This window comes from Bowdeniella nasicola, from assembly GCF_900107735.1.
Lineage (GTDB): Bacteria > Actinomycetota > Actinomycetes > Actinomycetales > Actinomycetaceae > Bowdeniella > Bowdeniella massiliensis.
This window is the reverse complement of the sequence record NZ_FNQV01000003.1, coordinates 1-57,167: the sequence shown is the minus strand read 5'-3', so window position 1 is coordinate 57,167 and position 57,167 is coordinate 1. Positions and strand designations below refer to the sequence as shown.

52 protein-coding genes, 2 tRNA genes, 1 other RNA gene and 1 riboswitch (1 of these 56 running past the window's edge) are annotated in these 57,167 nt (G+C 65.6%); of the genes, 18 read left to right on the top strand and 37 right to left on the bottom strand.

Translation table 11 applies throughout. The features are described from left to right. The 6 genes from BLU67_RS02600 to BLU67_RS02575 form a co-directional block, all read right to left on the bottom strand. Positions 1-1,118 carry the 5' portion of an ammonia-forming cytochrome c nitrite reductase subunit c552 gene (locus tag BLU67_RS02600; RefSeq protein WP_261977005.1) on the bottom strand. The gene continues 367 nt to the left of window position 1, outside the view, so only the first 1,118 of its 1,485 coding nucleotides appear in the window; the start codon lies at positions 1,116-1,118; its stop codon lies off the left edge, out of view. Between the two features lie 11 nt (positions 1,119-1,129). Next, on the bottom strand, positions 1,130-1,618 hold the full coding sequence (nrfH, locus tag BLU67_RS02595) for a cytochrome c nitrite reductase small subunit (protein ID WP_250506705.1): 489 nt from the start codon (positions 1,616-1,618) through the stop codon (positions 1,130-1,132). A 112-nt stretch (positions 1,619-1,730) separates the two neighbouring features. Next, positions 1,731-2,546 carry an N-acetylmuramoyl-L-alanine amidase gene (locus tag BLU67_RS02590; RefSeq protein ID WP_092561710.1) on the bottom strand — a complete coding sequence of 272 codons (816 nt, stop codon included), beginning with the start codon at positions 2,544-2,546 and terminating at the stop codon, positions 1,731-1,733. 9 nt (positions 2,547-2,555) lie between these two features. Further along, positions 2,556-3,809: a variant leucine-rich repeat-containing protein gene (locus BLU67_RS02585; RefSeq protein WP_092561708.1), complete on the bottom strand. Its 1,254-nt coding sequence runs from the start codon at positions 3,807-3,809 to the stop codon at positions 2,556-2,558. Positions 3,810-3,912: 103 nt separating this feature from the next. Continuing rightward, positions 3,913-4,662: an anaerobic ribonucleoside-triphosphate reductase activating protein gene (locus BLU67_RS02580; RefSeq protein WP_092561706.1), complete on the bottom strand. Its 750-nt coding sequence runs from the start codon at positions 4,660-4,662 to the stop codon at positions 3,913-3,915. 2 nt (positions 4,663-4,664) lie between these two features. Continuing rightward, the gene (locus BLU67_RS02575; protein WP_092561704.1) at positions 4,665-6,524 is read right to left on the bottom strand and encodes a ribonucleoside triphosphate reductase; all 1,860 of its coding nucleotides are present in this window, start codon (positions 6,522-6,524) and stop codon (positions 4,665-4,667) included. A 193-nt stretch (positions 6,525-6,717) separates the two neighbouring features. On the opposite strand from BLU67_RS02575, the gene BLU67_RS02570 reads away from it, so the two are divergent. Further along, positions 6,718-7,368 carry a class I SAM-dependent methyltransferase gene (locus BLU67_RS02570; protein ID WP_092562117.1) on the top strand — a complete coding sequence of 217 codons (651 nt, stop codon included), beginning with the start codon at positions 6,718-6,720 and terminating at the stop codon, positions 7,366-7,368. 4 nt (positions 7,369-7,372) lie between these two features. Here BLU67_RS02570 and BLU67_RS02565 read toward each other — a convergent pair whose 3' ends face one another. After that, a complete protein-coding gene (locus BLU67_RS02565; RefSeq protein WP_176780670.1) occupies positions 7,373-8,350 on the bottom strand; it encodes a phosphatase PAP2 family protein in 978 nt (325 codons plus the stop codon). A 33-nt stretch (positions 8,351-8,383) separates the two neighbouring features. Here BLU67_RS02565 and BLU67_RS02560 point away from each other — a divergent pair, with 33 nt between their 5' ends. Continuing rightward, entirely contained in the window at positions 8,384-10,726 is a 2,343-nt protein-coding gene (locus tag BLU67_RS02560; RefSeq protein WP_092561702.1) for a DEAD/DEAH box helicase, read from the top strand. Here BLU67_RS02560 and BLU67_RS02555 read toward each other — a convergent pair. The 6 genes from BLU67_RS02555 to BLU67_RS02530 form a co-directional block, all read right to left on the bottom strand. After that, positions 10,683-11,021, bottom strand: a complete 339-nt coding sequence (locus BLU67_RS02555) for an Rv3654c family TadE-like protein (RefSeq protein WP_092561700.1) — start codon at positions 11,019-11,021, stop codon at positions 10,683-10,685. The two genes, BLU67_RS02560 and BLU67_RS02555, sit on opposite strands and share 44 nt — an antisense overlap. After that, positions 11,018-11,386: a TadE family type IV pilus minor pilin gene (locus BLU67_RS02550; RefSeq protein WP_092561699.1), complete on the bottom strand. Its 369-nt coding sequence runs from the start codon at positions 11,384-11,386 to the stop codon at positions 11,018-11,020. The genes BLU67_RS02555 and BLU67_RS02550 overlap by 4 nt, the downstream gene beginning before the upstream one ends. Beyond that, a complete protein-coding gene (locus BLU67_RS02545; protein WP_092561697.1) occupies positions 11,383-11,616 on the bottom strand; it encodes a DUF4244 domain-containing protein in 234 nt (77 codons plus the stop codon). Before BLU67_RS02545 ends, BLU67_RS02550 begins: the two co-directional genes overlap by 4 nt. Before the next feature lie 121 nt (positions 11,617-11,737). Continuing rightward, positions 11,738-12,748 carry a type II secretion system F family protein gene (locus tag BLU67_RS02540; RefSeq protein WP_092561695.1) on the bottom strand — a complete coding sequence of 337 codons (1,011 nt, stop codon included), beginning with the start codon at positions 12,746-12,748 and terminating at the stop codon, positions 11,738-11,740. Then, positions 12,745-13,854, bottom strand: a complete 1,110-nt coding sequence (locus BLU67_RS02535; protein ID WP_261977004.1) for a TadA family conjugal transfer-associated ATPase — start codon at positions 13,852-13,854, stop codon at positions 12,745-12,747. The genes BLU67_RS02540 and BLU67_RS02535 overlap by 4 nt, the downstream gene beginning before the upstream one ends. Continuing rightward, positions 13,851-14,858 carry a hypothetical protein gene (locus tag BLU67_RS02530; RefSeq protein WP_143027312.1) on the bottom strand — a complete coding sequence of 336 codons (1,008 nt, stop codon included), beginning with the start codon at positions 14,856-14,858 and terminating at the stop codon, positions 13,851-13,853. The genes BLU67_RS02535 and BLU67_RS02530 overlap by 4 nt, the downstream gene beginning before the upstream one ends. 117 nt (positions 14,859-14,975) lie before the next feature. Between BLU67_RS02530 and BLU67_RS02525 the strand changes: the two genes are divergently transcribed. After that, the gene (locus tag BLU67_RS02525) at positions 14,976-15,785 is read left to right on the top strand and encodes an HAD family hydrolase (protein ID WP_092561689.1); all 810 of its coding nucleotides are present in this window, start codon (positions 14,976-14,978) and stop codon (positions 15,783-15,785) included. On the opposite strand, the gene BLU67_RS02520 is transcribed toward BLU67_RS02525, so the two are convergent. Beyond that, entirely contained in the window at positions 15,715-16,476 is a 762-nt protein-coding gene (locus BLU67_RS02520) for a hypothetical protein (RefSeq protein ID WP_092561687.1), read from the bottom strand. The two genes, BLU67_RS02525 and BLU67_RS02520, sit on opposite strands and share 71 nt — an antisense overlap. 122 nt (positions 16,477-16,598) lie before the next feature. Here BLU67_RS02520 and BLU67_RS02515 point away from each other — a divergent pair, with 122 nt between their 5' ends. The 3 genes from BLU67_RS02515 (at position 16,599) to BLU67_RS02505 (ending at position 20,968) form a co-directional block, all read left to right on the top strand. Next, entirely contained in the window at positions 16,599-17,942 is a 1,344-nt protein-coding gene (locus BLU67_RS02515; RefSeq protein WP_092561685.1) for a DUF1761 domain-containing protein, read from the top strand. Positions 17,943-18,114: 172 nt separating this feature from the next. Beyond that, a complete protein-coding gene (gene acs, locus BLU67_RS02510) occupies positions 18,115-20,070 on the top strand; it encodes an acetate--CoA ligase (RefSeq protein ID WP_092561683.1) in 1,956 nt (651 codons plus the stop codon). A gap of 19 nt (positions 20,071-20,089) precedes the next feature. Further along, on the top strand, positions 20,090-20,968 hold the full coding sequence (locus BLU67_RS02505; protein WP_176780669.1) for an alpha/beta fold hydrolase: 879 nt from the start codon (positions 20,090-20,092) through the stop codon (positions 20,966-20,968). A gap of 71 nt (positions 20,969-21,039) precedes the next feature. Here BLU67_RS02505 and nth read toward each other — a convergent pair whose 3' ends face one another. After that, the gene (nth, locus tag BLU67_RS02500) at positions 21,040-21,663 is read right to left on the bottom strand and encodes an endonuclease III (RefSeq protein ID WP_092561679.1); all 624 of its coding nucleotides are present in this window, start codon (positions 21,661-21,663) and stop codon (positions 21,040-21,042) included. A 150-nt stretch (positions 21,664-21,813) separates the two neighbouring features. On the opposite strand from nth, the gene BLU67_RS02495 reads away from it, so the two are divergent. Then, positions 21,814-22,482 carry a Crp/Fnr family transcriptional regulator gene (locus tag BLU67_RS02495; RefSeq protein ID WP_092562111.1) on the top strand — a complete coding sequence of 223 codons (669 nt, stop codon included), beginning with the start codon at positions 21,814-21,816 and terminating at the stop codon, positions 22,480-22,482. A 68-nt stretch (positions 22,483-22,550) separates the two neighbouring features. Here the strand turns inward: BLU67_RS02495 and BLU67_RS02490 are convergent, their stop codons facing one another. The 3 genes from BLU67_RS02490 to BLU67_RS02480 are packed head-to-tail and all read right to left on the bottom strand — an operon-like array spanning position 22,551 to position 23,591. After that, complete coding sequence (locus BLU67_RS02490; protein ID WP_092561677.1) at positions 22,551-23,021, bottom strand: RidA family protein; 471 nt, start codon at positions 23,019-23,021, stop codon at positions 22,551-22,553. Further along, positions 23,018-23,182: a Sp36 family protein gene (locus BLU67_RS02485; protein ID WP_092561675.1), complete on the bottom strand. Its 165-nt coding sequence runs from the start codon at positions 23,180-23,182 to the stop codon at positions 23,018-23,020. The genes BLU67_RS02490 and BLU67_RS02485 overlap by 4 nt, the downstream gene beginning before the upstream one ends. A 46-nt stretch (positions 23,183-23,228) precedes the next feature. Beyond that, complete coding sequence (locus BLU67_RS02480; RefSeq protein WP_092561673.1) at positions 23,229-23,591, bottom strand: WhiB family transcriptional regulator; 363 nt, start codon at positions 23,589-23,591, stop codon at positions 23,229-23,231. A 144-nt stretch (positions 23,592-23,735) separates the two neighbouring features. Between BLU67_RS02480 and BLU67_RS02475 the strand changes: the two genes are divergently transcribed. From BLU67_RS02475 to BLU67_RS02465, 3 genes are all read left to right on the top strand, one after another. After that, complete coding sequence (locus BLU67_RS02475) at positions 23,736-26,138, top strand: penicillin-binding protein (RefSeq protein ID WP_092561671.1); 2,403 nt, start codon at positions 23,736-23,738, stop codon at positions 26,136-26,138. A 6-nt stretch (positions 26,139-26,144) separates the two neighbouring features. Further along, positions 26,145-27,143 carry a metallophosphoesterase gene (locus BLU67_RS02470; RefSeq protein WP_092561669.1) on the top strand — a complete coding sequence of 333 codons (999 nt, stop codon included), beginning with the start codon at positions 26,145-26,147 and terminating at the stop codon, positions 27,141-27,143. Positions 27,144-27,226: 83 nt separating this feature from the next. Further along, positions 27,227-27,300: transfer RNA gene (locus BLU67_RS02465), tRNA-Pro, on the top strand. 847 nt (positions 27,301-28,147) lie between these two features. On the opposite strand, the gene BLU67_RS02460 is transcribed toward BLU67_RS02465, so the two are convergent. From BLU67_RS02460 to BLU67_RS02425, 8 genes are all read right to left on the bottom strand, one after another. Next, entirely contained in the window at positions 28,148-29,791 is a 1,644-nt protein-coding gene (locus BLU67_RS02460; RefSeq protein ID WP_092561667.1) for a SulP family inorganic anion transporter, read from the bottom strand. Between the two features lie 82 nt (positions 29,792-29,873). After that, positions 29,874-30,134: a hypothetical protein gene (locus tag BLU67_RS02455; RefSeq protein ID WP_176780668.1), complete on the bottom strand. Its 261-nt coding sequence runs from the start codon at positions 30,132-30,134 to the stop codon at positions 29,874-29,876. Beyond that, positions 30,047-30,577 carry a choice-of-anchor M domain-containing protein gene (locus tag BLU67_RS12015; RefSeq protein WP_143027311.1) on the bottom strand — a complete coding sequence of 177 codons (531 nt, stop codon included), beginning with the start codon at positions 30,575-30,577 and terminating at the stop codon, positions 30,047-30,049. Before BLU67_RS12015 ends, BLU67_RS02455 begins: the two co-directional genes overlap by 88 nt. Further along, on the bottom strand, positions 30,547-31,884 hold the full coding sequence (locus BLU67_RS02445; protein ID WP_092561661.1) for a choice-of-anchor M domain-containing protein: 1,338 nt from the start codon (positions 31,882-31,884) through the stop codon (positions 30,547-30,549). Before BLU67_RS02445 ends, BLU67_RS12015 begins: the two co-directional genes overlap by 31 nt. Before the next feature lie 81 nt (positions 31,885-31,965). Beyond that, positions 31,966-33,660: a dipeptide ABC transporter ATP-binding protein gene (locus BLU67_RS02440; protein ID WP_092561659.1), complete on the bottom strand. Its 1,695-nt coding sequence runs from the start codon at positions 33,658-33,660 to the stop codon at positions 31,966-31,968. Next, entirely contained in the window at positions 33,657-34,745 is a 1,089-nt protein-coding gene (locus BLU67_RS02435) for an ABC transporter permease (protein WP_261977003.1), read from the bottom strand. Before BLU67_RS02435 ends, BLU67_RS02440 begins: the two co-directional genes overlap by 4 nt. Then, on the bottom strand, positions 34,738-35,664 hold the full coding sequence (locus BLU67_RS02430; RefSeq protein WP_092561657.1) for an ABC transporter permease: 927 nt from the start codon (positions 35,662-35,664) through the stop codon (positions 34,738-34,740). Before BLU67_RS02430 ends, BLU67_RS02435 begins: the two co-directional genes overlap by 8 nt. A gap of 68 nt (positions 35,665-35,732) precedes the next feature. Next, complete coding sequence (locus tag BLU67_RS02425) at positions 35,733-37,376, bottom strand: peptide ABC transporter substrate-binding protein (protein WP_092561655.1); 1,644 nt, start codon at positions 37,374-37,376, stop codon at positions 35,733-35,735. A gap of 234 nt (positions 37,377-37,610) precedes the next feature. Between BLU67_RS02425 and BLU67_RS02420 the strand changes: the two genes are divergently transcribed. Further along, complete coding sequence (locus BLU67_RS02420) at positions 37,611-38,231, top strand: biotin transporter BioY (RefSeq protein WP_092561653.1); 621 nt, start codon at positions 37,611-37,613, stop codon at positions 38,229-38,231. Between the two features lie 132 nt (positions 38,232-38,363). Here the strand turns inward: BLU67_RS02420 and BLU67_RS02415 are convergent, their stop codons facing one another. The 5 genes from BLU67_RS02415 to ffs form a co-directional block, all read right to left on the bottom strand. After that, entirely contained in the window at positions 38,364-39,404 is a 1,041-nt protein-coding gene (locus BLU67_RS02415) for an aspartate-semialdehyde dehydrogenase (RefSeq protein WP_092561651.1), read from the bottom strand. Then, the gene (locus BLU67_RS02410) at positions 39,401-40,663 is read right to left on the bottom strand and encodes an aspartate kinase (RefSeq protein WP_092561648.1); all 1,263 of its coding nucleotides are present in this window, start codon (positions 40,661-40,663) and stop codon (positions 39,401-39,403) included. The genes BLU67_RS02415 and BLU67_RS02410 overlap by 4 nt, the downstream gene beginning before the upstream one ends. A gap of 82 nt (positions 40,664-40,745) precedes the next feature. Continuing rightward, the gene (recR, locus tag BLU67_RS02405) at positions 40,746-41,345 is read right to left on the bottom strand and encodes a recombination mediator RecR (protein ID WP_176780667.1); all 600 of its coding nucleotides are present in this window, start codon (positions 41,343-41,345) and stop codon (positions 40,746-40,748) included. Further along, positions 41,345-43,630 carry a DNA polymerase III subunit gamma and tau gene (locus tag BLU67_RS02400; protein WP_092561646.1) on the bottom strand — a complete coding sequence of 762 codons (2,286 nt, stop codon included), beginning with the start codon at positions 43,628-43,630 and terminating at the stop codon, positions 41,345-41,347. Before BLU67_RS02400 ends, recR begins: the two co-directional genes overlap by 1 nt. 57 nt (positions 43,631-43,687) lie before the next feature. Beyond that, an RNA gene (ffs, locus tag BLU67_RS02395) (signal recognition particle sRNA small type) lies at positions 43,688-43,782 on the bottom strand. 116 nt (positions 43,783-43,898) lie between these two features. On the opposite strand from ffs, the gene BLU67_RS02390 reads away from it, so the two are divergent. Then, positions 43,899-43,986: transfer RNA gene (locus tag BLU67_RS02390), tRNA-Ser, on the top strand. A 99-nt stretch (positions 43,987-44,085) separates the two neighbouring features. Here the strand turns inward: BLU67_RS02390 and BLU67_RS02385 are convergent. After that, positions 44,086-44,733 carry an NUDIX hydrolase gene (locus BLU67_RS02385; protein WP_092561644.1) on the bottom strand — a complete coding sequence of 216 codons (648 nt, stop codon included), beginning with the start codon at positions 44,731-44,733 and terminating at the stop codon, positions 44,086-44,088. A 71-nt stretch (positions 44,734-44,804) separates the two neighbouring features. Then, positions 44,805-44,898, top strand: a riboswitch (SAM riboswitch). A 149-nt stretch (positions 44,899-45,047) separates the two neighbouring features. Between BLU67_RS02385 and BLU67_RS02380 the strand changes: the two genes are divergently transcribed. The 5 genes from BLU67_RS02380 to BLU67_RS02360 all read left to right on the top strand — a co-directional run bounded on the left by BLU67_RS02380 (position 45,048) and on the right by BLU67_RS02360 (position 48,976). After that, a complete protein-coding gene (locus BLU67_RS02380) occupies positions 45,048-45,551 on the top strand; it encodes an OsmC family protein (RefSeq protein WP_092561642.1) in 504 nt (167 codons plus the stop codon). Then, positions 45,548-47,182, top strand: coding sequence for a sodium:solute symporter family protein (locus BLU67_RS02375; protein WP_092561640.1), 1,635 nt, complete (start codon positions 45,548-45,550; stop codon positions 47,180-47,182). Before BLU67_RS02380 ends, BLU67_RS02375 begins: the two co-directional genes overlap by 4 nt. 107 nt (positions 47,183-47,289) lie before the next feature. Further along, positions 47,290-48,246: a glutathione S-transferase family protein gene (locus BLU67_RS02370; RefSeq protein WP_092561638.1), complete on the top strand. Its 957-nt coding sequence runs from the start codon at positions 47,290-47,292 to the stop codon at positions 48,244-48,246. Then, on the top strand, positions 48,243-48,563 hold the full coding sequence (locus tag BLU67_RS02365) for a YqfO family protein (RefSeq protein ID WP_222842341.1): 321 nt from the start codon (positions 48,243-48,245) through the stop codon (positions 48,561-48,563). The genes BLU67_RS02370 and BLU67_RS02365 overlap by 4 nt, the downstream gene beginning before the upstream one ends. A gap of 23 nt (positions 48,564-48,586) precedes the next feature. Continuing rightward, positions 48,587-48,976 (top strand): RNA-binding S4 domain-containing protein, encoded by a 390-nt coding sequence (locus tag BLU67_RS02360; protein ID WP_250506744.1) that lies wholly within the window; start codon positions 48,587-48,589, stop codon positions 48,974-48,976. Positions 48,977-49,052: 76 nt separating this feature from the next. Here the strand turns inward: BLU67_RS02360 and BLU67_RS02355 are convergent, their stop codons facing one another. From BLU67_RS02355 to BLU67_RS02340, 4 genes are all read right to left on the bottom strand, one after another. Beyond that, complete coding sequence (locus BLU67_RS02355) at positions 49,053-49,598, bottom strand: YceI family protein (RefSeq protein WP_092561634.1); 546 nt, start codon at positions 49,596-49,598, stop codon at positions 49,053-49,055. A gap of 124 nt (positions 49,599-49,722) precedes the next feature. Then, on the bottom strand, positions 49,723-50,814 hold the full coding sequence (locus tag BLU67_RS02350; RefSeq protein ID WP_092561632.1) for an ABC transporter permease: 1,092 nt from the start codon (positions 50,812-50,814) through the stop codon (positions 49,723-49,725). Next, a complete protein-coding gene (locus BLU67_RS02345) occupies positions 50,811-51,431 on the bottom strand; it encodes an ABC transporter ATP-binding protein (RefSeq protein WP_261977002.1) in 621 nt (206 codons plus the stop codon). The genes BLU67_RS02350 and BLU67_RS02345 overlap by 4 nt, the downstream gene beginning before the upstream one ends. Before the next feature lie 23 nt (positions 51,432-51,454). Further along, a complete protein-coding gene (locus BLU67_RS02340; protein WP_176780666.1) occupies positions 51,455-52,429 on the bottom strand; it encodes a peptidoglycan-binding domain-containing protein in 975 nt (324 codons plus the stop codon). A 3,440-nt stretch (positions 52,430-55,869) separates the two neighbouring features. On the opposite strand from BLU67_RS02340, the gene BLU67_RS12010 reads away from it, so the two are divergent. Further along, complete coding sequence (locus BLU67_RS12010; RefSeq protein WP_143027310.1) at positions 55,870-56,247, top strand: hypothetical protein; 378 nt, start codon at positions 55,870-55,872, stop codon at positions 56,245-56,247. A gap of 613 nt (positions 56,248-56,860) precedes the next feature. Here BLU67_RS12010 and BLU67_RS02330 read toward each other — a convergent pair. Next, a partial coding sequence (locus tag BLU67_RS02330) for a transposase (protein ID WP_176780665.1) occupies positions 56,861-57,167 on the bottom strand: 307 nt, incomplete at its 5' end.

Sequence of the window (57,167 nt, the reverse complement as noted above, 5' to 3'; positions counted from 1 at the left end):
ATCTCATCGGAGTCGGCCTTGTGGCAGGTGCCGCACGAGGCGTTCGCATCCACCATGGGGTTGGTGATCTGGTGGTTAGATACCTTGTGGGCGCCTTCGCGCTGGTAGGCCATGTGGCAGTCGGCGCAGCTGACGCCGTTGGCGGCGTGGATGCCGCTGGACCAGATATCGAACTCGGGGTGCTGAGCCTTGAGCATCTTGGCGCCCGTGGTCTTGTGGGTCCAGTCGACGTGGCCGTCTTCCTGGTAGTAGTCCCAAATGTCATCGATGTCGATGCCCTTGGCCCACGGGAAGGTCAGCGTCTTATCCTCGCCCTTGAAGTAGTACTCGACGTGGCACTGGGCGCAGACGTAGGTGCGCATCTCCAGCGCCGTCGCGTCCTTGTTCACGTCATAGTTCTCGATGCCCTCGGAGGCCTTCAGGGCCTTGATGCCGTCCATGAAGGCGGGGCGGGTGATCGTGAGCTTCATGGTTTCTGGATCGTGGCAGTCGATGCACGTCACCGGATGGTCCGCGAGCTTGGTCGCTTCCTCGTAGGTCATCTTGTTCATGGCGTCAAAGCCCTTGCGGATGTCGCCATCGCCGAGCTCCTGCATGACGGGAACCGTTGAGGCGTGACAGTTCAGGCAGGTGCCGGGCTGATCGAACTGAGTGACGCGCAGCGTGTAGCGCTGGTCATCGAGCATGTGCATGTGGCCGCGCGCGTGGCGATAGTCAGTGGCAAAGGCATAGCCCGCCCACATGTCCTTCAGGCGCGGGTCCTGCTCGATCTTGGACTCCGGCACCTCGGTGCGCGGATCATCGGCCGTCGGGGTGTGCGGCTCGAGGGAGGCGCCGCCGTACTTGGAGGGCGTGAATTCCTCGGTCTTTAAATACTGCTCGTATTGGATCGGGAAGTTCCGGCCCCAGATCGCGGGATCAACCGTCGTCTCATCGAGCTGGACGACGGGCGTGTAGGGGGCGTGGGCCTCGGTCTTGCGCTCCAAAATGTTGAGCAGCAGCATGGTCAGGCCGAAGGTGACGAGCGCCGTGACAGCGATGGCGCCCATCCAGATCCACTGGCGGCGGCCGCGCTTTTTGGCGGTTTCGGGGGGCTGTTCTTCGGTCACGTCGCTCATGAGTCTCTTCCCTACTGGTGTCCGACGTCGTCGTGACAGCGCACGCAGCTCAGCGTGGCGCCGTCGTCGATGGTCAGGTGCATGTCACTGGTGACTTCCGCGTGGCAGTACAGGCAGGCGTCGTTGGTGACCTGCCGGTTCGTCTCGCGGATACGAATGTTTTCCGGGTACCACCCGGTGGTGAATTTCAGGCCGTGCCAAAAGCCGTTTTCGCCCTTGACGATGTACTTGTGGACGATGTTGTCGTGCGGGGCGTGGCAGTCATTGCACGTGGCAACGTTCGCGTGCGGGCCGGCCTTCCAGCCGTCATATTGATCCTGCATGACGTGGCAGTTGATGCAGGTCGTCGGGTCATTGCCGAGGTAGGAATAGCCGCGCGCGTAGACGAAGGTGAACAGGCCAACGCCGAACAAGGATCCGATGACGAAGACGGCAAGGGCCCGCATGATGAACCCGGGCGTCAGCATCTGCTGAGTGATGAAGCTTCGTAGCTTACCCACCGCTACTGCGCTCCTCCCTGGGGTGTCAGCTCCGTTTGAGTGCCGTCGCCACCATTGGCATACGCCCCTCTGCTCCATATTTTATGGACACAGGTGTAAATACCCGTGGGCCCTAAGGCCTAGATGCGTAGGAAATGATTGCTGCGGCCAGGGCGTCGGCGTAGCGCTGGCGGCCCGCCGGCGACTCCATGACCGCGGCGTCGTCGGGATTGCGCATCTCGCCGAGCTCGATAAGGACCGCAGGCAGCTGCGGGGCTGCGGCCGCGGCGTGGTTGAGGCCGGCGATGTCGGTGCGCTGTTGCAGCGGGCCGGCCACGCCCGAGTTTTCCTGGAAGCCCGCCTGCCGCAGCTGGGCGATGACCTCGGCGGCGAGCTGCGACGTGGGCGAGGAGGCGGCGGCGCCCTCGGGCGTGACGATGAGGAAGAAACCATGCGGCGTCGTCGTTGCCGAGCCGTTAGCGTGCAGCGAGACGAGCGCGTCGGCGCCGGCGGCAAAGGTGCCGCGTTCATCGACGCACGGGCCGACGCCGTCGTCGCTGTCGCGGGAGGTGATGACCGTGATGCCGGCGTGCTCAAGGGTAGGGATCATGCGCGTGGCGACGTCGAAGTTGAAGGCGTGCTCGGGGTAGCCGGAGGCCGTCGCGGTGCCGACGGTGTTGCACGCTTTGCTGCCGCCGCGCCCATCGGGCACGGGGGCGTTGATCTCGCGGACGTGAGTGGCGTTGCCGCCGTTATGGCCGGGATCCAGGGCGAGCGTGAAGGAGAGCGCGGGGGTGCTTGCCGGGCTGGGCGATGCGCTCATGGCCGGGGTCGGCGCGGCGGCGGTGACGGGCGGCGGCGGGGGCGCGACCGAGGAGGTGCAGGCGGCGGTGCAGCACAGCAGCGCCACACTAAGGGCGACGCCCGCGCGAGCCCGCGCAGCCCCCACCACGCGCGCCTATCCGGCCTTATTGACGGAGCTGATGCCGCGGCGCGCGAGCTGCACGCCGAGGCCCGATTCGCCATCCCAGCACGAAATACCGGCCTGTTCGGAGGTGCACGCGATACCCTGGCCGAGCAGGGCCGAGGCGCCGTATTGCAGCGTCGTGCCACCCTTGGCGACGGTGGCTTCGCACGAGTAATGCGGCTCGGAGGCGTACGGCCAGTGGATCGTCAGGGGCCCCTCGCAGTTCAGGCCCTGCCCGTCGGCATCGGTGATGTTGTGCTCGTAGATCGTGCAGGTGAAGGCCTGGTCGCCATCGGAGCGACAGGCGATATTGCCTGAGGGCGCCGTGAAGTGCGTGACCGAGGCCGCGCCCTCCGGCAGGTAGGGCATCGCGGGGGTTTCGGTTTCGGTGGGGCTCTCGCTCGGCGTCGGGGATTCCGTGGGCGACGCGGTTTCCGTCGGCGATGCGGATTCGGTTGCGCTCGGCGTCGGGGCCGATGTCGTCGGAGCGACGACCGGATCGTTTGACTCCCAGGGCCGCCAAAGCATGAGGACGACGGCGAGGAGGATGACGACGAGGCCGATGAGCGCGCCGAGAACGACCGAGGAGGCGACCGAGCCGGAGCGCTGCGGCTCGCTTGGGGTGTAGTGGGCTGCGGGCGCGGCGGTGACGGGTGCGTCGTAGCGCGGGGCCTGCTGCTGGGCGGGTTCGAAGCGTTGCGGCGCGATGCGCTGCGTGGGTGGCTCGGCGGTGGCCGCGGCGTCGGTGGCCGGCAGGATGGCTGCGCCCGAGCCGAGGACCGCGGTGCGGTCATCGTCCTTTGGGCTCTCGTCCGGCGCTGCGACATCCTCGCGGGCCGCGAGCGCCTCGTTGATCTCCGGGTCATTCCATGTGCCGAGCCAGGTCAGCAGGTCCGGATAGGCATTGGGGTGGGCGGCGATCGCGGCGCGCAGATCGGGGCGCTCGCCCGCGATGCGGTGCAGATCGGAGGCGCTTGCCTCGGGATCGCGGACGAGTTCGGCGTCGCGGTCGCTTGGTTGCGGCTGCTGGGCCGGTTCGCTTTCCTCGGCGGGCTCGGGTTCGCTCACGCTTGCGAGCCAGTCGCGCAGTTCGGGATAAACGTTCGGGTGGTTCGCGATGAGGGGGCGCAGGTCCGGGCGCTCGGCGGCGAGCCGGTGCAGGTCAGCGGGGGTGGCATCCGGGTTGCGCACGAGGGCGTCGTCACCGGAATGCTCGGCGTTCGGGTCGAACGTGTGGGGCGCCATGGAGGATCCTTCCGCGTGTAACGTCCGTGAAGTCTATGAAGGATTCTGCCCGTCGGCGTCGCGATATACCAACGAATGGCACCCGAATTGCCGAAATGAAGAATCAATCCTTGGCGCTTCGGATGATTGCGCGCTCTCCCGCGACCTCCCGAACGAGCTCGGCGAGCTCGGCAAACTCGAGAATTTCCGCATCCCTGGCAACCGGTAGGCGCAGCGGCCGCGCCCCGTCGGCGGTGCGGGCCTCTTGCAGCGCAAAGGTCCCGGCCCCGAGCGCGAGGGCGCGGCGCGCGCACTCGCGGACGCTTTCCGGTGAGTGGGATCCGGGGTAGACGGTCAGTCGCGCCTCAACCTCGGGCGGCGCGGCGCCAGCAAGCAGCTCGCTCAGCGCCTGCCAGGCCCGTTCGCCGAGGCTCTCACCGACACCGACGACGCTCGGGTAGTCCTCGGGCAGGCCCTTCACATCGAATCCGACCCAGGTCAGCTGCTCCCGAATCTCGGCGAGGCGACGCGGATAGGCGCCGCCCGTGTGCAACCCGACCTCGAATCCGGCCTCGCGTACCGCCGTCATGGCGGCGGGCAGGGCGGGGTGACGGGTGGCCTCTCCCCCGGTGAAGACAACTCCGTCGAGCAGGCCGCGCCGCTTTGCCAGCAGGGCGGTGACGTCGGAGAAACCGATGACACCGGACTTCGCGCAGTCGAGCAGGTCGGTGTTGTGGCAGTAGGTGCAGCGCCACGGGCAGCCCTGGACGAAGACGGTGGCGACGAGCCGGCCCGGCCAGTCGACCGTCGATAGCGGGACAAGTCCCGCGATCGGCAGGTCGTGGGCGGGTGGCCGGGCGGTCGTCGTGGGCATTGCTAGACCAGCGCCGGCTCGTCGAACATCACGCGCTCTGCGTACTCGCCCTTTTTGCCGATGTTGAAGGAGGAGACGGGACGGAAGTAGCCCATGACGCGGGTCCAGACCTCGCAGGCCTGGGTCTCGTCGAACTCCTCTTCGCAGCGGGTGCAGGTGAAGTGCTCGCCCGCGAGGTAGCCGTGGGTCGGGCAGATCGAGAACGTCGGGGTGATGGTGATGTAGGGCAGGCGGAAGTTGGCAAGCGCGCGGTGCACGAGCGTCTTGCAGGCTTCGGCCGAGGACACCTTTTCCGGCAGGTACAGGTGCAGCACGGTGCCGCCCGTGTACTTGCCCTGCAGTTCCTCCTGCTCGGCGAGGGCCTGGAAAGCGTCATCGGTGTAGCCGACGGGCAGCTGGGAGGAGTTGGTGTAGTAGGGGTTGGCATCGGTGCCGGCCTGGATGATGCCGGGGTAGCGCTTGCGGTCTTCCTTGGCGAAGCGGTACGTCGTGCCCTCGGCGGGCGTGGCCTCCAGGTTGTACAGGTGGCCGGTTTCTTCCTGGAAACGCACCATCGCGTCGCGGACGTGATCGAGAAGTTCGACCGCGAGCGCGTGCCCGGTCTCGTCGGTGATGTCGTGCTCGTCGAGGGTGAAGTTGCGGATCATTTCGTTGATGCCGTTGACACCGATCGTCGAGAAGTGGTTCTCGAGGGTTCCGAGGTAGCGCTTGGTGAAGGGGAAGAGCCCGGAGTCGATGTGATGCTGGATGACGACGCGCTTTTTCTCTAGCGTGTCGCGGGCGATCTCGAGCAACTCATCGAGGCGCGCGAACAAGCCGTCCTTGTCCTTGGCGTGCAGGTAGCCCAGCCGCGCGCAGTTGATCGTGACGACCCCCAGGGAGCCGGTCTGCTCGGCCGAACCGAATAGGCCATTGCCGCGCTTGAGCAGTTCGCGCAGGTCGAGCTGCAGGCGGCAGCACATGGAGCGGATCATGCCCGGATCGAGCTCGGAGTTGAGGAAGTTTTGGAAGTAGGGCAGGCCGTACTTCGCGGTCATTTCGAACAGCAGGGTGGCATTTTCGCTGTCCCAATCGAAGTCCTCGGTGATGTTGTAGGTGGGGATCGGGAAGGTGAAGACCCGGCCTTCGGCGTCGCCGTCGGTCATGACCGCCATGTAGGCGCGGTTGATCATGTCCATTTCTTCTTGGAGCTCACCGTAGGTGAAGTCGCATACTTCCTCGCCGATGAGGGGAGCTTCGTCGGCGATGTCCTTGGGGCAGGTCCAGTCGAAGGTGAGGTTGGTGAAGGGCGTTTGGGTGCCCCAGCGGGAGGGAACGTTGAGGTTGTAGATGAGTTCCTGCATGCACTGCTCGACCTGGTCGTAGGTCATGTTGTCCAGCCGGACGAAGGGCGCCATGTAGGTATCGAAGGAAGAAAAGGCCTGCGCGCCGGCCCACTCGTTTTGTAGCGTGCCCAGGAAGTTGACGATCTGGCCGATGGCGGAGGAAAAGTGCTTGGGGGGACGGGCCGCGATCGCGCCTGGCACACCGTTGAACCCCTGCTCCAGCAGCGTGCGCAGTGACCACCCTGCGCAGTAGCCGGCGAACATGTCGAGATCGTGGATGTGCAGATCGCCTTCGCGGTGCGCGGCGCCGGCCTCGGGACGGTAGACCCGCGAGAGCCAGTAGTTGGCGATCATCTTGCCCGAGGTATTGAGCATCATGCCGCCGAGCGAGTAGCCCTGATTGGCGTTGGCGTTCACTCGCCAATCCGAGCGATCGAGGTACTCCTCGATCGTTGCCACCGCGTCAACCTTGACGGGCGCCGTCCTCGTTGAGGGCTGTGCGGAAATGGTCTCGTGGCGGGTGGCGGAGGTGGTCATGTTGGACTCCCCAATCTCGGTTTTTACTCGTGCTTCGTGGTGCCGCTCATCGTCAAGCGCGCCTTACCGACGTTAGGACCCACCACTACATATTGTGTCAGCGACACGCACAAACCACCGCATGTTGTGGTTTTTCTTCCTCAACTCTGAAGTGAGTCGGGACGTTGGTCCCACGTGAGGCACAATGGGAGACATGACAGACCAGGCCCGCTGGCAGCGGATTACGAGTGCCAATCCCGAGCATTCCGCGCGCTATATCGATCGATTCAAACAACTCGCGGCCCGCGGGTTCGATCTGCACGGCGAGGCCCGCGCGGCCGATGCCCTCGTCGCGCGTGGGGCGCTCATTATCGATGCGGGATGCGGGCCGGGCCGGGTAGCCATCGAACTCGCCAAGCGCGGCCACCGCGTCATTGGTCTCGACATCGATCCCGAGTTCGTTGCCGAAGGCACGACCGTCGCCGCCGATGCCGGCGTGGGGCTCGACCCGGCGGTGGAGACCGAGGATATTTCCCCCGGTCAGGTGCGCTTCATCGAAGCCAATATCTGTGAGCCCGTCCCGATGGATGTCCCGAAAGCCGATCTCATCGTGTGCGCGGGCAATGTCATCACCTTCCTCGATGGTGAATCACCGGCCGATTTCCTCACCCACATTGGTAACTCCCTAGCTCCCGGTGGGCGCATGGTGATCGGGTTTGGGCTGCGTCGCGGCTATTCGCTCGCGCGCTACGAGGGAGACCTTGCGTCATCGGGATGGGTGAGCCAGTCGAGGTTCTCCACCTGGCAGTTCGAGCCCTTCGGCGCCGACTCGGATTTCCTCGTCGATATCCTCTCCCGCACCTAACGCGCTATCTCGCGCCGCCGGCCTCGGTACGGATGAGGTCGATTTGGCGGAATGCGAGGGCACACACGCCAGTTAAGATCAGCGCCGCGCTCGCGGCCGCGATCGCCCCGGTTAGGCCGTGCCCGGCAGCAGTTGTCAGGACCCGACCCGATAGGCGCTCGGCGTCAAGGAATCCTGCGCTCGCGACCCGGATCGCGACGGCCGTGATCCCCATTCCTCCGATCACGGCGGCAGCCATCGCCATCCGCAAGATCACGAGGCGCAGTCGCGCCGCCGCAATTGGGCCTACTTCGTTGGGTGCGAGCGCGAAACCCCACGCCGCGGCCACGAGGATCGCGGCCAGGACATCGGAGGGCCGGTGCCAGCCGTTGACGAGCGTCGTAAAACCAATGAAGAGAGTCCAGCCGGTGCCGATGAGGACCGAGACTGTGCGCCACGCGACCGGCACCACCATGATGAGGGCGACCGCCGTCGCGGCCGCGACCGTCGTGTGACCGGACGGTAGGGAGGGTGGCGTCGCCCAGTTGATGCCAAGGTCCGGGCGCGGCAACAGGTAGGTCTTGAGCAGCTGCGTGGTGAGGTTCGCGCCCGCCAGCACAATGACCGCTCGGATCGCGAGCTGCCATCGCTTGCGCACGATCGCGATCAGGGCGACGGCAATCACGATCGCGGCGAGACCACCATAGGAGATGACGGTGTGAGTAAAGGAAATATCGATCGGATCGATGCTCGAAAGCTCCCGCAGGCGCAGCATGGCGAGGGTATCGACAGCTTGCCCGAGCCTCGTCATCACCGCGCCGAGCCACAATCCGAGGACGGCCACCACGCAGACGACCATGCCGGCCATCCGCCGGGTGTGGGCGCGGCGCGGCCGCAGGGTCCCGTTGATCTCCCGGGAGGTGGCTTGCACGTGTGAGCAGGCCGGTCGCGCAGCGCGCGGGTGCGCGGGGCGGCGGTGAATCGGCGGAATCGGCTCGGGCACGCGAACATTGTAAGGGACCGGCACAATAGCCCTATGGGTGCCGGGCCGAATCATGACATCGTCGCGTCGGTGCGGCGTATCGTCGGGGAGGACCGGATCGCCCACGTGCACCGCACCCCGGCGCGATCGGCCCAATACGCGCCGTGGCCACAGGCGGTTCATCCCGATGTCGTGGCGGCATACGAACGCATCGGCGTGACCCGGCCGTGGCGACACCAGGCCGAAGCCCTGCACGCTCTCGACCACGGCGAGTCGACAGTCATTGCTACCGGGACCGGGTCCGGAAAGTCTCTTCCAGTGTGGGCAGAAATGTTCTCCTTGCTCGCCCGTCACGAGGAGGCGATTGCCACCGGAGCCGCGGGTTCCATCGCGCGACGGATGGTCCGCCCAACCATGGTCTATCTCGCTCCAACAAAGGCACTCGGCGCTGATCAGGTGGCGGCCGCGCGCGGCATCATCGCGGCCGGAAACCTCCCCGCAGTCGTGACCACGTGCGATGGCGATTCCAGTAGCGAAGAGAAAAAGGCTGCGCGCGCACGCGCAGATGTCATTGCCACCAACCCAGATTTTGTGCACTATTCCCTCCTCGCCTCGCATGCGCGCTGGGCCAGGCTGCTGCGCGGCCTCCACCTCATCGTGCTGGACGAAGCCCACGCCTATCGCGGTCTCTTTGGCGCCAACGTCGCCCTCGTGTTGCGCCGACTCATCCGCGCGGCCCGCGCCTACGGCGCCGATCCGGTCGTCGTGTTTTTGTCCGCGACCGCGGCCGATCCGCACGGTCTGGCTGCGGCGATGCTTGGCGAGTCTGGTGGACGCGCACAGACCATCACCGAGGACGGCTCCCCCACCGGTGCCCGCGACCATATCCTGGTGCGGCCCGATGACGACGGCAGCTCCGATGCCGCCCCGCTGCTCGCGGACCTCGTTACCCGCCACCACCGCACCCTGATGTTTGTGCGGTCGCGCTATGGCGCTGAAGCGATGGCCGCCCACGTTCGGGATCTCGTCGCGGCAGCAGATGCGAAGCGAGTCGCCTCCTACCGCGGCGGTTATCTTCCCGAAGAACGCCGCCAGCTCGAGGCTGAACTGCGCTGCGGCGGGCTCGTTGGACTCACGGCAACGAGTGCGCTGGAACTCGGGATCGATATCTCCGGGTTGGACGCCGTCATCACCTCGGGCTGGCCCGGCTCGCGCGCATCTCTGCTGCAGCAGGCGGGCCGCGCGGGTCGAGCAGGAAGCGATGGGGTCGCGATCTTCGCGGCGCGCGATGACGCCCTGGACTCCTATCTCGTGGAACACCCCGAGGAGATTTTCGCCGCCGGTGTGGAGCCCACGGTGATCAACGTCGCCAATCCCCACGTCCTCGTTCCCCACCTGCTGGCTGCTGCGAGCGAGTTCCCGCTCACCCCAGCCGACTTCCCGCTCTTTGGGCTCGGGCCCGCCACCGAGTCCGTGACGCCGCCACTCATCGAGGAACTCCTCGCCCGGGACTTGCTGAAGTCGCGGCCCGCCGGATGGATGTACAACACGCTGCTCGAGCGGCGCGCCCATGACCTGACGGACCTGCGAGGCTCCGGCGCCAGGGACGTGGCAGTCGTGGAAAGCGAAACCGGCCGCCTCCTTGGGACCGTGAGCGCCGGTTCGGCGGATTCAAGCGTGCACGAGGGAGCGATCTACCTGCACCAGGGTCAGCAGTTCCTCGTTCGGGACTATGACGGACAGGCCGCAGTCGCCGAGCCGATTCAGCCCCAGGAACTGCGGACCGTGGCACGCAGCGAAACCAGCGTAGAGGTCCTCGATGTCATCGATTCTGCTGGCACGGTAGCGCTCGCCCGTGTCGATGTGGCGACGCAGGTCACGGGTTTTGATCGCCGTCGCGCTAAGACCGGCGAGATCATCTCTTCCCAGCGCCTCAAGCTCCCGCAACGTCACCTGCAGACCGTTGCCTGGCAGTGGCATGTGCCCGCCGGTTCGCTGGAGGCCGCAGGACTTGCTCCCGGGGACATCCCGGGCGCACTCCACGCCGCCGAGCATGCGCTGATTTCGCTGCTGCCCCTGATCGCGCACTGCGATCGCTGGGATATTGGCGGCGTCTCGTTCGCGCTGCACGGCGAGAGTTTGGAGCCAACGATCTTTGTCTATGACGGGGCTCGCGGCGGCGCGGGTTTCGCGGCCGCCGGATTCGAGCACCGAGCGGCGTGGGTGGCGCGCACTCGCGACGCGGTCGCCGACTGCCCCTGCGAGGCCGGCTGCCCGCGGTGCATCGTCTCCCCGAAGTGCGGCAGCGGAAACGAGCCGCTATCCAAGCCGGGGGCGATCGCCGTTCTTGACATCATGGCGGCGCAAATATCGGTGCCGCCCGAGCCCGCGCACTGACCTCGCCTATGCCAAGGACGGGAACAGTGACGCGGACCCGCAGATCTAACCCGAGGCGCTCACACTCGGCAAGCTGCACCCCGTTGCGCGCGGCGATCTCACCGGCGCGCAGGCAGCCGCGCGAAAGGTCCGGGCCGGCACTGAGCGCGGCGAGATCGGCGACCGCCTGCGCGTAACTGCGGTGGGCTCGGGTGCTCGCGCTCGCCGCGATCGCAAGAATGAGAAGTGCGGCCAGCCCCATGAGTGCGGCGGCGATCACCGAAATACCGCCGGATTCATCGTGCCGGCGTTTCATGGGCTGCCACCCGGCTCTGCCGGCAGGGTCACGCTCGCGCTCACCTTCAGGCCCGGCAGCCAGCTCACGGACCGGGACGTCGATCGGACGCGGACCTGTACCCAGGCGCCCTCGCTGACAGTGATGTCGGCGGCGCATTGGCAGACGCGTTGGGCGATGGTTCGTGCCTGTTCGGGGCTGTGGCCGATCGCGAGGGCTCGGGCCGCAGCGCGCGCACCTTCCGTGACGCTGAGCTGCTGGACGCCCGCGAGCGCGGTCACGAGCAGGGCTGCCAGCATCATGACGATGACGGGGAGGACGAGGGCCGTTTCGACCGTCGCCGAGCCGCGTTCGCCGGTGGTGCGCGCGCTGCGGCGAGGGCTCATTTCGTGTTCAGCGCCTTGGAGATGATGCCGGTGAGGAGTTTGCGGATTTCCGGGGAGCTGACCACGGCGATGAGGAGCGCGGCGAAGGCAGCAGCCGCGAGCGCCGCGATGGCGTACTCGGCAGTGGCCGAGCCTCGTTCGCTGCGGATGAGTTGATGGGCGTGGGCTCGAGCCGCTAGGCGCGTCACGCCGGTGGCAAGCGCGGTGTAGGTGCGGTGGATCGGGAACATGTCAGTCCTTTCAATTGGAGGTAGGCCCAGTGTGTGCTGGGCCGGACGGGCCTTATGCCAGCCGTGTGGATGCCCAGGTGTGCCGCACGGGCCGGGTGGGGCTGTGGATGGCGGCGGCCGGCTAGAAGGTGATCGTGGAGAAGATCGACATGATGGCGGGGATCAGGGCGAGGAACGCGAAGGCCGGCAGGAAACAGATGCCGAGTGGCAGCACGAGGCGCGCGGCGAGGCGGGAGGCGGCCGAACGTGCTTCGGCGTCGAGCGCTGCCCGCAGCCGTTCAGCGCGGCGGCGCAGGAGCGCGACGGGGCTTGCTCCGGAGGTCCAGGCTACTGCGAGGCTCTGGGCGAGCGGTCCGTCGGCGTGCTCGCCCCAAGCTTCCTCCCAACTGACGCCAAGGAGCAGGGCGCGCGAGGCGTGCGCGAGGTGGGGCGCGTCTTCCACCTCCGATAAGACCTCGAGCACGGTGGGAATGGGGGCCCCGGCACTGAGCGCGGCCGCGGCGAGCTCGCACGTGACGTGGTCCGAGCGGGCAGGCGCGCGGGCAGCGGCGGCGATGAGCCGGGTCGTCCAGACGCGGCCAGCTAGCCAGGCCGCACAGCCCACGAGCGCGGACAGGGTGCCGATGCCGCCGTCGGTCAACCGGGCGATGACATCGACGCCGAGGAGCGCGGCCCCGGCGAGCCCGATAATGGGCAGGGCGGACAGGATGCGGGCCGAGGAACGCGGCCCGGCGAGCGCGATGGTGCGGGCGGCGGCGGCATCGTCGGCGCCGGCGACGACGCTCGCGCACGCCTGCAGCACATCGGTCAGGGGAGCTCCGGTGCGCAGCGCGAGGCGGATGGCGGCCGCGAGGGTGACGCCGCCCGGCCCGAGCTCGGCGAGCCGGGGCGGGCCCGACTCCGGATCGAAGCGCTCGGCGAGCTGGTGGGTGCGGGCGACGTGCTGCCAGGCCGTTTCAAGTGGGGCGCCGGCACGCAGCCGCTCGGAAAAGTCGAGGGCGAGGGTGCCGACATCGATGCGGGCTCGGGCGGGCGCCCGCGAGCGCAGCCGGCGCGTCCCGCTCGCACCGATCGGGACGTGGGCTAGCCCCCACGTCATGGCGGCGAGGATCGCCACGAGCGCGCCGGTCACGGCTGTGTCCTTGCCGCCTCGCCGCGCATCGCCGCAAGCCCCGGCCCCTCGGTGAGCTCACCAGCGGCGCTCACGTGGAGTGCGGGCACGACGATGAGGTCGCTGCCGCGGCGCTGCAGGACGCTCAGCTCGGCGACGTAGCGGCGCGGCCCGTCGCGCCGGAGGTGGACGATCGCGTCGAGCGCTGCCGCCGCCTGCGCCGCGAGCGCCGCCTCGGACAGTCCGGCTAGCGCGCCGAGGGCGAGCAGGCGTGCCGGCACGTCGGCGGCGGAGTTCGCGTGCAGCGTGAACCAGCACCCGGCGTGCCCGGTGTTCAGCGCCGCGAGGACGTCGCGGATCTCGGCACCGCGGGCCTCCCCGAGGACGAGCCGGTCCGGGCGCATCCGCAGGGCGGCACGCACGAGCTCCGAGAGAGTGACGGCGCCGCGGCCCTCGGTATTCGCGGTGCGCGACTGCAGCGCAACGACGTGCGGGTGTGGCGGGCGAAGCTCATGCGACTCTTCGATGATGAGCAGGCGCTCGCGCGCGGGCAGGGAGGCGAGAAGTGCCGAGAGCAGCGTCGTCTTGCCGGTGCCCGTCGCCCCGGAGATCACGACGTTAGCGCCGCGGCTCAGAAGCGCGCGCACCCCCTGTTCGATCCGCGGGTGCAGGGCGCCGCGCGCGGCAAGCTCGTTCAGGCTGAAGGCGTGGTGGCGGGCGGTTCGCAGACTGATCGCGGCCCCGCCGCTCACGAGCGGGGAGAGGATCGCGTGCAGCCGGACGTTGCCGATGATGGTGCCGTCGACGATCGGTGCCGCGTCATCCAGGCGACGGCCCGCGCTCGCGGCGAGGCGGACGGCCAGCGCCCGCGTGTCCTCGATCCGCATCGTGAGCGGCTGCAGCTCGCCGGCGCGCTCGATGACGACGCTGCCGTCGGGGTTGACGAGGACGTCGGTGACGGCCGCGTCAGTGAGGAGATCGAGCAGCTCGCCAGTGAGCCCGGCCTCGCGGGCGGTCGCATCGCGGTGGCTGCGCGCGAGTTCCCCGGCACGCACGGGCGCATCGGCCAGTGCATCGGCCCGGCTCGAGCCGCGGGCCAGCGCGCTCGCCCGGCTCTGCCAGCTCATGTGCCGCTCGCCTGCCGCCATAGTCGGCGCGCGACCTGCATGGCGGCTCCCCGCGGCGAATCGCCCGGCCCGATGCCGTGCTCGATCGCCTCCGCCACGTGGCGCTCGGTGCGAAAGCTCTCCGCACGCAGCGGCGCGCACGCCGCGATCACCTCGTCGGCGGAGCGAACGCCCGGGGTGCGAAGGACGAGGATTCGGGCCGGATCGGGCGCGAGCAGTTGGAAGGTGCGCACGCTTTCCGCTCCCGGCACCCCGATGACGACGTCGAGGTCCGCGACGGTGCCCGCCAGCGCGCCCAGCGGCAGGCAGCCGTCGATCACCACGAGGTCGCACGCGTGCCGCAGCACTTGGGCAACGGCCCAGCACGTTGCGACCTCCGGCGCGATCCCGGTCAGGACCCCGATGCCCTGATAGCTCGGGAGCGCCCGCGCCAGGCGCAGCGGCAGCAGAGCGTGCCCATCGCCGACGTCGGCCCAGGAGGCGGCATCGGCGGCGATCGCGGCATAGGTCTCGCCGGTTTCGAGCTCGAGCAGCGCGCCTGCCCCAGCGCGTGGATCGGTATCGACGTAGATGACGCGCAACCCGTCCTGGGCGGCGAGCCGCGCAAAGCACGTGGCCAGGCGCGTCGCTCCGGCCGCGCCATGGAGCCCCGCTACCCGCACGACGGGGGCCGCGGCGGCGAGTTTACCGAAGCGCTGCAGCAGCGCGGCGGCATCATCGGGCAGGACGTAGCGGCGCCCGACCGGTGGCGGCTGCGCGGCCGGCTCGGCGGCGACGATGACCGTGCGTTCGGCGCTCGCGGCATCGAGCTCCTCCAAAGTCGCCCGGTTGAGGGGCTCGCTGAGGACGAGGACGCAGTTCGGATCGGCTAGGTCCGTATCCCACGGCCGGGGCGGGATCAGTGCGCCAGCGAGTTCCGCGAGATCACGTACCGCGGTGCGGAGCGCATCGTCGGCCACTTGAATCACGACGGTGCGGGCGGTCGGTGCGGCAGAAGTGTTCATGGCCTCAACGGTGCGCCACGGCACGATCGCGCGACGCCCATCCACAGCCGGGCGGGCGTGCTGGCTTCACCTATCCCCAGCATCGACGCTGTCCGCGCCGGCCAGTACGCTAGAAACATGCGCACATTACGGGCGGCCGCGTTCTTCGATCTCGACAAAACCGTGCTGGCAAAATCCGCCACGCTCGCGCTCTTCCGCCCCCTGCTCGCCGCCGGCCTGCTCTCCCACGCCGATGTGGCGCGCTCGGCCCACGCGCAGCTGACCTACCATTTCCTCGACGCCGATCATGATCGCTCCGAGCGGGTACGCGAGCGCCTGTCCGCGCTGGTGACGGGCTGGGATGTCGCGGCCTTCCAGCAGGTCGTGCGAGATTCGCTCGCCACCCGCATCGAGCCGGAGGTCTTCGGCGAGGCGCTCGACGCGATCGCCGCCCATCACGCCGCGGGCCACGACGTCGTCATCGTCTCCGCCTCCGTCGAGGCGATCGTCGCACCCATCGCGCAGATGCTCGGCGCCGATCACGTCGTTGCCTCAACACTCGAGGTTATCGACGGTCGCTATACGGGCGTCATCTCCGACTACGTCTACGGCCCCGCCAAGGCCGAGGCGATGGCGCGCCTGGCCGAGCGCTACGGCTGGGATCTCTCCCAGTCGTGGGCGTATTCCGATTCCATCACCGACGCCCCCATGCTTCAGGCGGTGGGCCATCCCGTCGCGGTCAACCCCGATCGCGCGCTAGCCGTCCTCGCGATGGAAGGCGGCTGGGATATCGCCCACTTCGTGAACCCGGTGCCGCTCAAACCACAGGACGCGATTCCGCTGCTCGGCGTGCTCGCGGCCCTCGGCGCGGCGGGCGCTATCTGGTGGTGGTGGCGCCGCCGCGAGCCCCAGCCAGCACGTCGTCGCACACGGCGCGCCCGGCGATAAGGCCCGCGCGCCACATCAGCCCACACGCCTCACACCAGGTGGCCGCGGCCTGCCAGTCGCCCGCGAGGTAGTCCGCGAGCGCCTCGGGCTCGCCCACATCGTCGAGCACCGCGACGCCCGCCGGCTCGAGGCCGGAGCGCACCGCGTGGATTTTTGCCAGGCTCGCTCCGAACGCGCTCGCCGGCGGCCCGGCCGTCCCGGCCCACCCCGCGCCCTGGCCGTGCGCCCAGATGAGCGCCGTCGTCACAAAGGCCGGGCCACCTGCCGACAGCAGGGCGGCGATGATGCGCTGGTGGCGCGCCGCAGCCGGATCGGGCGCGGGCAGGCCGCCGTCGCGCCGCAGCGCTGTCATGAGCTGGCCCGCTGGGGTGCGGTCGGGCGTGCCGCCGAGCGCACCGTAGTACTCCAGCGAGCGGCGCAGTATACGCCAGGTGCGCCACCGCGCATCCGTTCCATCAGCCTGCCCGGCGACGATCATCGCCGCGAGGTCACCGCGCGGCGGCAGGCCCGCAGCGTTCGCCAGGTGCGTGGTCGTCGCGACGGCGGCGGCGGTGCGTGCCTCTCGGGAGCGGCGGCGCAGCGCCTCGTGAAAGCGCAGATCGGCCGCCTGCTCGGAGATCTCGCGAGCGAGCTGGGCGATCGTGTCATCGCCCGCGAGCGAATTCAGGGCGGCAGCAAGGGAGGTCGTCATCGAGATCCAGTGTAGTAATCGCGGCGAAAACGGCCCCAAAGACGCCCGAATCGGCGTGCCCGCCGCGCCATAATGCCCCTGTCTCGATAGCGTTGGGCTAACTCATCAGCATCGGAGGACTCATGACCGACAACCGCGAAAGCAACCGCGATCCCCGCGAATTTTCCCGGGACGAGGACTTCGAGACGTCCTCCCCGTACGACACGGCTCCCACCGAGGAGCACATGCCGAGCTTCAAGGCGCCCGAGTCGGACTTCGATCGCGAGGGCGTTTTCGGCGAGTTTTCCGACGGCGGCCGCACTCCCGAAGCTGCCCCGGGTGAGCCGGATGCGCCGCTGGAGACGGCCCCGGCTGAGAGCCCCGCGCAGGGTATCGACGACGGCGCCGCCGAGCCGGTCGCGGCCGAGCCGCCCGTCGCGCAACCTCGCGAATCCGAGGACACCACCCCCGCCGCCCCGCCGCTTGAGGATCGCTTTGAGGAGCAGGTCAGCGAGGAGCAGGTCAGCGAGGAAGCATCCTATGGCGGCAGCGCTCGCGTCGCGGATATTGCCGACGACGGTGAGCTGCACAGCCGCGAGGCCGCAGCGGAAGAGGCGGACTCCCCGCTGACGGCGCCCCCGCGGTTCTCCCCGGACGCCCGGCCGCCGGCAAGCGATGAGGGCCTCTCCTTCGGCGGCACCGCGCGCGTGGCCGAGGACGACGGCGAGGTCCACTCCCGCGAGGACGACATCGATAACACGATGGTGCGCCGCACCTCGCTGTGGAAGAACGAGCCCACCGAGGCCGAGGTAGCCGATTCCGACGCGACCGCCACCTTCCCGACGGGCGCCGCCGCTGCGGGTGGCGCTGCCGCCGCGGGCGCCGCCGCAACGACCCGCGAGCGTCCGCTGGACCGCTCCGGCTACGATCCGGCCCGCGCCTACGAGGACGACATCCTCGCGGGCGAAGAGCTCGAGGCCCCCCGCTCGCGCGCGGGCGCACACATCGCCTCGGCGCTGCTCGTCCTGCTGCTCACCCCGCTTGCCTGGTACCTCATCACCGATGCCGGCGCGCGCTTCACGCTCGCCGAAAACGCCCCCTGGACGAGCGGCCGGGTCAACCTCGCGGCAATCGCGGAGTTCCTCGGCGGGATCGTCATCGCCGTCGTCATCGCCTTCCTCATTAAGGCCTCCTCGCTCGGCGCGTGGATCACCGGAACGCTCCTGACGATCGCGGGCTTCGCGTTCATCGTTGCCCCGCGTCTCGTGCAGGACTACTCCGAGGGCACCTTGAACCAGCTCTCCGAGCTGCACCAGATCGGCGCTAACGCCTCGCATCACCTCATCGCCGACGGCTCGACGGGACGCCTCGCGGCCTACGGCATCGCGCTCCTGCTCGCCGGCTTCATCTCGCACGCCGCACGCGCCGCGGGCCGCCGCAACGAGCGTCTGCGCGCCGCCTTCGAACGCCGCGGCGGCGCCTACTAGCGCTGACCGCCACCCCACCACCGCCGCCCGCGCCGCATGAGGTGCGGGCGGCGGTGTGTATTCGCGGATGCCTCCCCCGGCCCGCGGTTGCGAGACAGCGCTAGACACCACCGCCACTACGACGCACAATAGTGAGCTGAACCACGTGTCCCCGCTCACATACGGAGAGAAAATGCCGCACGACGCCCCCACGGCCCCCGAAACGTTCCCGCCCTCGGAGACCACCGTCGCCAATGCCGTCGCCAGGGAAGAACTTTTCGAGCGCGCGGCCGCCGACCGGCAAGGCTTTTGGGCGGATATCTCGCGCGAGTACCTGACCTGGGACACCGATTTCACCTCCGTGCTCGATTGGTCCAACGCGCCGACGGCGGCCTGGTTCGGCGACGGGCGCCTGAACGCCTGCTACAACGCCGTCGACCGCCACGTTGAAGCCGGCCTCGGCGATCGGATCGCCCTCCACTTCGAAGCCGAGGACGGCACCCGCACCGATTACACCTACGCCGAACTCAAGGACGAGGTCAGCAAGGCCGCCAACGCCCTCGCGAGCCTCGGCGTTGCCACCGGTGACCGCGTCGCGATCTACCTGCCGATGGGCCCCATCGCCGTTATCTCGATGCTCGCCTGCGCGCGCCTCGGCGCCCCGCACTCCGTCGTCTTCGGCGGTTTTTCCGCCGACGCCCTGCACTCGCGCATCCAGGATGCCGGCGCCCGCGTCGTCATCACCTCCGACGGCCAGTTCCGCGGCGGCAAGGCCCTGCCCCTCAAGCTCGCCGTCGACGAAGCCATCAGCGCGGGCGACACCCCCGTCGAGCACGTCCTGACCTACCGCCGCACCGGCCAGGGCGTCGAATGGACCGATGGCCGCGACGTGTGGTGGCACGACGTCGTCGATGCCGCCTCCAGCGAACACGAGCCGGTCATCGTCGAGGCGGAGCACCCGCTGTTCATCCTGTACACCTCGGGCACCACCGGTAAGCCCAAGGGCGTCGTCCACACCACGGGCGGCTACCTCACCCAGGCCGCCTTCACCCACAAGAACGTCTTCGATGTCCACCCCGACACCGACGTCTACTGGTGTACCGCCGACGTCGGCTGGATCACCGGCCACACCTACGTCACCTACGGCCCGCTGCTGAACGCCACCACCCAGGTCATCTACGAGGGCACCCCCGCCACCCCGAACAAGGACCGCTGGTGGGAGATCATCGAGAAGTACGGCGTGACGATCTTCTACACCGCGCCCACCGCGATTCGCACGTGCATGAAGTGGGGCGAGGAATTCCCCGCTGCGCACGACCTCACCTCGCTGCGCATCCTCGGCACCGTCGGCGAACCCATCAACCCCGAGGCGTGGCTGTGGTACCACCGTGTCATCGGTGGCGAACGCTGCCCCATCGTCGATACCTGGTGGCAGACGGAAACCGGCGGCATCATGATCAGCCCGCTGCCCGGCATCACCGCCACCAAGCCCGGCTCCGCCCAGCGCCCGCTGCCCGGCATCACCGCCAAGATCCTCGACAACCTCGGCGAAGAGATCACCGACGAAACCCCCGGCCTGCTCGTCATCGCCGAGCCGTGGCCTGCCATGCTGCGCGGCATCTGGGGCGATCCGGAGCGTTTCAAGGAAACGTACTGGGCCCGCTTTGAGGGCATCTACTTCGCGGGCGACGGGGCACGCTACGACGAGGACGGCGATATCTGGCTGCTGGGCCGCGTCGATGACGTCATGAACGTCTCCGGCCACCGCCTGTCCACCGCCGAGATCGAATCCGCGCTCGTCGCGCACGATGCGGTCGCCGAAGCCGCCGTCGTGGGTGCCAAGGATGACACGACGGGCCAGGCAGTCGTCGCCTTCGTCATCCTGCGCGAGGAGTACATCGCCCACGCCGATGAACAGGGCGAAGGCACGGACCTCGTCGCCACGCTGCGAGAGCACGTCCGGCGCGAGATCGGCCCCATCGCCAAGCCCCGCGACATTCTTATCGTGCCGGAACTACCCAAGACTCGTTCCGGCAAGATCATGCGACGCCTGCTGCGCGACGTCGCGGAAAACCGTGCGATCGGCGATGTCACGACGCTCGCCGATTCCTCGGTCATGGACCTCATCTCCAAGGGGCTTGGCCGCTAGCATGCGGTAGCGTGTGGACGTGAGTTCCAGCGCCTCAAACCTCTTTGCCACCGGTCCCTTTTCGCATCGTTTTCTCGACGCGAACGGGGCCCGGTTGCATGCGGTCACGGCGAATCTGGACCCCGACACGACGCCCGACCGCGTCGTCATCTTGCTGCATTCCTACCCGCAGCACTGGTACGCCTGGCGCCACGTCCTTGCCGCCGCACCCGAGATCGGCCTGCCTATTGTCGCCCTCGACCTGCGCGGCCACGGCGCCTCCGACAAACCCCCGAGCCAGTTCGCCCTGCCCACCCTCGCGGCCGACGTCGCAGGCGTCATCTCCACCCTGGGTGCGCGCGAGGCGATCCTCGTCGGTCACGGCCTCGGCGGCGTGGTCGCGCGCGGGGCCGCCGCCCGCGTGCCCGAGTCCGTCACCCGCGTCATCACCGTCTCCTCCCCGCATCCCGCCACCTGGCAGCTGCACCGCTCCGCGCGGCTACGCGCCCACCTTGCCTACCTGCTCGCCCCGCAACTGCCCGAACGCGGCCATACCCGCGGCACCGCCGTCGCCACCGCCATCACCGAGCTCACCGAACCCACCTCGCCCGTGCGCGAACTCGCCGCCTCCTACGCCACGGACCTGCGCTCGCCGTTCGCGGCGCGCTGCGTCGTCGAGCAACTGCGCTGGCTCATCCGCGCGCGCCGCCGCCCCTCCGGCCGCCAATTCCTCGCCGAGCTCGAGCGCGCCTACTGGATTGTGCCGGTCACCGAGCTCTACGGCGAGGCCGAGCAGCTGTTTGCGCCCGCTTCCTTCGCTGACGACGCACGCTGCGTGCCGGGCGGGCATTTCTTGCCGGAGGAAAACCCCAAGCCCATCATCGCCGCCATCGTCGCCGCTGCCACGGAGCGCGAGTAAACGGTAGCGCTGTGGAGAGTTAGGTACGCGGCCCCCACCCCGTTCTCTCCACAAGAGCCCCTAACCCCCGCTCACACCCCAACGCGGGGGCACAACTGAGCAACGGGGCACGCCTCGCACGCCGGTCGGCGGGCCGTGCAACAGCGCCGCCCATGGAAGATCAACCGATGGCACGCATCCGTCCAGCGTTCCTCGGGCAGCAGAGCCATGAGGTCGCGCTCCACCTTGAGCGGATCCGTCTCGGCGGTATACCCCAGGCGCCGCGAGAGCCGGCCCACATGCGTATCGACGGTGATCCCCGGAACACCAAAGGCGTTGCCAAGCACGACGTTTGCCGTCTTGCGTCCCACCCCCGGCAGCGAGACCAGGTCGGCGAGGTTCGCGGGCACCTCGCCAGCAAAACCCTCCACCAGCGCGACCGAAAGCCCCAGCAGCGACGTCGTCTTCGCGCGGAAGAACCCCAGCGGCCGCAGGATCTCCTCCAGCTCGGAGCGCTTCGCCGCAGCCATCTCTTTCGGCCCGGCAAAGCGCGCAAACAGCTCGGGCGTCACCTGGTTGACGCGCACGTCGGTCGTCTGAGCCGACAGCACGGTTGCCACCAGCAGCTCGAAGGGGGAGGAAAAGTCCAGCTCGCACCGGGCGTCCGGATAGGCCTGAGCAAGGATATCGTCGACGATTACGGCATTGGCGGGCATAGCGCCAGATTAACCTTCGCGTCTCTAGCGCGTATGATTGACGGTCCAGGGGCACTGACCGATATGATCGTAGTGCTTGATCTCACATCACATGAGACAATGTGACGTGTCCAACCACATCGGAGAAAAGGGACCCACGTGGACGAAAACATGATCAGATCCGTTCCGCTCTTCTCCGCGTTGAATGCTGAGGACCAAGACGAGCTCCGCTCGATGATGTCTGAAGTGTCACTGCGTCGCGGAGAACGACTCTTCAATGAGGGCGAAGCGGGTGATCGCCTGTACCTCATCGTCGAAGGCAAGGTTAAGCTCGGCCACACCTCCGGGGACGGACGGGACAATCTCATCGCCGTCCTTGGCCCCGGCGAGATGATTGGCGAACTCACGCTCTTTGATCCGGGCCCACGTTCGACGACGGCGACGGCCGTCGCGGCCACCCGCATGATGGAGCTCGATCACGACGCGATGATGCGTTTTATCGATGCCCACCCCGAGCTATCCAAGCACATGCTCAAGGCCCTGGCCCAGCGCCTGCGCCGCACCAATAACGCGCTCGCCGATCTCGTCTTCTCCGACGTCCCCGGCCGCGTGGCCAAGGCCCTGCTGGATCTGGCTGATCGCTTCGGACACGCGGGCGTCGACGGCACCGTGCACGTGCCGCACGATCTCACCCAGGAAGAGCTCGCTCAGCTCGTGGGCGCCTCCCGCGAGACGGTCAACAAATCGCTTGCCGAGTTCGGCTCCCGCGGCTGGCTCGCCCTAGAAAACCGCGGCGTCCACCTGCTCGACATCGAGCGGCTGCGCCGCCGCGCACGCTAAGACGCATACGCCAAGCGGCCCCCGCCAGGATTCCTCCTGGAGCCGGGGCCACTTCGTTGTGCGAGCTGCTAGTGCGCCACGGAGACGGTGAGCTCCACCTCGACGGGCGCGCCGAGCGGCAGGGCTGCCACCCCGACGGCGGCGCGGGCGTGCGCGCCGGCCTCCCCGAAGATCTCGCCGATGACGTTGGAGGCACCGTTGATCACCGCGGGCTGGCCGGTGAAACCGGGCTCCGAGGCAACGTAACCAACGACCTTGACGATCCGCGCAATATTGTCGATCCCACCGGCAAGCTCGGCGGCGGCTGCCAGCGCATTGAGCGCACACGTCTTCGCCGCCTCGGTCGCATCCTCGACGCTGACGTCGCTGCCAACGACGCCGGCCACGGTTAGATCGCCCGAGACCACGGGCAACTGGCCCGAGGTGAAGATGAGGTCCCTGTGCCGTACTGCCGGGACGTAGGCGGCAACGGGCGCCGCCACTTTGGGAAGACTCAGGCCGAGCTCAGCGAGCCGCTCGGAGGGCTTGACCCCGCTCACGCGTCGTCCTTGGGCCGCTTGAGGTAGGCGACGAGGTTGGTTGAACCATCGGGGCCGGGCACGACCTGGACGAGCTCCCAGCCGTCAGCGCCCCACTGATCGAGGATGGCCTTGGTGTTGTGAATGAGCAACGGGATCGTTGCATACTCCCATGTAGTCATGGGCCCAGCTTAACCATTCGGCCGGGCCCACGACGAAGAAAAAGCGTTAGCTCACCGTGGCGCGTTTTGCGGCCTGCCGGCGGCGCAGCCGCGTAATGATGCGCGGCGCTACCGGGGATTTCAGCTCCGCGACGACGTCATCGTCGTCGGTTTGCAGCCATTGCCGCCAGTCGGTGACGTCCGGATATTGCCGCATGAGAGCTCGTCGCTCTCGTTCCGTGAGCCCACCCCAGACCCCGTAGGTCACGTTGGACTCTAAGGCATCGATCAGACACTCCATTCTGACCGGACACGAAAAGCACATGACCCGCACTTCGCGTTGCGCAGCGCCGCGCACAAAAAGCGTATCCGGCTCATCCTTGGCGCATGCCGCGTAGGCGGCCCACGTTTGGTCTTCGTCGACTGACATGGTCCCTCCCGATAATCGGACTGACAGTCTCAAAGGTACCCCGAATTTGCCGACGTGTGAAATTCACCATTAACACGAGAAGGGAGACGCATTTGACGAATCGCACAGGTGACCGTAGCCAACAACCGAACTAAGGTTGAACACATGCCGCTGACACCTCATACCGCCCAGCAATCTCGGGCGAAGCGACCGGCGCAGATCCTGGCGCTCCTGTTGGCCTTTGTCCTGGCCGTGGGAGCGGGCGGGGTCGCGATGGCTGGTCTGACGATGCCGGTCGTCCTCGCGGCGTCATCGACGACGTCCGCAGGCACCTCCCTGTTTGATGATCTTCCGGACGAGATCCAGATCGATGCGCCCTCCCAGCGCTCGGTCATGCTCGCGGCCGACGGCTCTCGCATCGCGACGTTCTACGCCGATAACCGCATCGTCGTGCCGATTGAGAAGATCAGCGAGAACATTCAGCACGCCGTCGTCTCCATTGAGGACCGGCGCTTTTTTGACCACAAGGGCGTTGACCCGGAGGGTATCGCCCGCGCGCTCGTGAACAACGCGCTGCACGACGACGTCGAGGGCGCCTCGACGCTGACCCAGCAGTACGTGAAGAACGCGCTGATCGAGCGGGCCCGCGTCTCGGGCGATGATGGCGCCGTGCACGACGCGAAGAAGCAGGAATACAGCCGTAAGCTGCGCGAAGCCAAGCTCGCGATCACCCTGGAAAAGCACGCGACCAAGCAAGAAATCCTCAACGGCTACCTCAACATCGCACCGTTTGGCCCCTCGGTCTACGGCGTGGAAGCCGCCTCCCTGCACTACTTCTCCAAGCACGCCGCCGATCTCACGATCTCCGAGGCGGCCCTGCTCGCGGGCATCACGCAGTCCCCGGCGCGCCACGATCCGATCAAGCACCCGGAGTCGGCCGCTAACCGCCGTGCCCTCGTCCTTGCCGCGATGGAGCGCGATGGCCACATCACCGCCGAGGAGCGCAAGGAAGCCGCGGCCCAGCCCGTGGAAGAGCTGCTGAACGTCCAGGACATGCGCCAGGGCTGCGCAACGGCCGGCACCGCCGCCTACTTCTGCGAGTCCGTCATCCAGCAGATCCTGACTGATGAGCACTTCGGCAAGGATGCCGATGAGCGCCGCCGGCTGCTGTACCGCGGCGGCCTGACGATCAAGACGACGCTCGATCCGGCCAAGCAGAAGGCGGCCTACGACGCCGCCGTCGGCTCGGTTCCCGTCGATGATCCCTCCGGCATTTCGATCGCCGTCAACGCGGTCGAGCCCGGCACCGGCAAGGTCCTTGCCATGGCCCAGAACTCGCCCTACGGCGATCCGACGGAGGCCAACCCGCACGCCCGCAAGATCAACCTATCGGTTGGCCGGGACCTCGCGGGCGGCTCCGGCTTCCACACCGGTTCGACGGGCAAGGTCTTCACCCTCGTCGAATGGTTGCGCTCCGGGCGCCACCTGTCCGATCGCGTGCTGACCAACCGCGGCGAGTACATGATCAAGCGCGACTTCCAGTCGTGTGAGAACCTCGCCAATACGCCCTACAGGGTTAGGAACATGGAGCTCGGCCCGGGCGGCTACTCGATGTCGGTGCTCGATGCGACCAAGCACTCGGTCAACCGTCCCTACATGGATATGACGACGAAGCTGAACCTATGCAATATCCGCAAGACGGCCAATGACCTCGGCGCCCTGACTCTCGGTAACGGCAAGCCGCTGAACGCCTTGCCCGCGATGACGCTCGGCGCAAACGAGCTGACCCCGCTGTCCATGGCGAATGTCGGCGCGACGATGGCCGCCGGCGGCAAGCGCTGCACCCCGGTCTTCCTCACCGAGGTCACCAAGCCCAATGGCGATGCCATCGAGGTCCCGCAGATCAGCTGCGAACAGACGGTGGAGCCGAACGTCATCAACACGGCCGTCTACGCGATGCAGCAGGTCATCTCCCCCACCGGCACCGCTAACCGCGCAATCCTGCCCGGCCGCCCGGCCGCCGGCAAGACGGGTACCGCTAACGACAACAAGCACGCCTGGTTCGTCGGTTTCACGCCGCAGCTGGCCGCTTCGGTGTGGATGGGCTACGCCGATGGCGATAAGTCGATGAGCTACCAGCGCATCAACGGCGAGTGGACGGGCATGGTCTTCGGTGGCAAGATCCCGGCGCCGACGTGGAAGAACTTCATGCAGGTGGCCCTCGACGGCGTCCCCGCCGCGCAGTTCCCCGCCCCGGATCAGAGCCTCGTGCAGGGCCCGCAGAATCCCGACGAGCGCCCCAGCGGTGACCGGTCGCAGACGAACGAGCGCGAGAACCGGCGCGAGGAGCGCAGCAGCGATCGCACTGAGGACGCTGCCGTGCCCGGCGTCGTGGGCTACTCCCAGGCCGATGCCACCGCGGTGCTGCGCCGCGCGGGCTTCAACGTCGCGGTCGGTGAGGCTCGCTCCTCCGAGTGGCAGGCCGGCGTCATCATGGGCCAGTCACCCAGCCGCGCTCCCCGCGGCGCAACGATCACGATCTATCCGTCATCCGGCCCCGGTAACTAGCCGCCGATGAGTTCTTCACACGGGACCTCGGCGACCACCTGGGCGCTGCGCGGCCTCGGGGCGGTCACGGCCCTCGGAGCTGCCGTGAGTCTCGGCGCCATCGTCGAGGCTCGCGCGGGCTTCATCCGCCGCGAGCACACGCTGCCGATCCTGCCCGCTGGGTCCAAGGATCTGTCCATCCTGCACCTCTCGGACTTCCACCTCCTGCCGAGCATGAAGCTGAAGTCGCGCTGGATCCAGAACCTGCGCGCCCTCGAGCCAGACCTCGTCATCAACACCGGCGACAACATGGCCTCGCGCCAATCCTTCGCGCTCGTGATGGAGACGCTCGAGCCGTTCTTCGACCTGCCCGGTGCCTTCGTTTTTGGCTCGAATGACTACTACGGCCCGACGTGGAAGAACCCGCTGCGCTACCTGTTGCCCGAGGCGCGCCGCTCGGCAACCTCCGACGAGGACCGCCAATTGCTTCCCGCCGAGACGCTGGCCGCGAGCATGCGCGCCGCCGGCTGGCACGATCTGCGTAACGCCACCGCGAGCCTCACGATCAAGGGTTCCCGCATCGCCATGGTCGGGGTCGATGATCCACACATTCACTACGACGAGCTCCCGGTGACCGAGCTGCCGAGCCATGCCGATCTTCGGCTCGGCCTCACCCACGCCCCCTACTCGCGTGCACTGAACGACTTCGATGCCCTCGGCGTCGATCTGGTGCTCGCCGGTCATACCCACGGGGGCCAGGTCAACCTCCCGGGCTATGGCGCGCTCGTCACCAACTGCGATCTGCCTTCCTGGCGTGCCAGCGGCCTGCAGGGCTGGCCCCTGGGCCACCCGGACCCTGCGAGCACGCCAGCGGTCCCCTGGCCGCCACTGCGGCGCTCCCCCGAGGCGCTACCTGCCAGCCGAATGTGGGTCCACATCAGCGCCGGGCTAGGAACCTCGCCCTACGCTCCGATTCGACTCTTCCGCCGCCCCGAGGCCTCCCTGCTGACGCTCACCGCTCGCTAACGGCGAGCCGACCAGAAGTGTGGCGAAGCGGACGCTTGCCAGTTTTTGTTTCGCGTCTAAAGCCCGATATAGTGTTCAGGTCACGGGGTGTGGCGCAGCTTGGTAGCGCGCTTCGTTCGGGACGAAGAGGTCGTGGGTTCAAATCCCGCCACCCCGACAAAAGGTGTGGTGGCATCGTTGATTCGGTGCCACCACACTTTTGTTTCTGAGAAGGAATGTGACGACGGCCGCCGCAATTGATGTCCTCAACATCGCGGTGCGGCAAGACCTACTGCAGCAGTGGCGCACGTGGTTTGCTCCCGAAGTTCAACCGTTCTTCGTCGCCGAACTACCGCAGGAGGTACGAGAGCAGTTCCCCAGGGACTTGATCTTCCCATGGAGGTCATCGACACCTTTGAGGCTTACAGTTCCGGCTGGACGGTACTTTTCGAAGCTCAATTCACCGCACTTCCACTATCAATGCGCCGAGCGCTGGCCCACACAAAAGCGCGCGGCTTTCGCACGATCTGGTGGCCGCAATCGCTGCGCGATGCAGGAGATGGCCCCGTTCTTCGCTACGTCACCCGCGGCGTCACACCGAGTCAGCACGCCGAAGTCGATCCCGCGACGTGGCGGCGGGCCCAACCAGTTCTGCCCCGCACGCGAGAACTTGCGGGGACATTCGCGCCTCGCTCCGGGCCGAATTGTTTCGGCACGGTCATGGCGGCTGCCGGCATCAGCGGAGCTGACCAGGAATGGATGGAGCAGCCTCCATTTGAACGGTGGCTAGCGGCTCACTCGCAACCGATCCGGGGGCGATCAGCTGATGATCATGCTGGCACGGTCTTGGTATGGCGGCAGCCCGATGGGCTCGCCGTTCATGCGTGCGTCACGATCGGGGACGGATGGGTGTTGAATAAGCCGTCCCAGGCGTGGTGCAGCCCGCGATTCATCTGGTCCACGCGGCACGCAATTTTCCACTCTCGCTACCGGGGTACGCATCTGCACCGCTGCCGGCTGACGCGTTAGCGGGGCGCGCCATCAGCTTGCTCCGCGATGTAGCGCCGAGCGTAAGCAAGCGCCGATTCCAGCGAATCAAAGGAATGCTCAGCATCCCCCAGGGCGCCCGCAACTCCGAGCCGTTCGGTCAAGCCTCGATGTGCCGGGTTCAACCCCTTAATCAGGACCAGCATCCCACGCTCCCGTAGCGACGTCACGATATCCGTCAGTGACCGAGCACCGGTCGCGTCCAAGATACCGACCCGAGATAGCCGTAGAATGACGACGCTGACGCCACGCAACCGCGCAGCTTCCGTTTCGATGCGGTCGGTCACGCCAAAGAACATCGCGCCATCGAGCCGCAAAATCGCGATGGTCGCATCCTGCTCCGTCGCCCCTGGGACCTCCTCACGAGTGATACCCGAGCGTTCCGAGAGTTTGCGCAGGATGAAGACCCCAGCGATCCCGATCCCGACCGCGATCGCCTGAATGAGATCCAGGCCAATCGTAATTCCCGCGGTCACGAGGAATACCACCGCGTCGGAGCGGGTAGAGCGCAGCACCGAGAACACGGTGTGCCGACTCGTCATCCGGGTCGCCGTCACCATAAGGACGCCCGCAAGCGCGGACAGCGGAATCCGAGACACCAACCCTGAGGCGAGCAGGACGACACCGACCAAGACGAGCGCGTGCACGAGCGATGCGAGTCGCGAGCGGCCTCCGGATCGGATGTTGACGGCGGTGCGGGCAATCGCGCCCGTTGCGGGCATCCCACCGAACAGCCCCGACGCAATAGAGGCCAGGCCTTGGCCGAAAAGCTCGCGATCCGGCTGGTAGGTGCCGCCAGCGATCATCCCGGCCGCGACGCGGGCGGACAGCAGCGATTCGATTGCGGCAAGCAGTGCGACCGCAAGCGCCGGACCAGCCAACGACTGGATGAGCGAAAGCGACATTGCTGGCAGTTCGGGCGCAGGCAGCGACGCCGGGATTTCTCCGATCCGCGGGACCGCAAGGCCGCCGAGTTCCGCCACGAGCGTGGCCACGATGACGCCAATGAGCGAGCCGGGCAACAGCGGATGGATCCGCGGCGCCACGATCGTCGTGGCCGCAACGATTCCCGCCAAGAGCAGCGTCAGCGCGGCGATGGACCACGTCGCATCGAGCGCCGCGTGCCACGCGGCCAGGACCGCGTTGACTCCCGGTGGGGCACTTTGCCCCAGGGCGCCCGGCACCTGCTGAAAGAAGATGATCGTCGCGATGCCGAGCGTGAAACCCTCAACAACAGGCCACGGAATGAACGAAACCGAGCGGCCCAGCCCAAGCACCCCGGCCGCGAGGACCGCGATCCCGGCCATCACCGACAGCAGCGGTACGACGCCGGCACCATGCGTCGCTACGACGGGCGCGAGGACGACGACCATGGCACCTGTCGGTCCCGAGATCTGCAGGTGAGAGCCGCCGAAGATCGCGGCGACGATCCCCGCAACGATCGCGGTGACCAAGCCGGCGGAGGCGCTCAGACCAGAGGACAGCGAGAAGGCGAGCGCGAGCGGCAGCGCGACGATCCCGACGGTGATACCGGCGAGAATGTCGGTGCGCCAAAACCGCGCGGCGAGGGAATAATCCTCGCGCTGGGGCAAGAGGGCAGAAAAATGCGTGCGGATATCCATAAAGAGTGAGACGGGAGTACCAAGACGGCATTCTCACCATAGCCCAGTTGCCGCGAAATTCTGCGACTTTGGTCCCCCGCCCCTAGCCGGCGTAGGTGCGTCGGCGCAGCGCGAGGATACCTGCACCGGCCGCTAGCAGCAGCGCGCCGAGCCCGAGCGACGCGCTCGCCCCGGTGATCGGGAGCTGCGCGGGCGCGGCGTCCTCGCACGTCGTCCCATTGCCGACGATGAATGTCAGCTGGCGGGGCGGACTAGCTAGGGCGCTACCGTCGACGGCCGTTGCCTGGAAGGACAGCTCGGCACTGTAGACACCGGGCTTGGTGAAGACCCGGGAGGCGTGCACGTGCGTCGCGTGATCGATGGCGATGCTGTGCGGGTCTGCGGCGGAATCGAAGACGGGGCTCGGCGCTCACCCGGCGCGCCGGGCGTCGCGATGCGCAGATTGCCCGGCCCTTTCACGTTGGCAAGGTTTAGGCGCACGCCGCCGGCCAGCTTCGAATAGTCCACGCCCTGCGTGTTCCATCCCGGCCAGATGATGCCCTTCTGCTGGATCGCCGGCAGGTGGTAGACGACGCTGCCGAGCGGGCCGAGGTAGTTGTAGTCGGCGCCGGCGAGCTCACGCGGGCGGGTGTAGCGGGCGGCGTCCGTCACGACGAGCGCGACGTCGGCAATATCGCGCTGCACGGAACCGGGCTCCACCTGTGCGGTGTCATCGCGCAGGCTCGCGCTGAGCGAGCCGTCCTTCAGGGTCGCGGTCAGGTCCACGTGGCCGCGGCTGAGCGCCACGCGACCACCGACGCAGCTCGGGCGCTGCGGTGGGGCTCGCGGTAGGACTCGGCGTTGCGGTCGGCGCTGGGCTCGAAGATCCCGCCGGTCATCTTGCCGCGGATTGCCGTGTCCGCTAACGTCAGGTCCGTGCGGTAGCGATCGCCACCGAGCAGGGTCACGGTGATGGTGTAGGAGCGATCCGTCGGCGCGTGCGGCGGGAAGTCCAAGCGCGGGCTCGGCGCGGGCTGCTCGGCGACGGGTGGCGCTTCGGCTGCCTGCGAGCTCGCCGAGACGGTGCGTGCGGCGGCACTAAAGGCGAGCGGTTCGCTGCGCCAGCGTGGCGCGGCAGAGCCCACTTCCGGCACGAAGGTGGCCTGCTGGGTCGAGTCGGCGCCGCCCGCGTAGTAGCTGGCGCTCGCCTTGCCATCGCGCACGGGGATGTCGGTGAAATGGAAGCCGTTGAGGCTCAGGTTCAGGATGCCACGTACCTTCGGGTCGTACGAATCGAAACTGAAGGTGGTGAGGCGGCCATCCTCGCGGCCGGTTAGCTCGCCGGGGGTAGGCGCCGCCTTGAACGTGTACGGCGTGGCTGGCTGCCCGGCGGGCGCGACGTCGAAGGCCCCGGTGAGGCTCGGGGTGGCGGTGGCTGCGGGCTTTGCGCCACCGACCTGCCACGTTTGGACCGTCGGGCGGGAGCGCACAATGGTGCCGTCGGCCAGGCGCGCGGAGGCCTGGCAGGTCAGCTCATAGCGGCCCGGACGGGAGAACAGGGTGGCGTTGTGGGTGTGATCGCCGGGGTAGACGGCGAGGTTTCGAAAGGCCGGATCCTTCGAGGACAGCATCTGCGAAGTGTGCCAGGTGTCGCCGTCGCGGTAGAAGCCAAGCGCCTCCACGCGGCCCGGCCCGCGCACGCCAATGAGGTCGAGGTAGACCATGCCGTCGCGGAATTTGTCGGCGGGAATGCTGGTGTCGCCGCCGAATCCGATCCAAATGGGTTCGTGGTTGCCGACGGGTACCTGGGGCGCCATGTACCACGTCTGGTCGGCGGCGTTGAGGAAGGCGAAGGCGTAGCCGGTTCCGGAGTAGACGATGTGGGAATCGAGCGGGTGGATATAGCCCGATCGGCCGACAATATTCCCCTTGCTCGTCAGGGTGAGCTGGCCGTCGGCGTAGGCGACCTGCGGGGAGTCGAGGTGGCTCGCGGTGGCGATGGGGCGGCCGTCATCCGGTCCGGCGGCTGCGGGTGGGAGGATGCCGGTGGCGGCGAGGGCGAGGGCGCTGAGGGCGAGGAGGCCCGTGCGCGCGGTCGCGGAGATCGAAGGCATGGAGAGCGCTTTCCGGCTGCCTGGGTGCGCAAACGCCGCCCCGGCTGCAGGGTTGCTGGGGCGGCGGGCGCGTGGGCGCTGCTAGGCGGCGCCGATATTGAGGCTGGCGCCTGGGATGGCTGCCAGCAGCTCGCGGGTGTAGTTCTGCTGGGGGTTGTTGAAGACCTCGTCGGTTGTGGCGTATTCGACGATCTTGCCCTGCTGCATCACCGCGACGTCGTCGGCGAGCTGGCGCACGACGGCGAGGTCGTGGGTGATGAACAGGTAGGACAGGTCGAGTTCGGCCTGCAGGTCGTTCAGCAGCCGCAGGATCTGGTCTTGGACGAGCACGTCGAGGGCGCTGACGGCCTCGTCGCACACGACGAGTTCGGGGTTCAGTGCCAAGGCGCGCGCGATCGCGACACGCTGGCGCTGGCCGCCGGAGAGCTCGTTCGGGTAGCGTCGCATCGCTGATTTCGGTAGCGCAACCATCTCAAGCAGGTCGGCGACGCGCTTGGCGCGGTCCGACTTCTTGCCAACGTTGTGCACCCGCAGCGGCTCTTCGATGATGCGGTAAATCGAATACATCGGGTCGAGCGAACCATACGGGTTTTGGAAGATCGGCTGGACGCGGCGCCGGAACTTAAACAGCTGGGAGCGGTTCAGTTTCCCGACGACGGTGCCATCGAAGTTCACTTCGCCTTCGGTGGGTTCGAGCAGGTTGAGCACGATGTTAGCGACGGTGGATTTACCGGAGCCCGACTCCCCCACGAGCGCCATCGTCGTGCCGCGCCGAATCCGGAAGGAGACGTCGTCCACCGCGGTGAAGTCCGTTCCCTGTCCGGGCAGCTTGCCGCGAATCTGGAAGACCTTCGTGAGGTTCTTGACTTCCAGCAGGCTGGAGTCCAGGTCCTCCGCATCAAGGTCTTGCTTCTCGTGGATCGCAGCGCGCGCCTTGGCGGACTCGATGCGCTTGGAGGCCAGCGAGGGCGCCGCGGCGACGAGTCGCTTCGTGTACGGGTGCTGGGGCGATCGCAGGATCTCGAGGGCCGGCCCGGATTCCACGACGCGACCGCGATGCATGACGACGAGGTGTTCGGCGCGTTCCGCGGCGAGCCCTAGGTCATGCGTAATGAAGAGCACCGCCGTGCCCATCTCGGCGGTGAGCCGCTCGAGGTGGTCAAGGATTCGGCGCTGGACCGTCACATCGAGGGCGCTCGTAGGCTCATCGGCGATGAGAAGCTTGGGCCGGTTGGCCAGGCCGATCGCGATGAGCGCGCGCTGGCGCATGCCGCCCGAAAACTCGTGCGGGTACTGCCGCGCGCGCCGTTCGGCATCATCGAGACCCGCGTGTTCGAGGGTTTCAATGACGCGAGCATCGAGGTCCTTCTTCTTTACGCCATTGGCGCGCAGGGCCTCTTTGACCTGGAATCCGATCTTCCACACCGGGTTGAGGTTGGACATCGGGTCCTGCGGCACGAGGCCGATATTGGAGCCGCGCAGGCCAACGATCTGCTTCGGGCTCATCGTGACGATGTCCTTGCCCTCGAACAGAATCTTGCCTCCAGTGACCTTTCCGGTTCCTGGCAACAGGTCGATGATGGCGTGGGCGAGGGTAGATTTACCCGAGCCGGATTCGCCGACGATCGCGACATGTTGGCCGGGATAGATCGTCAGGTTTGCGCCGCGCACGGCCGGAACCATGCCCGTGGAGGAACGGAACGCGACGTTGAGGTCTTCCATCTCAAGCAGCGGCTCACTGCTGGAACGCTTCGGGGTGTGCTGAGTAGTGGTCATCGTTTCCGCGCCTTCGGATCCAGGGCATCGCGCACGGCATCGCCCATCATGATGAAGCTAAGGACAGTCGCTGCGAGGAAGCCCGCCGGATAGAACAGGATCTGCGGCATCGTACGCAGCGAGGCTTGCGCCTTGGAAATGTCGGCGCCCCAGCTGACGACCCTGGGCGGTAGCCCAATCCCTAGGAAGGACAGCGTTGCCTCGAGCACGATGAAGATACCCAGGGAAACGGTCGCGGTGACGATAATCGGAGCCGCAGCATTGGGCATGATGTGGCGCGCCAAGGTCGCGAGCTTCGATGAGCCGAGCGCTGTCGAGGCCGTGACGAACTCTTCGTTCTTCACGCTCATGACTGCGCCGCGCGTGATGCGCGCGATCTGCGGCCAACCAAACATTGCGAGAACGGCGATCACCGTCCACACGTTGCGCTGCTGCTTAAACAGCTGCATGACGACGATCGCGGCCAGCACGATCGGGATCGCGAAGAACACGTCGGTCACGCGCGCCAGGATCGTATCGACCCAACCGCCGTAGAAGCCGGCCAGTGCGCCGATTATCGAGCCGAGGATCGTCACGGCGAGTGTGGCGAGGACGCCCACCGTCACCGATGCCCGAGCGCCGTAGATTGCCCGCGCGTAGATGTCGCAGCCCTGGCGGTCAAAGCCGAAGGGATGGCCCGGCCGGGCTCGCTCCAGCGAGTTTCCGAGCTCGCAGAACGTCGGGTCGGTTGAGGAAAAGAGCTGCGGAACAGCGGCGATCGCGATCATGAGGAAGATGAGAACCGCGGAGACCCAGAACAGTGGGCGTCGCTTGAGCGAATCCCACGCTTCGCGCCACAGTGAGGAGGGCGCGCCGTCCGTCTGCACGGCGTCGACGGCCCCGAGGCCGGTTTCGTCCTCTTCCGCGACGAAGCGCTCCTGAACGGGCGCATCTGCCAGGACTACGGGACGCGTCGTCTCGGGGAAAAAGTCCTCGGCTGCCTCATGTTCGGCCTGCGAGTCGGCAAGGCCGGGACCGTCGACGTCCTGGGGGCGCTGCCCCATGGCGTCGGCACCCAGCGGATCAATGTTTCGTTCGTCAGGCATAGCGAATCCTCGGATCGAGAAGTGCGTAGAGCAAGTCCACCAACAGGTTGGCCACGATATAAACCAGCACCAAGACGGTCGTCAGCGACACGACGGTGGGGGCCTCGGACTGTTGGATTGCTCGGAACAATGTGCCTCCGACGCCCGGGATATTGAAGATACCCTCGGTCACGATGGCACCCCCCATGAGTGCACCCAGGTCCGCACCAAGGAAGGTCACGACGGGAATGAGGGAGTTGCGAAGGACGTGCACGGTCATGACGCGCTTGCGGGATAGCCCCTTAGCGGTGGCCGTCCGCACGTGATCGGCCGAGGCCACTTCCGCGACGGAGGTGCGGGTCAGGCGCAGCACGTAGGCAAACGACACGGCGCCGAGCACGATGGCTGGCATCAGCAGCGTCATAAACGAATGGTCACCGCCGACGGTTGGCTTGAGCCACCCTAGTTTGACGCCGATGAAAAACTGCAGGACGAAACCGATGACGAACGTCGGAACCGCAATGACGAACAGCGAAACCATGAGGACGGTCGCATCGAAGATGCCGCCCTTGCGAAGGCCGGCAATGAGGCCAAAGCCGACACCGAAGACCGTTTCGATGACGAGCGCCATGAGCGCGAGTTTGATGGTGACCGGGTAGGCCTGGGCAATCACTTCGCCGACGGGGCGGCCAGAAAAAGTCGTGCCAAAGTCTAGGAAGAAGATGTTCTTTAAGTAGTTGAGGTACTGCAAAAAGAACGGCTGGTCGAGGTGATATTTGGCGCGAAGTTGGGCTGCTACCGATTCCGATAGGCCGCGATCGCCGCCGAGGGCTTGGATCGGGTCGCCCGGCATTGCGAAAACCATCGCGTAGATCAGCAGGGTGGCCCCAAGGAAGACGGGGATGAGCTGTAGCAGTCGACGTCCCACGTAGTAGAGCATGCGATCTCCTTACACGTGTGGGTGGGAGCGAGGCCGGCTGGCCTCGCTCCCACCGCAAGTTGGACGGATTACTTCTTGGTGACGTTGTACATCAACGGCACAGAGTTCCAGCCGAACTCAACGTTGTCCACGGTCGTGGCCCAGCCACCCGTGACGTTGGAGTACCACAGCGGGATGGACGGGAGATCCTTGAACAGGACTTCCTGTGCCTTCTGGAAGGAGGTGTTGGCGTCGGCCACGTCGCTGGCGGCCGAGCCTTCCTTCAGCAGGTTGTCGAACTCTTCGGAGCTGTAGTCCGAGTCATTGGAGCCGGCACCGGTGCCGTACAGCGGGCCGAGGAAGTTGAACAGGCCGGGGTAGTCGGCCTGCCAGCCGGTGCGGAAGGCGCCCTTAATCTTGCGATCGGTGACGTCGGAGCGCAGCTCGGCGAACTTCGGGTAGGGCTTACCAACGGCGTCGATACCGAGGGTGTTCTTGATGGAGTTGGCGACTGCGTCGACCCAGGCCTGGTGACCACCATCAGCGTTGTAGGCGAGGGTGAATTCGCCATCCCACTTGGCGATCTCGTCGGCCTTGGCCCACAGTTCCTTGGCCTTGTCGGCATCGAAGGCGAGGACCTCAGAGCCGGGCACGGACTCGGACCAGCCGTCGATGACGGGCGAGGTGAAGTCCTTGGCCGGGGTGCGGGTGCCGGTGAAGATCTTCTCGGTGATCTCCTCGCGGTTGATCGCGTGCGAGAGCGCCTGGCGGCGCAGCTCGCCTTCCTCACCTTCGAAGTGCTCCGTCTTGGGGGCGATCGTGAAGGACTGGAAGATCGCGGCGGGCTGGTTCACCGCGCGGTCGCCGAGCTCGGACTCGAAGTTGGCGAGAGCCGATTCCGGAATCGCGTCGATGACGTCGAGGTTGTCAGCGAGCAGGTCGTTGTAGGCCGCGTCCTGGGTTTCGTAGAACTTCAGCGTGACGCCGCCGTTCTTGGCCTTGCGGCCGCCGTCGTATTCCTCGTTCGGGACGAGCTCAACCTGGACGTTGTGCTCCCAAGCGCCTTCCTTGGCGAACTTGTAGGGGCCGTTGCCGATCGGGTTTTCGCCGAAGGCTTCCATATCGTCAAACGCGGCCTTGGGCAGCGGGTAGAAGGCGGAGTAGCCCAGGCGCAGCGGGAAGTCAGCCTCGGGCTGCTTCAGCGTGACCTTGAACGTCGTAGCGTCGACGACCTCGAGGCCCGTGAGGTCCTCGTTGTTGTCCTCGGCGAAGCCCTCAATGGGCTCGAAGAAGTAGGAGGAGAGCTGGGCGTTTTCGGCCTTAGCGCCGTAGTTCCAAGCTTTGACGAAGGACTCGGCGTCGACCGGGTCACCGTTGGTGAACTTCAGGCCGTCCTTGAGCTTGATGGTAAAGACCTTGGAGTCCTCGGTGGCGATGTCCTCGGCCACGGCATTTTGCGCAGCGCCCTTGGCGTCGTAGTAGACGAGGCCCTCGAAGACGAGGTCGATGATCTTACCGCCGCCAACTTCGTTCGTGTTGGTCGGGATAAGCGGGTTCTGCGGCTCGGTGGAGTTAACGGTGACGACGCCGGTTGAGGCACCACCATCACTCGTTTCGTTGCCGCCGCCCGTTGGGGTAGCGGTTGATCCGTTAGAGGAGTTCCCGCCGCAGGCAGCCAGCAAGAGGGATGCTGCCGCGATACCGGCGAGGGCGGAGTGGCGACGTAAGGTCACGTTCGGCCTCCCTTTCTCGTTGTGGTCCGGAGCTCGCACACGTGTGCGCGGACACAATTAGTGATTGACGGTAGAGTAACTCAACTCACCCCTCGGCTACGACCTTGCGGCCAAGCTGTAACCACATTGTGACCAGCGCGCGTTCCGTCGCGTGGGCAACGCGCGAAAATGGCGGCAGTTTTTTGGCATGGACCGCCAACGGGCTTTCACCGGCCGGCCGCTAATCTGACGAGTATGTCAACGACTACGTATTCTCCAGTCCTCGCCGACGTGGCAATCCCGCACGCTGATAGCCGCGCCGGTCGGATTGCCCGCACGACCGGTCTCATCGTCGCCGGGATCACGCTGACCGCCCTGCTCGCGCGCGTCGAGGTGCCCATGTGGCCGGTGCCGATCACGGGCCAGACTCTCGCTGTGCTGCTCGTCGGCGCGACGCTGGGGATGAAGCGCGGCGCAGGCGCGATGGCAGGGTATGCCGCCGCTGGACTCGCCGGGCTGCCCGTCTTCGCCGGCGGCGCTGCCGGTCCCGCGATGGTCCTTGCGCCGAGCTTTGGCTTCATCCTGGGCTTCATTCCCGCCGCCGCGCTCATCGGATACCTCTCCGAGCGCACGTGGGACCGCAAGCCGTTGCTCGCGATCGCAGGCTTCGGACTCGCCTCGATCATCCCGTTCCTGTTCGGGGTGCCCTACATGGGTGCGGTCTTATCGGCAGCGGGCACGCCCGTGACCTTTGGTCTCCTCATGGAGTGGGGCGTGACCCCGTTCCTGATCGGCGGCGCAATCAAGTGGGCGATTGCCGCCGCGATCCTCCCCCTTGCCTGGAAGGCGATCGGGCGCCCCGGCGCCACCGCCTAGAAAACGAGGAGTGCCCCGGAAGCCGACGCTTCCGGGGCACTTTGCGAATTTCATCGCCCTCGTGGCCGTAATCCTCCTCGCGGTGATCGCGGCGATCTGGCTTGTTCTCCGCACGACGCGGCGGCGCTAGGCCTAGCGCAGCTCCTCGGCAAGGAGTTCAGCCAGCTGGATCGTGTTGAGAGCCGCGCCCTTTCGCAGGTTGTCTCCTGACACCACGAAGGCAAGGCCGCGCCCGTCCGGCACGGACTGATCCTGGCGGATCCGCCCGACGAGCGAGGGGTCGGTGCCGGCGGCCGCGAGCGGGGTGGGAACGTCCACGACCCTGACGCCAGGAGCGTCGGCCAGCAATTCGGCTGCGCGCTGCGGCGTGATGGGCTCGGCGAACTCGGCATTGATCGTGAGCGTGTGGCCGGTGTAGACCGGCACTCGCACGCACGTGCCGGCGACCGCGAGCTCGGGGATGTTCAGGATCCGGCGGGATTCGTTGCGGAGCTTTTGCTCCTCGTCGGTCTCATTCGATCCGTCGTCGACAAGCGCGCCAGCAAGCGGCACGACGTTGCATCCGATGGGTGCGACATAGACGCGCGGCTCGGGCAGGTCGATCGCGGCGCCGTCGGTGACGAGCGCGGCGGGCTCGGCCGCGAGAACTGCGCGCAGCTGGCCGGTGAGTTCCTCAACGCCCGCCAGGCCCGATCCGGAGACGGCCTGGTAGGAGGAGACGATGAGGCGCGTCAGGCCGGCTTCGTCATGCAGCACCTTGAGTACGGGCATGGCCGCCATCGTCGTGCAGTTGGGGTTCGCGATGATGCCCTTGGGGCGGTTGGCAAGGTGGGCGGGGTTGACCTCGGCGACGACGAGGGGGACGTCGGGGTCCTTGCGCCAGGCCGAGGAGTTGTCGACGACGATCGCGCCAGCGGCCGCGAACTTCGGCGCGTAGGTGGTGGAGGTGGCGCCGCCCGCGGAGAACAGGGCGATGTCGATGCCGGAAAGGTCGGCCGTGGCGAGGTCTTCGACGGTGATGTCCGATCCGCGGTGGTTCAGCGTCTTACCCGCCGAGCGGGCGGAGGCGAAGAAGCGAATGGCGGTGGCGGGAAAGTCGCGCTCGGCAAGCAGATCGCGCATGACTTCGCCGACCTGGCCGGTCGCGCCGACTAGGGCAAGGGTGAGGTTCATCGTCCGGTTCCTCCATATACGACGGCTTCGGTGGTGGATGCATCGAGGTCGAAGGCCGCGTGGACGGCCTTGAGCGCCGCGGGGAGATCCTCGGCGGCGACCACGACGGAGATTCGGATCTCCGAGGTGGAGATCATGTGGATGTTGACGCCAGCCTCGAACAGGGCGCCAAACAGCGTGGCCGAGATACCGGTGTGGGTTCGCATGCCGGCACCCACGAGCGAGAGGATGCCGATCGACTCGGTGTAGGTCAGGCCCGTGAAGCCGAGATCGTCTTCGGCGGCCTCCAGCGCGGCGAGGGTGGACTTGGCCTGGTCCATGGGCAGCGTGAAGGAGATATCGGTGCGCGCCGAATCCGAGGAGACGTTCTGCACGATCGTGTCGACGTTGGCGTCGGCGGCGGCACACACGTGGAAGATGCGGGCCGCGACGCCGGGGCGGTCGGGGCAGCCGAGAACGGTGATCTTGCCCTGGGAGGCGTCATGGGCGACGCCCGCGATGATCGGATCTTCCATCGGGTCCTCCTTGGTGGGATTGCGCACCCAGGTGCCTTCCAGGTCGGAAAACGAGGAACGCACGTGCAGCGGAACGTTGTAGCGGCGAGCGAATTCGACGGCGCGCAGGTGCAGGATCTTGGCGCCATGCGCGGCCAGTTCGAGGGTTTCTTCCGTCGTGATGACGGGAATGCGACGAGCCGTGGGCACGACGCGGGGGTCGGCGGTGAAGATGCCGTCGACGTCGGTGTAGATTTCGCAGACGTCGGCCTTCAGGGCTGCCGCCAGCGCTACAGCGGTGGTATCGGAGCCGCCGCGGCCCAGGGTCGTGACGTCGTTATCGTCGTTGACCCCCTGGAATCCTGCGACGATGGCGACCTGGCCCTCGGCGAGGCTGCGCACGATGCGTTCGGGCGCCATCTGCTTGATTTGGGCGCGGCCGTAGGCGGTATCGGTCAGGACGCCGGCCTGCTGGCCGGTGTAGGAGCGGGCAGGCACGCCGCGAGCGTTGATCGCCATCGCGAGCAGCGACATCGAGATGCGTTCGCCGGCGGTGAGCAGGATGTCCATCTCACGCGCGGGTGGCTCGCTCGTAATGGCAGCGGCGAGGTCGAGGAGCTCGTCGGTGGAGTCGCCCATCGCGGAGACCACGACGACGACATCGTTGCCAGCCCGCTTTGTGGCGGCGACGCGATCGGCAACGCGGGCCAAGCCGGCGGCATCAGCGACCGAGGATCCGCCGAATTTCTGGACGATTAACGCCATGGCAACCTTCCTGGGGTCTCGTGTTGCTCGATGCTAGGCACCGGGCGGCCAGGACTTTCCAGGAATACCACCATGTGGGCAGTTACAGCCGTCGGCGTCCCTCGAAGGCGCGGCCGAGGGTGACCTCGTCGGCGTATTCCAGATCGCCCCCCACGGGCAGGCCCGAGGCAAGGCGGGAGACTGGCACCTCGAGGCCGCGCAGCATCCGCGCGAGGTAGGCCGCAGTGGCCTCGCCCTCGATGTTGGGGTCGGTCGCGATGATGACCTCGCTGACGTCACTCGTTGTGAGTCTCGTCATAAGGTCCTGGATGCGTAGGTCGCCGGGGCCGACACCGTTGATGGGATCGATCGCGCCGCCCAGCACGTGGTAGCGGCCGCGAAATTCCCGCGTGCGCTCGATCGCGGCGACGTCCTTGGGTTCTTCGACGACGCAGATAATGTCATCGCTGCGGCGTGGATCGGCGCAGATTCGGCACAGTTCGGCTTCCGCGACGTTGCCGCAGACTTCGCAGAAGTGGACTTTGTCCTTCACGATCTGGATCGCGGAGGCGAGGGCATCAACGCGGTCCTTGTCGGCCGCCAGGAGATAGAACGCGATGCGCTGAGCGGACTTCGGGCCGATGCCAGGCAGCTGGCCGAGTTCGTCGATGAGGTCTTGCAGGGCGCCGTCATAGATCGCCATTACGTCTCGTCAATCTCCTCGAGCACAACGCCGCCGAGTTCGGCTTTCAAGAGCTGGACGCCGCTGAGTTCGGACTCGGCATCGTCGACCACCTGATCATCGTCGCTGGCGCCGCCGTATTCGTCCTCATCGTCGGGAGGCTCACTCGGCTCCGGGCCATCGGTATGAGCCTCGGCCTGCGGCGTCGCCGAGCCGGTCAGCGGGGAGGCGACATCGGGCCGCTTGAGCTCCGGCTGGGCGGTGTTCGTTTCGCGGCCTCGCTCATCGACGTGATCGGACGGAAAGGGCACTCCCGGCATCGGAACCCCGGGGGCGGGTTTTTCGGATTTAGCGGGGGCCGGCGCATCAGCTGGCATTGGCACACCAGGCTTGCGCGGCGCCGGCCAGTACCCTGTAGCCGGTTCCTCCTGCTGCTCGGGCGCGGGCTCAGGCCGCTGGGGCTCCTGCCGGACGGGCTCAGGCCGCTGGGGCTCCTGCCGGACGGGCTCGGGCCGCTGCGGTGCGGGCTGCGGTGAGGGCGAGGGCTCCGGTGCCGGTTGCGGCTCCTTCTTCGCGGGCGTAACCGGTGCGGCATCATTCGCGCCGACCTGCTCGCCGTGCACGGTCACGCGGAGGCCGACGGCCTGGAAGATCGCTTCGGCAAGGTGCTCGGCATGGGGACCGTTCTCAAACCGTTGCCGCAGCGGGTCAATCTGGAAGAGCACGGGGACGCTATCGCCCGAGACGGCACCGACGACAGCGTGATCCTGCACGAGGGTCCACGTCACACGGCTGATGCCTTTGAGCACCTCCAGCACTTCGTCCCAGCGCCGGCGCAACATGTCGGCGTCCTCGGCCGATGCGCCCCGCTCCGCTTCGGCGGGTGCGGGCGCCTGCTTTGGTTCGCGTTGCGCTTCGGGTGCTGGTGCCTGCATCGGCTCGCGTTGTGCCTCCGGCGCGGGCTCTGGCTGCTCCTTGCGCTCGGGCTCGGGCACCTGCTGCGCTCGCTCCTCGCGCGCCGGCTCGGGCTTGCTCGCAGCGGGTGCGGGCTCTGGCCGTTGCGGGGCGTTAGGCTGCTGCTCCTGTCCGCTCGCCCTACCGAATTTTGGCATCTGCGGCAGGGGCCGGTCCGCGGGGCGGGGCATCCGCTCGGCAGGAACGCTCCCCTGCGCCGGTACGGCCCCAGCTGCGGGAGCCTCGGGCTGCGTCTGGGCGAGGATGAGCCGGGCACACAACAGCTCGAGCTGCAGCCTGGGCGATGTCGCGCCGGACATATCGATCAGCGCGTCGTGCACCGCATCCGCCGAGACCGATGCGCGGCGGGCCCCGAGTTGGCTCGCCTGGTGAGCCATGCGTTCGAGCTGATCATCGGGAACGCCGTGGATGGCGTCACGTCCCGCATCGCCCGCGATCGCGAGGACGACGAGGTCGCGGAGTCGCTGCAGCAGGTCCTCGGTAAAACGCTTGGGATCGTGACCGGATTCGACGACGTGGTCAACGACGCGGAACAGTGCCGCGCCATCGATGCCCGACATTGCGCCGACGGCATCATCAAGCAGCCCCGCCGAGGTGTAGCCCAACAGCTGGGCTGCGCGCTCGTAGCCAATCTCGCCGTCGATGGCGCCGGCCATGAGTTGGTCGAGCACGGAAAGCGAATCACGCACCGATCCCCCGCCGGCACGCACGACGAGCGGCACTACGCCCTTGTCGATCTGGATGCTCTCGGCCTCGCACAGGTGGTTGAGGTAGGCGGAGAGTTGCTCGGGCGGAACCAGGCGGAAGGGGTAGTGATGCGTGCGCGAGCGAATCGTGCCGATGACCTTTTCCGGCTCGGTCGTCGCGAAGATGAACTTCACATGCGCGGGCGGCTCTTCAACGATCTTCAGCAGAGCGTTAAACCCCTGCGGCGTGACCATGTGGGCCTCATCGAGGATGAAGATTTTGAACCGATCCCGCGCGGGAGCAAAGGCGGCGCGCTCGCGCAGGTCGCGGGCATCATCGACGCCATTGTGGGAGGCCGCGTCAATCTCAACGACGTCTAGCGAACCGCTGCCGCCGCGGGCGAGATCCACACACGACGGGCATGTCCCGCATGGAGTGTCCGTCGGGCCTTCGGCGCAGTTCAGGCAGCGCGCAAAGATTCGCGCCGACGTTGTTTTACCGCAGCCGCGCGGCCCCGAAAACAAGTAGGCGTGAGAGATTCGGTCAGCCCGCAATGCCGCGGTCAGCGGTTCGGTGACATGCTCTTGCCCGATCACTTCAGCAAAGGTCTCGGGTCGATAGCGGCGATACAGGGCGGTACTCACCCTTGAAGCATAGGGCGAAGGACGGACATCGTCAGCCCGGTCAAGCAGCCTGGGGATAGCAAGGACCCCCACGCACCCGTCAGAGCTCACTTACCCTTGCTGCATTCCTGCCCTGGGGGAGTTGGGTGAGATAACGTCACGTGGGGGCCACCGACTACTGTAACCGATAGTTGCGGTCATCGTCACGTCGGCAAAGCTGCGCCAGATTCGACGCTGGCCCACAAAGCCGCTAATATTACTGATTGCACATCATCGATGTGTCCATCCAGGAGGATTCGCCTAGTGGCCTATGGCGCACGCTTGGAAAGCGTGTTGGGTGCAAGCCCTCGGGGGTTCGAATCCCCCATCCTCCGCCACATTTTTCGCGATGATTATGCGAAAAACACGCCCTGCTAGTAGCTCGCCTACCGGCAGGGTTTCGTGCATTCACAAGGACATGAGCTCCAGGAAACTACCTAGCGAACCTCGGGCCGGAAGAAGTCCATTGGAACATCGAGCTGCTTGGCGTGGTCCCAAGGTTGCGCCCAGCCCCCGATCTCGATCAGCCCATCCAGCAGATGAGCGGTAAAGCCCCAGATAAAGAGGTCATCGACGACGAAGGCGGGACCTTTATAGCCGTGCATGAGGGTCGCGGTCGCACGATGATCGGGATCGGCGAGCTGGGAGATGTGAAGCTGGTGGACACTCGCGACCTCGCCGGTGTCCTTGGCATAAAGCTCGCCCGGCTCCCCCACCGTGCCAACGACGGGCGTGACGGCAAAATCCGAGCCACCGGTCCGGTGGTCCGCGAGATGCCCGAGGACCCGCACCCGCTCGGGGGCGAGGTCCACTTCCTCGTGGGCTTCGCGCAACGCCGCTTCAATCGCATTCTCGCCGGCTTCGATGGATCCACCGGGAAGCGCGACTTGGCCCGGGTGGGATCGTAGCGCCGCGGCGCGGCGCACCATGATGATGACCGGATCCTCCTCGTGGCTGAGGGCGGCAAGGACTGCGGCCGTCCGCAGTTTGCGGCCATCGTCGGTCACAGCGAGGGGCCGCTCGGCACTCGGAACGGAGGCGAGGTGGGTGCGAAGCCGCTCTTCCCAGGCAAACGTCGAGCTCATAGGCTCACCCTAGCGTCCATCATGCGGACGGCAGGGGGTGATGGGAGCAAGCGCTCGTTAGGTTGGCGGGACATCTATCCAGAGCAGCCGAGAGTCCTGGCTCGATAACGCTGCAGCAACCCGCCGCCCATGCGGCCCCGGTGCTAACGCCAGGTGCGATGGAGGTTTTGTCCATGACACGAATGCTCGCCGCGGTGTGAGACCGCAGTTACCCCGGCACTGCTCGGGGTACGACGCCCCACCCCATCCCGTAGCCACGGCAGATTTCTGCCCAACTTCGGCCTGCCGTTGGTGTCCTACCGTGAGGACTATTCATGTCTACCGCTACTACTGTTGATACCCCTGCGATCGCGTCCACCCCGCAACTCAAGTCGATCCGCGCCCGCGGCACCTGGACCGGAGCGCTCCGCACCGATGTTGAGGTCGGCTCGTTTTCCTTTACGACGGGCGAGCCCGTCGCGCTCGGCGGAGATAATTCCGCCCCCACCCCGATGGATTACGTCGTCGGTGGATTCCTGGGCTGCCTGACAGTGCTCATTGAGCTCGTAGCCCGCGAGCGCGGCATCGATATCGCCGTCATCCGCCACACGGCGACGGCCAAGCTCGACCGTCGCGGCTTTGCCGGGCTTGCTGACGTCAGCCCGTCATTCACCTCGCTCGAAGCGACGGTGTGGGTTGAGGCCACCGCGCTGACTGATGAGTTTGCTGAGCTCATTGACCAGGTAGAAAAGCGCTGCCCGGCCTACAACCTGTTCCACCAGGCCGGCTGCACGCCCGAGGTCACCTGGCTGCTCAACGGCGCTGAGGTAAGCGCGTGAGCAGCGTCGGCATCTGGACGGTGACACTCGCGCTCGGGTACACCCTCTTCCTTATTCTCGGCCCGCGTGCTCTCGCGGGCCGAGCTGGCGGCGCTGCGGACTTCTTTGTCGGCGGGCGATCCTTTTCACCGTGGACCGTGGCAGTGTGCATCACCGGCCTGTTCTCGGGCTCATCGTTTATCGCGATCCTCGAGTTGAGCTACCGCACCGGGGTTTCCGCGCTATGGTACGGCGTCGCTGAGATCACGCAGATCCTGCTCATTGCGCTACTACTCGTCGCCCCGCTGCGACAGCGCCTCGTCGTCACCGTCTCCGGGCTCATCGGCGATCGTTACGGCCGACTCGCGCGCGGCATTGCGGGCGGTATTACAGCCTTCACGTTCCCCATGTGGGCCGTGGCGACGGCAATCGCCTTCGCCTCCGCGCTGCACGTCGTGACCGGCCTGCCCGTGCACCTAACCGTCATCTTTACTGCCCTGCTGCTGTTGGCCTATCTCGCGGCCGGCGGCATGCGCTCGGTCGCGTTCGCCCAGACCTCGAACTGTGTCGCATTCGCCTTCATGCTGGGCGTGGGCGCCGTCGCGGTCCTTGGCACACCGGGGCTGCCCGCGCTCGCAGCCGCAAGCGATCAGCGGCCGGAACTGTTCTCCCTGTCCAGCGCCGGAACCGGGCTCATCGTCGCCTGGTTCGGTACGTTCATCGTCAACGTGCTGCTCGCGCAGGCGGCGTTCCAGATGTCGCTATCGTGCCGCACGCCCGCCGCTGGCCGGCAGGGGCTGATCGCGGCCGCGTGGCTCGCGGTGCCGTTCATCGTGATCGGTACCCTCATCGGAATCGCGGCAGCCCTGACGCTGCCGGGCGCCTCCAACGGTCTCATTGGCGTCGCCCAATACGTCGCGTCCGCGGTGCCCGCTCCCCTGGCGGCCTTGTTCTTCCTCGGCATCTGGGCGTGCGCCCTCGGTTGGGGTGGACCGTGCCAGTTCTCCGGCGCGACGAGCCTTGGGCGCGACGTCGGACTCGCGATCCGCCCCGATGCGAGCCCCGAGCAGCTCGTGACGTGGACACGGCGATCGCTCGTCGTGCTTACCGTCGTGATGATCGCCTTTGCGTTTGCGCGTACGAGCGAATCGGCCTGGTGGAACGTGCTCGCGTGGACGTTGCGCAATGGCGCTACGCTCGCCCCCATCATCGGGGTGCTGTTCTGGCCACTCGCCACCCGCCGAGCAGCTCTTTCCGCAATGGCGGGCGGGTTCGGCGCGGGTCTCGCCTGGTACCAGCTCGGTGGTTGGCAGCCGGCGACGTTTCACCTCGGAGTCCATCCCGTGTGGATCGGAATGGGGACGAACCTCCTCATCCTGCTGGCGGTCACGCTCACCGAGCAGCGAACAGTCCTCGCGGTGACGCGCGATCACGCACTGCGACGCTCGGGAGGGATCCTCGGCTTCGCGGCGCTCAGCATCGCCGCTACCACTGCGCTCGCATTCGGGTGGCTCCACGAACGCGGCCTGCTGGGACTTGCCGCATTCAGCGCACTCGCCCTTGCGACGGCGGCCGCTACCCGGTTGCTGCGCACCGCGGAAACTCCCGCGAAGCGCGAGTTCCAGGAGGCTGGGGCGGTCGCCGCCTCCTAGCTCGGCGATGCGGGGGCGGCAGACTCGTCGTCTCCGCATCGCTCACCTCGCGGATGTCGCGGCCATCGGCCTACGGTAGGGATCACCGCAGTACGTGAGGAGACATCATGAGCGATGACACCAGCGGCACCTTTGACCGCGACACCCGCTACATCACGGATCGGATCGTTGCGGATGCACCCGCGGGCGAACCGGCGGGCGAGAAGGTGGGTGACGTGACCTGGCCGGTGGAGGCCGGCCGCTATCACCTTGCCGCCGCACGCGCCTGCCCGTGGGCACACCGCACCATTCTTGTCCGCGAGCTCATGGGCTTGCAGGACGCCATCTCGCTCGGGCTCGCGGGACCAACCCACGACGAGCGCTCCTGGACCTTCGACCTCGATCCGGGCGGCCAGGATCCGGTCCTTGGCATCGAGCGCCTGCAGGAGGCCTACTTCAATCGGGTTCCCGACTATCCGCTCGGTATCACGGTGCCGGCCATGGTCGACATTCCGACGACGGCCGTCGTGACAAACGACTTCGATCAGCTCTCCAAGGACCTGGCGACGCAGTGGGGCGAGTGTGCCAAGCCCGACGCCCCCGAGCTCTACCCGGAGGACCTGCGCGAGGAGATCGAAAAGATCAACGAACGCGTCTACCCGGATCTCAACAATGGCGTCTACCAGGCCGGCTTCGCCACGTCGCAAAGCGCTTATGAGGATGCCTACGATCGCGTCTTCGCTACCCTCGACTGGCTCGAGGAACTGCTCGCGGACCGACGCTATCTGGTTGGCGATTCGATCACCCTGGCAGATATTCGCCTCTATCCGACGCTCGTGCGCTTCGACCCCGTCTATTTCGGCCACTTTAAGTGCAACCGGCAGACGATCTCCTCCTTCCCCGTCCTGTCCGCCTATCTCAAGGACCTGTGGCAGACGCCCGGATTCGGGGATACGATGAATATCGACCAGATCAAGGAACACTACTACGTCGTGCACACCAACGTGAACCCGACGCAGATCGTGCCCAAGGGCCCCGACATGTCCTGGCTGGATGAGCCCAGCGGCCGCGACCAACTCTCGTGATCGTCATCGTGGTGTTCGCGCCCGTGGAGCATGCGGACCGCATCCGGGATGCTCTGGCGGGCGCGGGCGCCGGACACGTCGGCAATTACAGCGCGTGCAGTTTCTCCGCACGCGGCCAGGGCCGGTTTCGACCCGAAAGTGGGGCTAGCCCGACGATTGGGACGCTCGGCTCGCTCGAAGTCGTCGAGGAAGTTCGGATCGAGGCGGTCTGCCCGCGTGATCGAGCCAAAGCCGCCGTCGCGGCAATGATCGAGGCACACCCCTACGAAAAGGTTGCCTATCACTGCTACGAAGCGCTGACCATCGAGGATCTCTAGCGCGTCATGACACGATGGTGGGCATGACAAGTCCGATAACCGAGGGAAGTGTTCGAGTCGACGTCTGGCTGTGGTCGGTACGGCAACTAAAGACGCGCTCGGCTGCGGCGCAGGCGTGCCGCGCCGGGCACGTTCGCGTCAACGACGAGCGCGCCAAGCCCGCCACCCCCGTACGCGTCGGGGACGAGGTGCGCTACCGCTTCCAGGGCTTTGATCGGATCCTTGAAGTAACGGGGCTGCTAAAGAAGCGGGTCGGCGCACCCGTCGCCGCAACGTGCTACATCGATCATTCGCCGCCGCGCCCCACCCCGCTCGTTGCACCGATGCCGGTCTTTCGGGACCGCGGCGCTGGGCGTCCCACGAAAAAGGAACGCCGAGCACTCGACCGCCTCATGGGCCGCGACCCCCGCTAGATACGCCAACGCCCCACAGCCAAGGGGGGCAGCGCTGTGGGGCATCGGGCCGCGTAAGTCGCGGCAGGAGGAACGCTTAGGCGTTCTTGGTTGCGGACACCTCGAACTGGAGGGTCACCTTTTCGGAGACGAGAACGCCGCCGGCCTCGAGGGCAGCGTTCCACTGCAGACCGAAGTCCTTGCGGTTCACGACGACGGAGCCTTCCAGGCCCGCGCGCTCGTTGCCCCACGGGTCGGTAACGACGCCCTGGAAATCGAAGTCGATGGTCACGGGCATGGTGACGTCCTTGATGGTGAGGTCGCCGGTCACCTGCAGGGTGTCCTCATCGACGGCCTTGACGTCGGTGGACTTGAAGGTGATGCTCGGGTACTTCTCGACCTCAAAGAAGTCCTCGGAGCGCAGGTGCGCATCGCGGTCAGCGCTACGGGTATCGACCGACTCGGCCTTGATGGTGACGTCGACCTGGCCGCTGTCCACACCGTTGTCGAAGTTCGCCGTTCCCGTGACATCGGTGAAGCTGCCGCGAACCTTGGTCACCATGGCGTGGCGAGCGACGAACCCGACCTCGGTGTGGCTCGGGTCGATGGTCCAGGTACCGGTGAGGTCCTTCAGAGTGGTCATGTGCTGTCTCCTTCAGTCAGACAAACGATGTAGTTGACGTTTCACCAATGAAGCTACTGCCGTCTTCTTCCCTTGTCAACCGGGTAATTCAAATTTGGACTAATCCGGGATGTGATCCTCGCAACTATGGAATCCGCAGGACGGCAACCGGATCTTGGTGAGCCGCCCACAGGGCTCCCGGTAGTGCGGAGGCGGTCGTCACCATAAGGGTCAGGATCGCAACGCCGAGTGTGAAGCTCAGTGGAGCGGTATGTCCCAGCCACGTCGTCGTTGCTAATCCCGCGACGCATCCGAGGACAATCCCCACGAGGGCTGGTAGCACGGTTCGACCGATGGTGTAGCCCATTATGACGCCGCGACTAGCCCCGAGAGCCATCCGACGGCCAAGGTCGGAGCGGCGCGACAGGGCATCGGAAAAGACTACGAGCACACAGATGATCGCCCCGACACCGAGCACTCCATAGAGAATGGACGTCGAATACCCGGCAAGATCTCCGGCAACAGATTCCGCTAGCTCAGTGATCGAGATGGGCGATTGGATACGCACTAGATTGGGATCTCCGGCAGAGATAATTGAGTTGGTCGCACGCATTGCGCGATCCACATCTCGATAGTCGGCCACAATTGCCTGCACGACCTGGCTCGGTTTGCCGGAGTCTCCACTGATGAGAACTGACTCCACCCCGTCGAGAACAACCTTCGCCTCATACCGTCCGACAACCGGCGCTTGGGCATTCGACGTTACGAGAGTGACAGCACCAAATGGCTCCGCGAGTCCAAGAGTCCGCTGGGCTATGGCATCGACGATGGCCTCGCCAGGTTGGGGCCAGCGACCCTCCTTAAGTTCAACGATCTCGGTGAGGTCACCAACCACAACCCGGGCCGGAGCCTGGGTCCCGCCGGGTCCGATGGCGGTATTGACCGCATCTTGGGCGATAGAGAACCCGTAAGCTCGTTCGACTATCGATAACGAGTTAATCGCCGCGACCACGTCGGAATTCAAGAACTTCATGTTCTGGACATCGACAACGGAAAATGCTCGTGAGCCAGCCTCTTCCAACCGTTGTTCGAGCTTTGCATCAGCGGCAGCGGCACGACCAACGGTCAACAGGGAAGCTAGACACACGATCGCAGCGACGAGCGCAATCGCGGCCGAGGAGACCTTGAGAGCCCATGCCGCAACAGCTGTTTCACGAACTAGCTCTTTGAGCTTCATATAAGCTCCAAGATCTCATCAGAATTCGCCACCACGAACGGGTCGTGCGTGACGACAATGATGGTCCTGCCGAGCGCCGCTTGCTGATGAAAGATATCGAGGACAATTTCAGCATTAGCTTTGTCGAGGTTTCCCGTTGGCTCGTCGGCGAGCACAACCTGGGGATCATTAACGAGCGCACGGGCCAGTGCCACCCGCTGAGCCTGGCCTCCCGAGATTTGTCCCGGTTTGTGGCTCGCTCGATAGTTCACTTGCGTGAGATCCATAAGCTCGCGCGCTCTAACAGCTGCATCCGCCCGACTCCACCCCGCGTAGAGCGCGGGCTCGATGACTGCGTCAAGGATGCTGCGGGTTGGGTCGAGCGCTGAATCCTGGAAAACAAATCCGAAACTTGTAGCGCGTGCACGAGCCCGCGCTAGATTAGGCGCTGCCGAAAGGGCAATTTCGTTCAGGAACACATGCCCCTGGCTAGGCCGCAGCATCAAACCAAGGATGTAGAGCAGTGTCGATTTCCCACAGCCTGAAGGACCGGTGACCGAGGAAACCGCACCAGGTGTGAAGGTGTGGGAGAGACCGTTATACAGCACTTCCTTTGAGTGCGGGTACGAAAATGCCACGTCCGTAATCGCCAACATGGCCTTTAACCCGCGCTGGTCTCATCGGTAGGGGTGTCACCTTCAACCGGCTGGCTGGGATCCTGACTTGGCGTACCTCCGGGTGCAGGCGTCGCGCCCTGTGCAAGCTGCACCTGCTCGCCCGCTCGTAGTCCGTCGACAACGACCAGTCCCTGGCCCGAACCTGTGACCGTGACATCTCGTCGCTCGCCATCGGAGATGGTGACGAACGTCGTTCCGCTCGGAGTGGATTGAACTGCTGCTGCCGGAACCACAATCCCAGTGACAGGCTCTTCTGGGCGCACCTCGGCGAGCAGCGATGTTTGGGGGGCAGCAGGAAGGACATCGCAGCGAGAGTCGCACACGCTGCCGCCATCGATGCCAGAGAGCCGCGCCCGGATCGAATCCATCTCGCTAGCTCGCTCAGTCGCGGAGATCACGCCGGTGAACGTCTCCCCACCGTAAGAAAAAGTCACGCGGGCCCCTACCGGGACAAACTCGCTTTGAGCACTGGAAACATCAACGAAGAATTCCCGATCTCCCACTGCTGCAGACACAATCTCGTCTCCGCTGCTCACGGCAACGCCGGGACGGAACCCGTCTTTGAAAGTGATGGGCGTGGGAAGCTCAGAGAAAGCCACGAGCGATCCAAGGGGCGCGATCCCGCTGGCGGGTGCACCCAGCTTCTTCTGAAGATCCTTCAATGCCGCAGAAGTCGATTGGCCGAAAGTCCCGTCAGGTTCAGAGCTCAGTGTTCCTTGCTGCTTGAGCATCTCCTGCAGAGCTGTGACATCGGCGCCCTTAACACCTTCGGCGAGGTCACGATAAAACGGGGCAGCAGACACAACGGCTACGACGGGCTGATCTCCAACAACGTACAAGACACCACCTTGCTTTGCTTCGCCCTCACCTACTCGGGTAACAACGCCGGTGAGCGAGTTCGTTGTCACGGCAGCCGTCGGAATCTGGATGGTTAGACCGAAATTGAAAACTCGACCCACTGTTCCTTCGCGAGCTTCAGCCGTGACTGTCTCGCCTGGTTCTTCCTTGACCGAACGCGATCCGAAGGTTACTGATGCTGCCCACCACCCGCTTGCAAAGACGAGAGCAAGCACGACTAGTGATGCGCCTACGATCACAGCGGATCTAGAAAACCCATGCCTGGAGGCCATTACAATCCACGCATTCTTAACGGAGAATACTCAGAACCGGGGTGGAGTGTACTCCACCCCGGTTCTTCCGAGTACTTACCGCTACTTGCTTCAGCCGATGTGAAAACAAGAAGTCGACACTTTGCTGAACGATTCAACCGTGTTCGTCTTCATTGTTACCGTTGCTTTGTAGTATCCGGAACCTGACCTGAAGCTAATTCCGCTGCCCTGGCGGGTGATTGTGGCGCCCGACGTCGCGACATATTTGTGGGTATGTAGCGCGGAGTTAGGCGTCGCAGTCTCTGCAGTCACAACCGCAGTGGTCGGGCATGTTTGGGTTCGTGTCGCACTTGCACCATTGGCGGGGCCTACCACAAGCACTGACGAAGCAAGCAAAGCTGCTGCCGCAAGCGCGGCAGAGATTCGATTTCGCTTCATAGTTTCCTTCTCATCATTGACTCATGTGTATGAAGGATTACACGCCCACTACCGGAAGTCAATACATCGAACGGTTACGGCTTGGTTACATCAAGGTTCTTGGTTAGCTCCTTGTAGCATGGCAGGCACATCACGGTGACAACTCAGCACGCAGTTCAAAGCTGAAGTGGTTCAGTCGGTCGCGCAAAACTGGGACCGATCACCGAAGTCGCCAACAAACTGCTGATCAAACGTAGGGACTGGTAGGGAACTTGTTCACGCCGTACCTGCAGAGTCATCCGGAGCCAATCCCGGAATCGACGCCATCTGATTACGTGCGGTCGACTTGGCTGGAAGAGAAAATCGGCAGGCCGCGGATGGCGAATGATTTTCCAAGAACTCGCTAATTCTTTTACCTGGGATCAAGTCTGAAGGAGAAGTCAGCCCTGCTCTAGGCGCATAAGGGAGACTACCCGATCAGTTGGATTTGCGAGAGGTTGGGTATACCTCAGACGTCCTTCTATTCGTGGAGATCCCGGGCTCGGGCGGTGAGAAGACTCAGGTGAATCGGGCCGCGCAAAGTGCCGAGATCGAGCGGGTCGTCTAACAGCAGCGTGAAACTACTAGCTGTCAACGGATCACCACCGAGCTCTGCAGCGACCACTCCCCTTTACTCGGTCGGTTTGGTAGCCGATCAGAGTTCTGGCTGGTCACAGTTCAGATGCAAACCAATGAGCGCACCACTCTTATCAATGAGCAGGCGTAGGTCTTCATCGATTGGCTTGAGCACGACTCCCCCGGAGTCCTTCACACCGAGACAAGCGCTGGTTGGTGATGACACCAGTCTGCTGACGTGCAGGAATAGCTAAGCCTGGCAATGGTCTTCGACCTGGCCCACACTCATGGCAATCAGCTCGGGGCGTTCGTTCTGTTCGTGGCGGTTGGATGGCGGCAAGCCCGGGCTGGTGAAGAATCCGAACGACTGCCGAGGCACCTAGTTGACCGGAACTACTCCCTGCGAACGATCCGCACCTACGGGTGCGGCACGGCCACATTCTGCCGATGGTTGGAGGCCAGTGGCCGGGGCCTGGACGGGCTGAGTGTGGATGGCATCCTAGCGTTTCGGATTGCCTACCGTACCGAGCAGATCCGGGTCCGCCCGGGGCTGAACGCAGTGAATCTGCAAGGCAGACCCACTGACCGACTATTGTTCCCGGCCTCGATCTACTTGTAGCTAGCTTCAATGGTCGGGCTGTTGGAGTACCAGGAGATTCGGGACCGGGCCGCGGTCATCCCGATCCCCCGGGGAAGGCCCTAGACATGGGCTGCGCCCGGGGCACACTCGGGTCTGCTCGCGCAAAACCGGCGTCGATCCAAGTCACGCTCATCGCTGCGGTTCCGCCCCACGCCGATTGCCGCAGGCGTTCACCCCCGCGGGAGGTTGCCTGCCTGTTGGCCGCCTGCGCACTGACCACGATCTGGCGATGGCTACGTTGATGCTTCCCTGCGGCTCGCGCTCGTCCGCGGCGCTGACCCTGGACGTGACCGACGCGGATGTGGGCACCCGTTTTCTGGCAATGCAAGGCAATGGAGACACAGACCGACGGGCACCACTGGATGCCAACCTAGCTGTACCCATCCGTGAGGTTGGCGGCAGTTCGTTCGCTTGAGATAGGAAGAACTGAACCGTCCTGGGTGTCATTCTCTTCAATTGTGTGAATCTGAGACGACCTCGCAGGAGGCAACTATGCCTCATGAGTACACACATCAGATTCGCGACCGGGTCCTATCCTTGGTAAAGGAGGGCTGCCACAATGGCCTGTGGTCTACCGGTGGGCGTCACCCGGCACGCATTGGCACCCGACAGGTCGCGGGTGTCACGAGCCGAGAGAATGGAGAATATTCAGCTGCTAGGCGATGGATCCAATCGTTAGAACAGGAACTGGAGGGCACCCGGCTTACGGCCTAGATGCTGAAAGACAACGGAATCCACGCACGAGGCAGTTCCCGGTGCTCAAAGCCGCAACCGAGCACAGCCAGAGGGCCTGATGAGGACCGCCCGCCACCCAACAACCCCTTAACGCCATGCAGGAAAACTCGCTATCTTCGACTAATCAAATACTGCTTTCCCCACTTTACAAGTTGGATAGAACAGCAATCTATGTAGAGGATCACTCGAAATACTTACGATCAGACTCGCAGTAGTGTAGTTTCAACTAACCCGGATGTGGCACGAGCCACACTTAAATGGAGGAACTATGTCAAAGCTCAGATCACTTCGAGCCACACTGCTTGCCCTCACATTCTTCGCCCTCGGAGGGACTGCGGTGGCGTCAGCCACCGTCGATATCTCACCCGCAACTAACGGGCTCATCTTGACAAGACATGTTGTCAACAAGACCAGCACCCCCAATTTCATTGACACCGCCAAAGAAATCGGACGCTGCCAAGTCGGAACGACCGGCGGAACCTGTACGATCCAGAGCGGCAAGACCGTTACACGGACAATTCAACTCACGACCGGAGTAACCCGCTGGTAAGTTGCATCATCCCTCTCTATCAGTTCAGCATCATCCGTGACGACCTCTCAATCATGCACCTCACCGGTCATGCGAGCAGGCGAAGCCTGGATCGCAAATCCCATCGGAACGAGATTCAGATACCAAATCGAAACACGAGGCCGTCTCGATGGCGCTCCTATCCCCCCAAAGCGGAGCGGATATCTGTACGCGTTCAACCCAACAGGGTCCATCTACTGCAAATTGATTGGATGAACCTACCGGCGGAGACCCTGCGCTGGACAGTTCTGGGTCTCCGCCGGACTGACACTTCGGCGATAGCTTTCCACGGATCTTGGCCAATTAGGAGAAATCTTGACAACACGAGTCGCCATGGCTCTTGCAGCCGTATTGTGCTTTACCGGCTGCAGCAGCGAATCGGGAACAGACCGTACGGCCGAATCCCTCCTAGGCAAAAGTCTTGGGGAAGTCGGAAGCACCATATCATCCGATGAGGTCTTACTTATAGTTCAGGATGCCTCCCCACGCTTCGCCAAACCACCCAGTTACACCGCTGATAATCTGCATGATAGTCGGTTCACAATCATCGCCGCGTGTTCAAACCGCCCCTCATTGAACGATAGTTCTCAGATCGAGATCGCCGTTGTTCCAACAGAATCCTTTCAAAAGGAAGGAAAAGAACGAATGGATCTCGGAGAATTCACTGATGCTGTAGTTTGCGACTTCAAATAGTGGTGATTCTGTACTGTCGCAATGTTCGCTCCTACCGATCCGATCAAGGCCGGTTGGGTTAGCCGACCCCCATGGGATGATGAACGTGGCCGCTGTCACGGGTGAAGGGCCAGCAATCCACTACAGGTTACGCGGACCCCGCGATCTCCGTTTGCGGAGACACCCGCCCGTGCCCACCCATTCGCGAATTTGTGACAGCGGGGCCACTGTCGAACGAAAGCCTGGCAATAACGGTCTCCTCAGCACCATTGCCGCACTGGGCATAATTCCCTCGCCTGGACGCTACGTGATGATTGGCGTGCCAACTGAATCGTTTGTAAGCGTTCGTAGTGGCCGGTCCTGGGCTGGATCGCAGAGTTGATGCTATAGTCCCTTACCCGTGGAGGCCCTTAAACGTCTGCCTACAATTGGGTGTCGTTGCATGGGATCTGTCCGGCGGAGAGCAAAGGTCGAGGCGAGGTTCTAGTCCACAATCCTGCGTGCAGGTAGTGCCATCGCCCGGTCACGTCATATGGTGAATGCTCGCGTCGTTTTCCCACTCCGCGCATGCTCGCCTGCTTTAGAGGCGATCGCTCTGACCGGGCCTGTCAAGTTTTTTGTGTAAGTTGATTGGTTACAAGTAGGGGTTGATACGGTCTGGGTAGGCGGCTGCGAGTTGGGCGAGTGCTTGTTTCCAGTTCGTGACGATTTGGCCCTCGACGAGCCGGCCGTGTGCTTTGCGTTGCTCGCGGGGTTTGCCTCGTTCTTTGTCTCGCTCGATCGCTCGCTTGTCCTCGATATTGCAGATCGCCAACCACAGGAGTTTGACGGCCGCGTCCGTTGACGGGAAATGGCCCCGATTCTTCGTCACCTTCCGTAGTTGATAGTTCAACGACTCGATGGAGTTCGTCGTGTAGATGACCTTGCGGAGCATCGGCGGG

Coding starts and splice junctions, on each gene's coding strand:
- BLU67_RS02585 (WP_092561708.1), bottom strand. CDS start 3,809: ATGGCGCCCCACACGTTCGACCCGAACGCCGAGCATTCCGGTGACGAC.
- BLU67_RS02580 (WP_092561706.1), bottom strand. CDS start 4,662: ATGCCCACGACGACCGCCCGGCCACCCGCCCACGACCTGCCGATCGCG.
- BLU67_RS02575 (WP_092561704.1), bottom strand. CDS start 6,524: ATGACCACCTCCGCCACCCGCCACGAGACCATTTCCGCACAGCCCTCA.
- BLU67_RS02570 (WP_092562117.1), top strand. CDS start 6,718: ATGACAGACCAGGCCCGCTGGCAGCGGATTACGAGTGCCAATCCCGAG.
- BLU67_RS02560 (WP_092561702.1), top strand. CDS start 8,384: ATGGGTGCCGGGCCGAATCATGACATCGTCGCGTCGGTGCGGCGTATC.
- BLU67_RS02555 (WP_092561700.1), bottom strand. CDS start 11,021: ATGAAACGCCGGCACGATGAATCCGGCGGTATTTCGGTGATCGCCGCC.
- BLU67_RS02550 (WP_092561699.1), bottom strand. CDS start 11,386: ATGAGCCCTCGCCGCAGCGCGCGCACCACCGGCGAACGCGGCTCGGCG.
- BLU67_RS02545 (WP_092561697.1), bottom strand. CDS start 11,616: ATGTTCCCGATCCACCGCACCTACACCGCGCTTGCCACCGGCGTGACG.
- BLU67_RS02535 (WP_261977004.1), bottom strand. CDS start 13,854: ATGAGCTGGCAGAGCCGGGCGAGCGCGCTGGCCCGCGGCTCGAGCCGG.
- BLU67_RS02530 (WP_143027312.1), bottom strand. CDS start 14,858: ATGAACACTTCTGCCGCACCGACCGCCCGCACCGTCGTGATTCAAGTG.
- BLU67_RS02525 (WP_092561689.1), top strand. CDS start 14,976: ATGCGCACATTACGGGCGGCCGCGTTCTTCGATCTCGACAAAACCGTG.
- BLU67_RS02520 (WP_092561687.1), bottom strand. CDS start 16,476: ATGACGACCTCCCTTGCTGCCGCCCTGAATTCGCTCGCGGGCGATGAC.
- BLU67_RS02515 (WP_092561685.1), top strand. CDS start 16,599: ATGACCGACAACCGCGAAAGCAACCGCGATCCCCGCGAATTTTCCCGG.
- acs (WP_092561683.1), top strand. CDS start 18,115: ATGCCGCACGACGCCCCCACGGCCCCCGAAACGTTCCCGCCCTCGGAG.
- nth (WP_092561679.1), bottom strand. CDS start 21,663: ATGCCCGCCAATGCCGTAATCGTCGACGATATCCTTGCTCAGGCCTAT.
- BLU67_RS02495 (WP_092562111.1), top strand. CDS start 21,814: ATGATCAGATCCGTTCCGCTCTTCTCCGCGTTGAATGCTGAGGACCAA.
- BLU67_RS02485 (WP_092561675.1), bottom strand. CDS start 23,182: ATGACTACATGGGAGTATGCAACGATCCCGTTGCTCATTCACAACACC.
- BLU67_RS02480 (WP_092561673.1), bottom strand. CDS start 23,591: ATGTCAGTCGACGAAGACCAAACGTGGGCCGCCTACGCGGCATGCGCC.
- BLU67_RS02475 (WP_092561671.1), top strand. CDS start 23,736: ATGCCGCTGACACCTCATACCGCCCAGCAATCTCGGGCGAAGCGACCG.
- BLU67_RS02470 (WP_092561669.1), top strand. CDS start 26,145: ATGAGTTCTTCACACGGGACCTCGGCGACCACCTGGGCGCTGCGCGGC.
- BLU67_RS02460 (WP_092561667.1), bottom strand. CDS start 29,791: ATGGATATCCGCACGCATTTTTCTGCCCTCTTGCCCCAGCGCGAGGAT.
- BLU67_RS02445 (WP_092561661.1), bottom strand. CDS start 31,884: ATGCCTTCGATCTCCGCGACCGCGCGCACGGGCCTCCTCGCCCTCAGC.
- BLU67_RS02440 (WP_092561659.1), bottom strand. CDS start 33,660: ATGACCACTACTCAGCACACCCCGAAGCGTTCCAGCAGTGAGCCGCTG.
- BLU67_RS02435 (WP_261977003.1), bottom strand. CDS start 34,745: ATGCCTGACGAACGAAACATTGATCCGCTGGGTGCCGACGCCATGGGG.
- BLU67_RS02430 (WP_092561657.1), bottom strand. CDS start 35,664: ATGCTCTACTACGTGGGACGTCGACTGCTACAGCTCATCCCCGTCTTC.
- BLU67_RS02420 (WP_092561653.1), top strand. CDS start 37,611: ATGTCAACGACTACGTATTCTCCAGTCCTCGCCGACGTGGCAATCCCG.
- BLU67_RS02415 (WP_092561651.1), bottom strand. CDS start 39,404: ATGAACCTCACCCTTGCCCTAGTCGGCGCGACCGGCCAGGTCGGCGAA.
- BLU67_RS02410 (WP_092561648.1), bottom strand. CDS start 40,663: ATGGCGTTAATCGTCCAGAAATTCGGCGGATCCTCGGTCGCTGATGCC.
- recR (WP_176780667.1), bottom strand. CDS start 41,345: ATGGCGATCTATGACGGCGCCCTGCAAGACCTCATCGACGAACTCGGC.
- BLU67_RS02385 (WP_092561644.1), bottom strand. CDS start 44,733: ATGAGCTCGACGTTTGCCTGGGAAGAGCGGCTTCGCACCCACCTCGCC.
- BLU67_RS02380 (WP_092561642.1), top strand. CDS start 45,048: ATGTCTACCGCTACTACTGTTGATACCCCTGCGATCGCGTCCACCCCG.
- BLU67_RS02370 (WP_092561638.1), top strand. CDS start 47,290: ATGAGCGATGACACCAGCGGCACCTTTGACCGCGACACCCGCTACATC.
- BLU67_RS02360 (WP_250506744.1), top strand. CDS start 48,587: ATGACAAGTCCGATAACCGAGGGAAGTGTTCGAGTCGACGTCTGGCTG.
- BLU67_RS02355 (WP_092561634.1), bottom strand. CDS start 49,598: ATGACCACTCTGAAGGACCTCACCGGTACCTGGACCATCGACCCGAGC.
- BLU67_RS02350 (WP_092561632.1), bottom strand. CDS start 50,814: ATGAAGCTCAAAGAGCTAGTTCGTGAAACAGCTGTTGCGGCATGGGCT.